This is a genomic window from Aeromicrobium sp. 636 (genome assembly GCF_024433585.1).
Lineage (GTDB): Bacteria > Actinomycetota > Actinomycetes > Propionibacteriales > Nocardioidaceae > Aeromicrobium > Aeromicrobium senzhongii.
This window is the reverse complement of sequence record NZ_WNJU01000001.1, coordinates 679,637-736,872: the sequence shown is the minus strand read 5'-3', so window position 1 is coordinate 736,872 and position 57,236 is coordinate 679,637. Positions and strand designations below refer to the sequence as shown.

The 57,236-nt window shown below is 71.2% G+C and carries 51 protein-coding genes (2 of these 51 running past the window's edge); 21 read left to right on the top strand and 30 right to left on the bottom strand.

Annotated elements, in window-relative coordinates; genetic code table 11:
• On the top strand, window positions 1-54 hold the end of the coding sequence (locus GL325_RS03595) for a collagen binding domain-containing protein (protein ID WP_187768631.1). It extends 1,689 nt beyond the left edge of the window; the window shows 54 of its 1,743 coding nt (coding positions 1,690-1,743); its start codon lies beyond the left edge, outside the window; the stop codon is at window positions 52-54.
• A gap of 44 nt (window positions 55-98) precedes the next feature.
• Window positions 99-1,067, top strand: coding sequence for a UDP-glucose 4-epimerase GalE (gene galE / locus GL325_RS03590; protein ID WP_187768630.1), 969 nt, complete (start codon window positions 99-101; stop codon window positions 1,065-1,067).
• A gap of 9 nt (window positions 1,068-1,076) precedes the next feature.
• Here the strand turns inward: galE and lexA are convergent, their stop codons facing one another.
• A complete protein-coding gene (gene lexA / locus GL325_RS03585) occupies window positions 1,077-1,763 on the bottom strand; it encodes a transcriptional repressor LexA (protein WP_154595237.1) in 687 nt (228 codons plus the stop codon).
• A gap of 83 nt (window positions 1,764-1,846) precedes the next feature.
• Here lexA and GL325_RS03580 point away from each other — a divergent pair, with 83 nt between their 5' ends.
• Window positions 1,847-2,155, top strand: a complete 309-nt coding sequence (locus GL325_RS03580) for a hypothetical protein (RefSeq protein ID WP_187768629.1) — start codon at window positions 1,847-1,849, stop codon at window positions 2,153-2,155.
• Here the strand turns inward: GL325_RS03580 and GL325_RS03575 are convergent.
• Window positions 2,094-3,089: a YihY/virulence factor BrkB family protein gene (locus GL325_RS03575; protein WP_187768628.1), complete on the bottom strand. Its 996-nt coding sequence runs from the start codon at window positions 3,087-3,089 to the stop codon at window positions 2,094-2,096. The two genes, GL325_RS03580 and GL325_RS03575, sit on opposite strands and share 62 nt — an antisense overlap.
• Before the next feature lie 177 nt (window positions 3,090-3,266).
• Between GL325_RS03575 and GL325_RS03570 the strand changes: the two genes are divergently transcribed.
• Both GL325_RS03570 and GL325_RS03565 read left to right on the top strand, forming a co-directional pair.
• Window positions 3,267-3,668 (top strand): LysM domain-containing protein, encoded by a 402-nt coding sequence (locus tag GL325_RS03570; protein ID WP_154595234.1) that lies wholly within the window; start codon window positions 3,267-3,269, stop codon window positions 3,666-3,668.
• Between the two features lie 168 nt (window positions 3,669-3,836).
• On the top strand, window positions 3,837-4,313 hold the full coding sequence (locus GL325_RS03565; protein WP_187768627.1) for a hypothetical protein: 477 nt from the start codon (window positions 3,837-3,839) through the stop codon (window positions 4,311-4,313).
• Window positions 4,314-4,399: 86 nt separating this feature from the next.
• Here the strand turns inward: GL325_RS03565 and GL325_RS03560 are convergent, their stop codons facing one another.
• Both GL325_RS03560 and GL325_RS03555 read right to left on the bottom strand, forming a co-directional pair.
• A complete protein-coding gene (locus GL325_RS03560; protein ID WP_154595232.1) occupies window positions 4,400-4,906 on the bottom strand; it encodes a Dps family protein in 507 nt (168 codons plus the stop codon).
• A 54-nt stretch (window positions 4,907-4,960) separates the two neighbouring features.
• Window positions 4,961-6,067, bottom strand: a complete 1,107-nt coding sequence (locus tag GL325_RS03555; protein WP_187768626.1) for an RNA polymerase sigma factor — start codon at window positions 6,065-6,067, stop codon at window positions 4,961-4,963.
• Between the two features lie 12 nt (window positions 6,068-6,079).
• Here GL325_RS03555 and GL325_RS03550 point away from each other — a divergent pair, with 12 nt between their 5' ends.
• From GL325_RS03550 to GL325_RS03540, 3 genes are all read left to right on the top strand, one after another.
• Window positions 6,080-6,298, top strand: a complete 219-nt coding sequence (locus GL325_RS03550) for a hypothetical protein (protein WP_187768625.1) — start codon at window positions 6,080-6,082, stop codon at window positions 6,296-6,298.
• Between the two features lie 168 nt (window positions 6,299-6,466).
• On the top strand, window positions 6,467-6,982 hold the full coding sequence (gene nrdR / locus GL325_RS03545) for a transcriptional regulator NrdR (protein ID WP_154595230.1): 516 nt from the start codon (window positions 6,467-6,469) through the stop codon (window positions 6,980-6,982).
• Window positions 6,983-7,041: 59 nt separating this feature from the next.
• On the top strand, window positions 7,042-9,963 hold the full coding sequence (locus GL325_RS03540) for a vitamin B12-dependent ribonucleotide reductase (protein ID WP_187768624.1): 2,922 nt from the start codon (window positions 7,042-7,044) through the stop codon (window positions 9,961-9,963).
• Window positions 9,964-10,051: 88 nt separating this feature from the next.
• Here the strand turns inward: GL325_RS03540 and GL325_RS03535 are convergent, their stop codons facing one another.
• Window positions 10,052-11,053 (bottom strand): cytochrome d ubiquinol oxidase subunit II, encoded by a 1,002-nt coding sequence (locus GL325_RS03535; protein WP_187768623.1) that lies wholly within the window; start codon window positions 11,051-11,053, stop codon window positions 10,052-10,054.
• Complete coding sequence (locus GL325_RS03530; RefSeq protein WP_187768622.1) at window positions 11,050-12,459, bottom strand: cytochrome ubiquinol oxidase subunit I; 1,410 nt, start codon at window positions 12,457-12,459, stop codon at window positions 11,050-11,052. The genes GL325_RS03535 and GL325_RS03530 overlap by 4 nt, the downstream gene beginning before the upstream one ends.
• A 94-nt stretch (window positions 12,460-12,553) precedes the next feature.
• Between GL325_RS03530 and GL325_RS03525 the strand changes: the two genes are divergently transcribed.
• The 3 genes from GL325_RS03525 to GL325_RS03515 all read left to right on the top strand — a co-directional run bounded on the left by GL325_RS03525 (window position 12,554) and on the right by GL325_RS03515 (window position 16,117).
• On the top strand, window positions 12,554-13,729 hold the full coding sequence (locus tag GL325_RS03525) for an NAD(P)/FAD-dependent oxidoreductase (RefSeq protein WP_187768621.1): 1,176 nt from the start codon (window positions 12,554-12,556) through the stop codon (window positions 13,727-13,729).
• A 181-nt stretch (window positions 13,730-13,910) separates the two neighbouring features.
• A complete protein-coding gene (locus GL325_RS03520; RefSeq protein WP_187768620.1) occupies window positions 13,911-14,537 on the top strand; it encodes a TetR/AcrR family transcriptional regulator in 627 nt (208 codons plus the stop codon).
• Window positions 14,534-16,117, top strand: a complete 1,584-nt coding sequence (locus GL325_RS03515) for an MDR family MFS transporter (protein WP_187768619.1) — start codon at window positions 14,534-14,536, stop codon at window positions 16,115-16,117. Before GL325_RS03520 ends, GL325_RS03515 begins: the two co-directional genes overlap by 4 nt.
• Before the next feature lies 1 nt (window position 16,118).
• Here GL325_RS03515 and recD read toward each other — a convergent pair whose 3' ends face one another.
• The 3 genes from recD to recC are packed head-to-tail and all read right to left on the bottom strand — an operon-like array spanning window position 16,119 to window position 24,414.
• Window positions 16,119-17,813 (bottom strand): exodeoxyribonuclease V subunit alpha, encoded by a 1,695-nt coding sequence (recD, locus tag GL325_RS03510; RefSeq protein WP_187768618.1) that lies wholly within the window; start codon window positions 17,811-17,813, stop codon window positions 16,119-16,121.
• Window positions 17,810-21,124 carry a UvrD-helicase domain-containing protein gene (locus tag GL325_RS03505; protein ID WP_255955486.1) on the bottom strand — a complete coding sequence of 1,105 codons (3,315 nt, stop codon included), beginning with the start codon at window positions 21,122-21,124 and terminating at the stop codon, window positions 17,810-17,812. The genes recD and GL325_RS03505 overlap by 4 nt, the downstream gene beginning before the upstream one ends.
• Window positions 21,121-24,414, bottom strand: coding sequence for an exodeoxyribonuclease V subunit gamma (gene recC, locus GL325_RS03500; protein ID WP_187768617.1), 3,294 nt, complete (start codon window positions 24,412-24,414; stop codon window positions 21,121-21,123). Before recC ends, GL325_RS03505 begins: the two co-directional genes overlap by 4 nt.
• Before the next feature lie 103 nt (window positions 24,415-24,517).
• Between recC and GL325_RS03495 the strand changes: the two genes are divergently transcribed.
• A complete protein-coding gene (locus tag GL325_RS03495) occupies window positions 24,518-25,099 on the top strand; it encodes a hypothetical protein (protein WP_187768616.1) in 582 nt (193 codons plus the stop codon).
• A 69-nt stretch (window positions 25,100-25,168) separates the two neighbouring features.
• Here the strand turns inward: GL325_RS03495 and GL325_RS03490 are convergent, their stop codons facing one another.
• The 3 genes from GL325_RS03490 to GL325_RS03480 all read right to left on the bottom strand — a co-directional run bounded on the left by GL325_RS03490 (window position 25,169) and on the right by GL325_RS03480 (window position 27,837).
• Window positions 25,169-26,779 carry a cation acetate symporter gene (locus tag GL325_RS03490; protein WP_154595222.1) on the bottom strand — a complete coding sequence of 537 codons (1,611 nt, stop codon included), beginning with the start codon at window positions 26,777-26,779 and terminating at the stop codon, window positions 25,169-25,171.
• Entirely contained in the window at window positions 26,776-27,138 is a 363-nt protein-coding gene (locus GL325_RS03485; RefSeq protein ID WP_187411863.1) for a DUF485 domain-containing protein, read from the bottom strand. The genes GL325_RS03490 and GL325_RS03485 overlap by 4 nt, the downstream gene beginning before the upstream one ends.
• Window positions 27,139-27,327: 189 nt before the next feature.
• Entirely contained in the window at window positions 27,328-27,837 is a 510-nt protein-coding gene (locus tag GL325_RS03480) for a hypothetical protein (RefSeq protein ID WP_187768615.1), read from the bottom strand.
• A 136-nt stretch (window positions 27,838-27,973) separates the two neighbouring features.
• Here GL325_RS03480 and GL325_RS03475 point away from each other — a divergent pair, with 136 nt between their 5' ends.
• Both GL325_RS03475 and GL325_RS03470 read left to right on the top strand, forming a co-directional pair.
• A complete protein-coding gene (locus tag GL325_RS03475) occupies window positions 27,974-29,644 on the top strand; it encodes an AAA family ATPase (protein WP_187768614.1) in 1,671 nt (556 codons plus the stop codon).
• Window positions 29,641-30,927, top strand: coding sequence for a hypothetical protein (locus tag GL325_RS03470; RefSeq protein WP_154595219.1), 1,287 nt, complete (start codon window positions 29,641-29,643; stop codon window positions 30,925-30,927). Before GL325_RS03475 ends, GL325_RS03470 begins: the two co-directional genes overlap by 4 nt.
• 13 nt (window positions 30,928-30,940) lie before the next feature.
• On the opposite strand, the gene GL325_RS03465 is transcribed toward GL325_RS03470, so the two are convergent.
• Window positions 30,941-33,520, bottom strand: coding sequence for a DEAD/DEAH box helicase (locus GL325_RS03465; RefSeq protein ID WP_154595218.1), 2,580 nt, complete (start codon window positions 33,518-33,520; stop codon window positions 30,941-30,943).
• Window positions 33,521-33,593: 73 nt separating this feature from the next.
• Between GL325_RS03465 and GL325_RS03460 the strand changes: the two genes are divergently transcribed.
• Window positions 33,594-34,436, top strand: coding sequence for a dioxygenase (locus GL325_RS03460; protein WP_154595217.1), 843 nt, complete (start codon window positions 33,594-33,596; stop codon window positions 34,434-34,436).
• Here the strand turns inward: GL325_RS03460 and GL325_RS03455 are convergent.
• The 3 genes from GL325_RS03455 to GL325_RS03445 all read right to left on the bottom strand — a co-directional run bounded on the left by GL325_RS03455 (window position 34,423) and on the right by GL325_RS03445 (window position 37,449).
• Window positions 34,423-35,439, bottom strand: coding sequence for a serine hydrolase (locus GL325_RS03455; RefSeq protein ID WP_187768613.1), 1,017 nt, complete (start codon window positions 35,437-35,439; stop codon window positions 34,423-34,425). The two genes, GL325_RS03460 and GL325_RS03455, sit on opposite strands and share 14 nt — an antisense overlap.
• A gap of 83 nt (window positions 35,440-35,522) precedes the next feature.
• A complete protein-coding gene (locus GL325_RS03450) occupies window positions 35,523-37,028 on the bottom strand; it encodes an acetyl-CoA hydrolase/transferase family protein (RefSeq protein ID WP_187768612.1) in 1,506 nt (501 codons plus the stop codon).
• A gap of 13 nt (window positions 37,029-37,041) precedes the next feature.
• Window positions 37,042-37,449, bottom strand: a complete 408-nt coding sequence (locus GL325_RS03445; protein ID WP_154595214.1) for a co-chaperone YbbN — start codon at window positions 37,447-37,449, stop codon at window positions 37,042-37,044.
• Window positions 37,450-37,527: 78 nt separating this feature from the next.
• On the opposite strand from GL325_RS03445, the gene GL325_RS03440 reads away from it, so the two are divergent.
• The gene (locus GL325_RS03440) at window positions 37,528-38,640 is read left to right on the top strand and encodes a sorbosone dehydrogenase family protein (RefSeq protein ID WP_223110955.1); all 1,113 of its coding nucleotides are present in this window, start codon (window positions 37,528-37,530) and stop codon (window positions 38,638-38,640) included.
• 261 nt (window positions 38,641-38,901) lie between these two features.
• Here the strand turns inward: GL325_RS03440 and GL325_RS03435 are convergent, their stop codons facing one another.
• From GL325_RS03435 to GL325_RS03425, 3 genes are all read right to left on the bottom strand, one after another.
• On the bottom strand, window positions 38,902-39,105 hold the full coding sequence (locus tag GL325_RS03435) for a cold-shock protein (RefSeq protein WP_154595213.1): 204 nt from the start codon (window positions 39,103-39,105) through the stop codon (window positions 38,902-38,904).
• 374 nt (window positions 39,106-39,479) lie between these two features.
• On the bottom strand, window positions 39,480-40,280 hold the full coding sequence (locus tag GL325_RS03430; protein WP_187768611.1) for an exodeoxyribonuclease III: 801 nt from the start codon (window positions 40,278-40,280) through the stop codon (window positions 39,480-39,482).
• A 47-nt stretch (window positions 40,281-40,327) separates the two neighbouring features.
• Window positions 40,328-41,569: a geranylgeranyl reductase family protein gene (locus GL325_RS03425; protein ID WP_154595212.1), complete on the bottom strand. Its 1,242-nt coding sequence runs from the start codon at window positions 41,567-41,569 to the stop codon at window positions 40,328-40,330.
• 51 nt (window positions 41,570-41,620) lie between these two features.
• Between GL325_RS03425 and GL325_RS03420 the strand changes: the two genes are divergently transcribed.
• Entirely contained in the window at window positions 41,621-42,352 is a 732-nt protein-coding gene (locus GL325_RS03420; RefSeq protein ID WP_187768610.1) for a queuosine precursor transporter, read from the top strand.
• 9 nt (window positions 42,353-42,361) lie between these two features.
• Here the strand turns inward: GL325_RS03420 and tgt are convergent, their stop codons facing one another.
• From tgt to GL325_RS03380, 8 genes are all read right to left on the bottom strand, one after another.
• The gene (gene tgt, locus GL325_RS03415; protein WP_222865865.1) at window positions 42,362-43,561 is read right to left on the bottom strand and encodes a tRNA guanosine(34) transglycosylase Tgt; all 1,200 of its coding nucleotides are present in this window, start codon (window positions 43,559-43,561) and stop codon (window positions 42,362-42,364) included.
• 34 nt (window positions 43,562-43,595) lie between these two features.
• Window positions 43,596-44,000, bottom strand: coding sequence for a tetratricopeptide repeat protein (locus tag GL325_RS03410; protein WP_187768609.1), 405 nt, complete (start codon window positions 43,998-44,000; stop codon window positions 43,596-43,598).
• Between the two features lie 54 nt (window positions 44,001-44,054).
• Window positions 44,055-44,753, bottom strand: coding sequence for a hypothetical protein (locus GL325_RS03405; protein ID WP_187768608.1), 699 nt, complete (start codon window positions 44,751-44,753; stop codon window positions 44,055-44,057).
• A 65-nt stretch (window positions 44,754-44,818) separates the two neighbouring features.
• On the bottom strand, window positions 44,819-45,970 hold the full coding sequence (locus GL325_RS03400; RefSeq protein WP_154595207.1) for a cystathionine gamma-synthase: 1,152 nt from the start codon (window positions 45,968-45,970) through the stop codon (window positions 44,819-44,821).
• On the bottom strand, window positions 45,967-47,340 hold the full coding sequence (locus GL325_RS03395; RefSeq protein ID WP_154595206.1) for a cystathionine beta-synthase: 1,374 nt from the start codon (window positions 47,338-47,340) through the stop codon (window positions 45,967-45,969). Before GL325_RS03395 ends, GL325_RS03400 begins: the two co-directional genes overlap by 4 nt.
• 36 nt (window positions 47,341-47,376) lie before the next feature.
• Complete coding sequence (locus GL325_RS03390; RefSeq protein ID WP_187768607.1) at window positions 47,377-47,766, bottom strand: TM2 domain-containing protein; 390 nt, start codon at window positions 47,764-47,766, stop codon at window positions 47,377-47,379.
• Between the two features lie 19 nt (window positions 47,767-47,785).
• A complete protein-coding gene (gene secD / locus GL325_RS03385) occupies window positions 47,786-50,089 on the bottom strand; it encodes a protein translocase subunit SecD (RefSeq protein ID WP_154595204.1) in 2,304 nt (767 codons plus the stop codon).
• A gap of 73 nt (window positions 50,090-50,162) precedes the next feature.
• Complete coding sequence (locus GL325_RS03380; protein ID WP_187768606.1) at window positions 50,163-50,510, bottom strand: hypothetical protein; 348 nt, start codon at window positions 50,508-50,510, stop codon at window positions 50,163-50,165.
• 32 nt (window positions 50,511-50,542) lie between these two features.
• Here GL325_RS03380 and GL325_RS03375 point away from each other — a divergent pair, with 32 nt between their 5' ends.
• Window positions 50,543-51,511: an aldo/keto reductase gene (locus GL325_RS03375; protein ID WP_255955475.1), complete on the top strand. Its 969-nt coding sequence runs from the start codon at window positions 50,543-50,545 to the stop codon at window positions 51,509-51,511.
• Between the two features lie 192 nt (window positions 51,512-51,703).
• Here the strand turns inward: GL325_RS03375 and GL325_RS03370 are convergent, their stop codons facing one another.
• The 3 genes from GL325_RS03370 to GL325_RS03360 are packed head-to-tail and all read right to left on the bottom strand — an operon-like array spanning window position 51,704 to window position 54,162.
• The gene (locus GL325_RS03370) at window positions 51,704-52,294 is read right to left on the bottom strand and encodes a hypothetical protein (RefSeq protein ID WP_154595202.1); all 591 of its coding nucleotides are present in this window, start codon (window positions 52,292-52,294) and stop codon (window positions 51,704-51,706) included.
• Between the two features lie 45 nt (window positions 52,295-52,339).
• Window positions 52,340-53,587: a ribonuclease D gene (locus GL325_RS03365; protein ID WP_187768604.1), complete on the bottom strand. Its 1,248-nt coding sequence runs from the start codon at window positions 53,585-53,587 to the stop codon at window positions 52,340-52,342.
• Complete coding sequence (locus GL325_RS03360; protein ID WP_187411866.1) at window positions 53,584-54,162, bottom strand: DUF3000 domain-containing protein; 579 nt, start codon at window positions 54,160-54,162, stop codon at window positions 53,584-53,586. Before GL325_RS03360 ends, GL325_RS03365 begins: the two co-directional genes overlap by 4 nt.
• Window positions 54,163-54,229: 67 nt before the next feature.
• Between GL325_RS03360 and hemE the strand changes: the two genes are divergently transcribed.
• The 3 genes in view from hemE to hemQ are tightly spaced (at most 10 nt apart) and all read left to right on the top strand, a layout consistent with a single transcriptional unit that may run on beyond the window.
• Window positions 54,230-55,291 carry a uroporphyrinogen decarboxylase gene (hemE, locus tag GL325_RS03355; RefSeq protein WP_187411867.1) on the top strand — a complete coding sequence of 354 codons (1,062 nt, stop codon included), beginning with the start codon at window positions 54,230-54,232 and terminating at the stop codon, window positions 55,289-55,291.
• Window positions 55,291-56,625 (top strand): protoporphyrinogen oxidase, encoded by a 1,335-nt coding sequence (hemG, locus tag GL325_RS03350; protein ID WP_187768603.1) that lies wholly within the window; start codon window positions 55,291-55,293, stop codon window positions 56,623-56,625. Before hemE ends, hemG begins: the two co-directional genes overlap by 1 nt.
• A 10-nt stretch (window positions 56,626-56,635) precedes the next feature.
• On the top strand, window positions 56,636-57,236 hold the 5' portion of the coding sequence (hemQ, locus tag GL325_RS03345; RefSeq protein WP_187768602.1) for a hydrogen peroxide-dependent heme synthase. The gene runs 92 nt beyond the window's last position; only the first 601 of its 693 coding nucleotides appear in the window; it begins with the start codon at window positions 56,636-56,638; its stop codon lies beyond the right edge, outside the window.

Genomic DNA, 57,236 nt, shown 5'->3' with positions numbered 1-57,236 from the left:
ACGGTCAAGCGCGGCAAGAACAAGTCCGTGGGGACGCTGACCTTCCGTCAGTGACCCCGGGGGCCGGTCCGGGCGACCAGTCGCCCTAGGCTGGATTCATGGCGATTCTGGTGACTGGTGGGGCCGGCTACATCGGTGCGCACGTCGTTCGGGCGCTCGAACGGGCGGGCCTGGACTCGGTCGTCGTCGACGACCTGTCCAGCGGGCATCGCGATTTCGTCCGGCCCGAGGTGCCCTTCATCGACCTCTCGATCCTCGACACGAAGGGCCTCGTCGAGCAGCTCTCGCGGCACCGCATCGACGCCGTGATCCACCTGGCCGGCTTCAAGTACGCGGGGGTGTCGGTCGAGCGGCCCGTGCACACCTGGCAGCAGAACGTCGGGGGCACGCTGAGCCTCCTGGAGGCGATGGCCGAGCTGGGCATCGGGGCGATCGTGTTCTCCAGTTCCGCGGCGGTCTACGGCACGACCGACATCGATCTGGTCACCGAGGACACGCCGACCGCCCCGGAGTCGCCGTACGGCGAGTCGAAGCTGGTGGGGGAGTGGATGATCCGCGACCAGGCGGTGGCCACCGGTCTGCGCCACACGTCGCTGCGGTACTTCAACGTCGTCGGCTCCGGTGAGCCGGACCTGTACGACTCGAGCCCGCACAACCTGTTCCCGCTGGTCATCCGTGCGCTGAGTCGGGGCGAGCGACCGCGGATCAACGGCACCGACTACCCGACGCCCGACGGCACGTGCGTGCGTGACTACGTGCACGTCGCCGACCTGGCGGAGGCGCACGTCACCGCAGTGCGGCGGTTGCTGGACGGCGACGAGCTGGAGCCGGTCTACAACCTGGGCAGCGGCGACGGCGTCTCGGTCCGTCAGATCATGCAGGCCGTCGCCACCGCGACCGGTGTGGACTTCGAGCCCGAGGAGGCGGACCGCCGCCCCGGGGACCCGGCGCGCATCGTCGCGTCGGGGGAGCGCGCCACGCGCGACCTGGACTGGAAGATGCGGCACACGCTCGACGACATGGTGGCCAGCGCCTGGCGGGCGAGGCCCGGCGACGCGACGGCCTGACCCGCCCCGTCAGACCCGGCGCAGGACTGCGGTGACCTTGCCGATGATCTGGGCGTCGGTGCCGTCGATCGGGTCGTAGGCAGGGTTCTGCGGCAGCAGCCAGACCTGGCCGTCGCGACGGCTGAGCGTCTTGACCGTCGCCTCGCCGTCGATCATGGCGGCGACCATCTCGCCGTTCTCGGCGACCTGCTGCTGGCGGATCACGACGTAGTCGCCGTCGCAGATCGCGGCGTCGATCATCGAGTCGCCCTTGACCTCGAGCAGGAAGAGCGTGCCGTCGCCGACCAGCGAGCGCGGGAGCGGCATGACCTCCTCGACGCGCTGCTCGGCCAGGATCGGACCGCCGGCCGCGATCCGACCGACCATGGGCACGTAGGCCGGCTCGGGAGCCGCGTCGCCGCTGTCGGTCTCGTCGTGGTCGGCCGGGCGGGCGCGCATCGCCGGCTTGGAGTCGGGCAGGTAGATCTCCAGGGCCCGCGGGCGGTGGGGATCGCGGCGGATGAACCCCTTGCGCTCGAGCATCCGCAACTGGTGCGAGACCGAGGACGTGCTGGCCAGGTCACAGGCGGCGCCGACCTCGCGCATGCTGGGCGGGTACCCCTGGGCCTCGATGTGCTCCTTGAGGAACACCAGGATGCGACGTTGGCGCTTGGTCAGTCCGGTCAGGTCGACCGGTTCGTCCAGGTTCTCGCTCATGGGACGACCGTAGCCGGGGCGGGCGGTGGGATCAAACAGGTGTTCGATACGGCGTGTCCCGGTGGTGGCCTAGGGTGAGGAACGTGAGCTACGTGGTGGTGGGGACCCGTTCCGGTCAGCAGTGGAACGTCGAGGTGTCGGGCGTCGGATCGGCCATGGCCGCCGAGCTCGGCCAGATCGAGGCGGTCGCGCGCGACGTCCTGCGCGAGCACGCGGTCGCCGACTTCGCGACGGTCGACCTGCAGCTGTTGCTGCCGGACTTCGAGGTCGACCTGCAGCAGCAGGGCGTCCCGCGCCACGGTCTCGGCCCGGTCGAGCTGGTCAGCGGCCTCATCGCGCTGGTGGTCGTGGTCGGCGCGATCGCGTTCCTCGTGGGTCGCGCGCTGGGCTGAGCCGGGTTCGACGGGGGTCCACGCGACCCCGCGGCTCGCCGGATTCCTCGGCCTCGACGGCCAGCCTGGCGCGAGTGGCACGCTCCCGGGCGAGCCTCGCCTCCTGTGCGATCGTCTCGTCACTGACGATGTGCTGGCGGGTGGCCTCGACGCACGCACCGAACAAGATGGCCCACATCCCGATCCACAGCCACAGCAGCAGCACGACGACGCCGGCCAGCGCGCCGTACGTGCGGGCGTAGGTGCCGAAGGTCTCGACGTAGATCGAGAAGCCGACCGAGCTCAGGAGCCAGATCGCGGCGGCCAGGACCACGCCCCGGCTGATGAGCGGGCCGGTCGGGGGTCGCTGGGGAGCCTGGCGGTAGAGCACGCCGATGGCCACGAGGACGGCGCCGGCCAGCACGAGCCAGCGGATGACGTGCGCGATCACGCGCGTGACGGTGCCGGCGCCGGTCAGGTCCAGGACCACCGGGACCACTGCCACGACCGAGACGGACAGGACGCCGAACACCAGGGCCGCGATGGTCAGGGCCAGTCCGGACAGGCGGCGCACGACGTACCACCCGCGCGGAGGCAGGCCGTACAGCTGGTTGATGGCCGTGACGAGGTGGAAGATCCCGCTCGACGCGGAGTACAGGGCCAGTGCGACGGCGACGCCGGCGCTCGCGCCCAGCGAGCCGGCGTCCGCCGCCGTGAGCTGGTCCATCTGGTCGGTGATGAAGGATGCGGCCTCGGGCGGCAAGGCGGCGGTCAGTCGGTCCGCCTGGTCCGCGATGGTGTCCGGATCGGCCACCAGTCCGTAGACGGACACCATGGCGATGAGGGCCGGGAACAGGGACGTGAACAGGAAGAACGCGACTCCGGCAGCCAGCAGCGACGCCTGCTTGGCCGATGCCTGCCGCCACGCGGTGACCAGCGTCTGCAGCAGGGACATGGCCCGACGGTATCGGGCTCCGCCGGGGGAGCGCCCGTCGCTCCGGCCGGAACGACACGCCCGTTCGAACAAGATTTCGACAATGCTCGATTTTGTCGGAGGCCACCCGTACAGTCGTTCATGTGTTCGATAGAACACGTGATCGAATCGAACAGCCGCACTTCCCCGGAGGCCATCATGAGCATCACCCTCGACCACAGCTCCTTCCCGGTCATCGACCTGCCGCGTCGCCCGCTGGTGACCCGCACGACGTACCGGGCCGCCGGCGCCGCTCCCGCCGCGCCGCTGCGCCTGACCGGTCGTGGCCGGATCGCCCTGGTGGCCGTCGCCCTCGCCGTGATCAGCGCGCTGGTGATCGTCTTCGGGTCCGCCGTGGTCGCCTCGGACTCCGCCGCCGAGCCGGGCATCGTCACCACGGTGACGGTCCAGCCGGGTCAGACTCTCTGGAGCATCGCCGCGGAGGCACGTCCCGACGCCGACATCCGGTCCACCGTGGACGAGATCGTCAAGCTCAACGCCCTCGAGGACGGGGTCGCGCTCCCCATCGGCACCACGCTGGCCGTGCCGACCACCGACTGACCGTTCACTCCCGAGCCCGCGCGCGGCGCCCATCGATGCCCTGGGGAAGGGGCGGTGGGCGCCGCGTCGCGTTGTGTCAGGGTTCGACACGCGTTCATCGCCGACTCGTTCCCTTGTCGCTGTCCGCGGCGTAGCGTGCAGTGAGGACATCGACTTCAGGAGGTCCGCATGACGATCGCCGCTCATGGCCATCACCACCACTTCCACGTGATGACCCGGTACCGGGGGCAGGTGCTGTGTCGCGCCGCCGTCCTGCTGACGGCCAGTGCAGCGACCTGGGTGCTGCCGGGGCGCGAGGGCGCGCACGGTGTCGATGCTCCGGCGCGCTGGCTCGGCAGTGCCGTGACCGAGGCACACCCGGCCGTCGGCGTCGTCGTCCTGCTGGCGCTCGTGGCCGCGGGCTACGCGTGGCAGCGGGTGCGTCCGGCCGACATGGGCGCGCTGGCCTGGGTCGTGGCCGGGGGAGCACTGGCCTTCGTGTCCCTCGCGCTGGTCGTGACGGCGGGCTCGGGCGAAGGGCCGGTCTACTGGTGGCTCGGCGTCGGCGTGGTCGTCACCTCGATGACGTTGCAGGTCCTGGCCGCGCTGGCCGGACACGGACTGGCCGTGCTCGCGGCGCGGCGGCGCGAGGTCCCGGCGGTCTGACCGGCACTCCGGCCCCGCTGCCACCGAAGGACGAACGAACGCCCCGGTCGAAGGACCGGGGCGTTCCCGTGTTCAGGGTGCGGGCGTCAGCTCTTGAGCTGTCCGCCTGCGCTCTCGAGGTGGGCTCGCACAAACCAGTGGAACAGCTCGAGCGTCTTGATCTGCCCGATGATCATGTCCTCGGTCACCGGGTCGAGGTCCTCGACGGCAGCCTGCGCCTTGCGGTGGTCGTCGATGAGGCCGGTGTAGACGGCATCAAGCGCCTTGAGGTGCTCGGTGGTCGTCGCCCGGCCCAGCGGGTAGTCCTCCCACGAGCGTCCGTCGACGATCGCCTTCGGGGTGCCCAGGGGGACGGCGCCCAGGGTCGCGATGCGCTCCGCGGTCTCGTCGACCATGTCGCGAACCTCGACCACGTGGGGATCGATCATCTCGTGCACCGCGATGAAGTGGGGGCCCACGACGTTCCAGTGCACGTGCTTGAGGGTGAGCATCAGGTCGTTGAGTGCGTTCAACCGATCCTGCAGCGTCTTCGCCAGGCTCTCGCCGTCGGCGATGCTGAGACCGGGAACCGTGTACTTGGGTTTGGTGGCCATGCCTCCACCGTAGAGCGATCAACCGATGTCGCAACCGCAGCGAGTGTGACGTCCTCAGCCCTCGAGAGCGCCCCGCAACCGGGCGTGCTCACGTGCACTGCGTACCCGGGCGACCGCAGCGGTCCAAGCGCGGTCGGCCTCCTCGTGGTGGCCCAGCCGGGCCAGCAGATCGGCCCGCGTGGCGTGGTAGAGGTGACTGTCGAGGTCGAAGCCCTCGACCAGCTGAAGCGCCACGTCGGCGCCGCGAACCTCCGCGAGCGAGGTGGCGCGGCTCAGGGCGACGAGATCGGAGGGCGCCAGGATCATGAGCTGGTCGTGCAGGGCCAGGATCCGGTCCCAGTCGGTGTCCGCGGCACTCGCGGCGGTGACGTGCTCGGCCTGGATGGTGGCGCGGACCTGGTAGGGCCCCGTGGGGTTCTGACGCCGGCTGGCGCGCAGCAGGAACAGCCCTTCGTCGATCTCGTCGCGGTGCCAGCGACTGCGGTCCTGCTCCCCGAACGGGATGAGCGAGCCGTCGGGGGCCACCCGGGCGTCGCGGCGCGCGCGGGTCAACAGCATGATGGCCAGCGCGGCCCGCGGCTCGGGCTCGGCCGGGAACTGCTCCACGAGGACCCGCATCGTCTCGACGGCCTCATAGGGCAGGTCCAGGTGGCAGTGGGGGTGGACGATGCCGTCGTCGAAGACCAGCATCAGCACGTCGAGCACACAGTTGAGGTGCTGGGCGGTGAGCTCCGGGGGGATGCGCTGCCCGAGCAGGCCTCGGGCGCGGTCTTGCGACCAGGTGAGCCGGCGGGCCATGGTCGCGTCGGAAACGGCGAAGCTGCGCGCGATCTCGTCGGTCGGGAAGCCGCCGGCGACGGCGAGCATGAGGGCGATCCGGGCGGCCATCGGCAAGGAGGAGTGGGAGCAGGCCGAGAGCACGGTGAGCACGGCCGACGCGTCGTCCTCGGGGACGTGGGGCACCGGGTCCGTCCGTCCTGAGCTGGCCCAGGCCTGCTCCAGCAACGAGTCGGCCGAGGGCCGATCATGGCGCACTGCGGCGACCACGTCGTCCACGGCGTCCAGGGCCTCCCCGAGGTCGCCGACGTGGACGGCGAGCACCCCCAGTGCGCGCAGGCGTGCTGAGCGAAGTTCTCGGGGGAGGGAGACGGAGTGGGTCATGTCGGTGTCGCGGTGTCCAAGGTGCGCAAGGGACAAGGCGACTCCTCTCGTTCCGTGCTGCCGGTCGTGATGGACGGGGAAACTCGATGCGACCCCTCGATGGTCGCCGACACGCCCGTGATCCGCGAGTCGACCGGCCCCGACCCCGGGCTGACCTGCGCAAACGTCGTCCTTGCGAACATCGCCTCCAATTCTGTCGGACTTCTTTGCGAAGTTGTTGCTTACCGGTGACACGCCACGTAGAGTAACCACTACATCTAGTAGTTACACAGATGTGATTCTCCACATATAGGTCCACAGGTTCAGCCCTGTTACCCACATCACATGTGAAGATGTCCACACTCCGTCCCCAGGTTCATCCACCGGGAGCGGAATTCGGTCCGATGCGAGGAGGAAACGATGCACTGCCCGTTCTGCAAGCACACCGACACGCGCGTGCTCGACTCGCGCGTGGCCGATGAGGGCGGCTCCATTCGCCGTCGCCGGGCCTGCTCGCGATGCGAGAAGCGCTTCACCACGATCGAGCAGATGCAGCTCATGGTCGTGAAGCGCTCGGGGGCCACCGAGCCGTTCGTCCGCGAGAAGGCCGTCGCCGGCGTCGCCAAGGCCTGCAAGGGCCGACCCGTGTCCACCGACGACCTGGCCTGCCTGGGCCAGCAGGTCGAGGACGCCCTGCGCGCCTCCGGCCAGGCCGAGATCAACACGCAGGACATCGGGATGGCCATCCTCGAACCCCTGCGCGCCCTCGACGAGGTGGCGTACCTGCGCTTCGCGTCGGTCTACAAGTCCTTCGACTCCGCCGACGACTTCGTCGCCGAGATCGCCGGGCTCATGGCCGACCAGGCCGACATCGCCCACGTGCTCGACCGCGCCGCCGAGGCCTCTTCGCCGAAGCACCCCGACTCCGGGTCCTGACCGACCCGCAGTCCCCAGACGACACACATCCACGCTGCACACCACGACAGGAGCACCACATGACCGAAACGGTCGGCGGGACCTCGGGATCCGCCCCTCGCACCAGCCGCAAGTCCGCGAAGAACGGCTTGAAGATCGAGCGAGTCCACACCACCGAGGGCGTGCACCCGTACGACGCGGTCACCTGGGAGCGGCGTGACGTCGTCCAGACCAACTGGAAGACCGGCGAGACCGTTTTCGAGCAGCGCGGCGTGGAGTTCCCCGACTTCTGGAGCCTCAACGCCTCGACCATCGTCACCACGAAGTACTTCCGTGGCGCCGTGGGCAGCCCCGAGCGTGAGTCGAGCCTGCGCCAGCTGCTCGACCGTGTCGTCCTGACCTACGTCAAGGCCGGCAAGGACTTCGGCTACTTCGCCACCGACGCCGACGCCGAGATCTTCGAGCACGAGCTGACGTACATGCTCCTGCACCAGATCTTCAGCTTCAACAGCCCCGTGTGGTTCAACGTGGGCACCTCCAGCCCTCAGCAGGTCAGCGCGTGCTTCATCCTGGCCGTCGACGACTCGATGGACTCGATCCTGAACTGGTACCGCGAGGAGGGCCTGATCTTCAAGGGCGGCTCCGGCGCCGGCCTGAACCTGTCGCGCATCCGCTCCAGCAAGGAGCTGCTGCGCTCGTCCGGCGGCACCGCCTCGGGCCCCGTCTCCTTCATGCGCGGCGCCGACGCGTCCGCCGGCACGATCAAGTCCGGTGGCGCCACCCGTCGCGCCGCCAAGATGGTCGTGCTCGACGTCGACCACCCCGACATCGTCGAGTTCGTCGAGACCAAGGAGCGCGAGGAGGAGAAGATCCGCGTGCTGCGTGACGCGGGCTTCGACATGGATCTGGGCGGCTCGGACATCACCAGCGTCCAGTACCAGAACGCCAACAACTCGGTGCGCGTCAGCGACGAGTTCATGGAGGCCGTCGAGGAGGGCACCTCCTTCGGTCTGCGCGCCCGCACCAGCGGCGAGGTCATCGAGGAGATCGACGCCCGCGAGCTGTGGGGCAAGATGGCCCACGCCGCGTGGGCGTGCGCCGACCCGGGCATCCAGTACGACTCGACCATCAACGACTGGCACACCACGCCGGAGTCGGGCCGGATCACCGCCTCGAACCCGTGCAGCGAGTACATGCACCTGGACAACTCCAGCTGCAACCTGGCCAGCCTGAACCTGCTGAAGTTCCTCACCGCCGAGGGCACGTTCGACACCCAGAAGTTCGTCAAGAGCGTCGAGTTCATCATCACCGCGATGGACATCTCGATCTGCTTCGCCGACTTCCCGACCGAGGCCATCGGCGACACGACGCGCAAGTTCCGTCAGCTGGGCATTGGCTACGCCAACCTCGGCGCGCTGCTCATGGCCTCGGGCCTGGCGTACGACTCCGAGGGTGGCCGGGCGCTGGCCGCGGGCATCACCTCGCTGATGACCGGCACGTCCTACCGCCGCAGCGCCGAGCTCGCCGGCGTCGTGGGCCCTTACGAGGGCTACGCCGCCAACGTCGACGGCCACCAGCGCGTCATGCGCAAGCACCAGGCCGCCAACGACGAGATCCGCACCAAGCACGCGATCGACATCGCCGTGCAGAAGGAGGCCACCAAGCAGTGGGCGGCCAACCTGAAGATCGGTGAGAAGAACGGCTGGCGCAACTCCCAGGCCTCCGTCCTGGCGCCCACCGGCACGATCGGCTTCATGATGGACTGCGACACGACCGGCATCGAGCCGGACTTCTCGCTGGTCAAGTTCAAGAAGCTCGTCGGCGGCGGCTCGATGCAGGTCGTCAACCAGACGGTCCCCGCGGCTCTCGAGAAGCTGGGCTACACCGGCGAGACCATCGAGGCGATCGTCGAGTTCATCGCCGAGAACGGCCACGTCATCGATGCCCCGGGCCTGCGCCCGGAGCACTACGAGGTCTTCGACTGCGCCGTGGGCGAGCGGGCCATCAAGCCGATGGGCCACGTCCGGATGATGGCGGCCTGCCAGCCGTTCCTGTCCGGCGCCATCAGCAAGACGGTCAACATGCCCGAGACCGCGACGGTCGAGGAGATCGCCGACGTGTACTTCCAGGGCTGGAAGCTCGGCCTGAAGGCGCTGGCGGTCTACCGCGACAACTGCAAGGTCGGCCAGCCGCTGTCCAGCCAGAAGACGCAGGACAAGGCGACCAGCGGTCAGGCCGCGGCCGAGACCGAGGTCAAGATCGTCGAGAAGATCGTCGAGAAGCCGATCCGTCGCCGTCTGCCCAAGTCGCGCGCTGCGATCACGACCAGCTTCAGCGTCGGTGGCGCCGAGGGCTACATGACCTCCGGTGCCCACGACGACGGCACGCTGGGCGAGATCTTCCTCAAGCTCGGCAAGCAGGGCTCGACCCTGGCCGGCGTGATGGACGCGTTCAGCATCGCCGTCTCGATCGGTCTGCAGTACGGCGTGCCGCTGGAGACGTTCGTCAGCAAGTTCACGAACCTCAAGTTCGAGCCGGCCGGTCTGACCGACGACCCGGACGTGCGGATGGCGCAGTCGATCATGGACTACGTCTTCCGTCGCCTGGCGCTGGACTACATCGACTTCGACACCCGGTCGGCCATGTCGATCTTCTCGGTCGACGAGCGTCAGCGGTACCTGGACACGGGCTCCTACGAGCCGGTCAAGGGCGACGGCTCGACCGCGGCCGAGCTGGTCACCGACGAGGCGGCGGGTCCCTCGCCCGAGGCGGCTGCCGAGATCAGGGCCGAGGCGCAGATCGCCGACGCCGAAGCGGTGGCGATCCAGGTCGAGACCGCGCGTCCGGCCTCGGGTCGGGCCCACACCTCGGCCGAGCTCCTCGAGGAGATCACCGGGTCCGCGGTCGACAGCCCGCTGTGCATGACCTGCGGCACGAAGATGCGTCCCGCCGGCTCCTGCCACGTGTGCGAGGGCTGCGGCAGCACCAGCGGCTGCAGCTGATCACGAGGCGGCGGCAGGTGCAGCCGCCCCTCGTTCCGGCCCGGACTCTCCTCGCGGAGGGTCCGGGCCGGCCCGCGTCCGGAGGGGATCAGTCCCGGGTCCACTCCTGCGTCTGGGTCAGCCTGAACAGGTAGGCCAGTGGCGGCACGACCAGCACGGCGGCCAGTCCCACCACGACGAGCAGGCCGACGAGCGTGGCGTCCGCGCCGGCGCCGTCGGCGATGCGGACCTGGTCGACCAGCAGCCACGGGTACTGCCCGGCGCCCCAGCCGGTGATGACCGACGCCACGGCGACGACCGCGGTCACCCGGGCCGGGCTGTAGCTCCGGCGGAACAGCAGCACCCACGTCGCCGCACCGGCCAGCGCTGAGGCCACGATGAGCGGGGCGGCACGTCCCTCGAGGCCCGCGGCCAGGGTGGGGGAGTCCTCGGCGATGGGCACGAGCGCGGCGAACACCACGACTCCGGTGCCGACACCGACCACCATGGTGCGCCGCCGCAGGCTCTCGGCCAGAGCGGTGCGGCCGCCGCGGTCGGCATCGGCGGTGAGGAAGACCCCGCCGAGGAAGGCGCAGGTCCCGACGGCGATGATCCCGCCGAGGATCGACGTCGGGTTGAGCCACGAGGTCCACAGGTCGCCGCGGCCCTCGGCGGGAACCCGTCCGGAGGCGATCGCGCCGGCGACCGTCCCGAGGAAGAAGGGCGTGATGAGCGAGGAGCCGGCGAACACCGCGCCGTACAGGCGAGCCTGGCTCATGGTCGGCGCGAACTTGCGGAACGCGAACGCCGAGCCGCGCAGGACGATGCCGAGCAAGGCGAAGAGCATCGGCAGGATGAGGGTGTTCATCGCGGCCGCGAACGACTCGGGGAAGCCGGTCCACCACATCACCAGGACGTAGATCAGCCACACGTGGTTGGCCTCCCAGACCGGGCCGATGCTGTGGTCCACCAGCGTGCGCAGCTCGGCGCCGCGCCGCGAGCCGCCTGCCGTCAGGTCGTAGAAGCCCGAGCCGAAGTCCGCTCCGCCGAACAGGGCGTACGCGACGACGCCGACGAACAGCGCAGCGGCGACCGCCGTCTGGAGGGTCACGAGCCCACCGGGCGCTCGTCGACGCTCGGCCCTTCGAGCTGGGGTCCGTACGGACTGGGCAGGTCCTCCTCGCCCGCGCGCCACCGCCGGGACATCGATCTCAGCACGGTGATCGCCCCGACGGTGAGGGCGGTGTACAAGATGGTGGTCGCGACCAGCAGCATCCACAGGTCGGGGTTGTCCCCGGCCGCGTCCGGGGTCCTGAGCACGTTCTGCACCACCCACGGCTGGCGCCCGACCTCCGTCGCGATCCAGCCGGCCTCGAGGGCGATCACCGCCAGTGGTCCGGCCACCACCGCGGCCCGCAGCGTCCACCGGTTGGCCAGCAGGTCGCGCCCGCGCCACCGGACGAACCAGTACACGACGACGGCGACGAACAGCAGCGTCCCGATCCCGACCATGGTCTGGAAGGCGAGGTGCGTGATGTTGATCGGCGGCTGGTCCGCGACCGGGATCTCCTCGAGGCCCACGACCGGCTTGGTGAAGGAGTTCCTGGCGATGATCGAGCCCAGGTACGGGATGTCCAGGGCGTAACGGACCTCACCGTCGATCAGCAGCCCGCCGAGACGCAACGGCGACGGGCTCTCGGTCTCGGTGGCCAGCTCGAAGGCGGCCAGCTTCGCGGGCTGCCGGGTGGCGATGCGCAGACCCAGCAGGTGCCCGACGAAGGGTTGGATGATGGCGGCGACGCTCGCGAAGGCGAACGCCATCGTGAATCCCAGGCGGTGGTGCCGATCACGCCGTCCGCGCAGCATCCCGGCGGCGTAGACGCCGGCGACCAGGAACCCCACGACCATGTACGCCGCGACCCACATGTGCGCGAACTGCAGCACGGCGCCCGGGTTGAACAGCACCGCCCACGGCCGGATGTCGACGACGGCGCCGTCCTCGATGGCGAAGCCGACCGGCATGTTCATCCACGCGTTGACCGCGACGACGCAGTACGTCCCCACGACCCCGGCGACGGCCATCGGCAGGATCATCAGCAGGTGCAGCCGCGGGGGCATGCGTCCCCACCCGTACAGGTAGATCCCCAGGAAGATCGCCTCGGTGAAGAACGAGAGCCCTTCGAACGCGAACGGCAGGCCCAGGACGTCGCCGAAGGGACCCATCAGCCCCGGCCACAGCAGGCCCATCTCGAAGCTCAGGACGGTCCCGGACACCGCACCGATCGCGAACAGGACCGCCGAGACCTTGGCCCACCGCTTGGCCAGGGTCAGGGCGTTGGCGTCGTCGCGGTACACGCCGCGCCAGTGCGCGACGAAGATCATCGCGGGGAAGGCGACCCCGAAGGAGGCGAGGATGATGTGCCACCCCAGGGACAGGGCCATCTGCTGGCGAGCGGGCAGCAATCCCGCCGGATCGTCTCCGGCGAGGACAACCTGGACCAGGTCGAGGACCGCCATGTGAGCCAACGTAACCCCGGCCTCGCGTGCCCACCTCCCGGCCGCGTGCGGGCCACGGGGTTGCGCGGCGCGGTGCGCGGCGCAGCATGGAGGAATGGAGAGTCTGGTGATCGTCGGGGCGGGCCTGGCCGCTGCGAAGGCGGTCGAGCGGCTCCGGGACGAGGGCTACGAGGGGTCGATCACCGTCGTGGGCGCCGAGCCGCACGCGCCCTACGAGCGCCCGCCGCTGTCGAAGGACCTGCTGCTCGGCCGGGAGACGGACCCGCTCGTGCTGGACCCGCGCTGGTGGGCCGAGCACGACGTCCGGCTGGTGACCGGGGACCGTGCGACCTCGTTGGACCGCGACGGGCGGCGGGTCACGCTGGACTCGGGGGAGCGGGTGTCGTACGACCTGCTGGTCCTGGCGACGGGCGCCCAGCCCCGCGTCCCCGACCTGCCGGGTGCGGACACCGCGCTGTACCTGCGGACCCGCGAGGACTCGGCGCAGGTGCTGGCGGCGCTGGAGGCCGGCGGCCGGTTGGTGATCATCGGCGCGGGCTGGATCGGTCTGGAGGTGGCGGCCGCCGCGCGTCAGCACGGGGTCGACGTCGTGGTCCTCGAGCAGGCGGACGTGCCGCTGGCCGGTGTCCTGGGGGTCGAGTTGGCCGAGCACCTGGCCGCGCTGCACCGGTCGCACGGCGTCGACCTGCGCACCGGCGTCACGGTGGAGGAGGTGACGGTCCGGTCGGGACGTCCGACGGGGGTGCGCACGTCGCAGGGCATCCTCGAGGCCGATCACGTCCTGGTCGCCGTCGGGGCCGTCCCCGATGTCGTCCTGGCGGAGGACTCCGGTCTCGAGGTCGACGGCGGCATCGTGGTCGACGAGTGGTTCCAGACCCACGACGAGCGGGTCATGGCGATCGGGGACGTCGCCAACGCCTGGAACGTGACGCTGGACGACCGGCTGCGGGTCGAGCACTGGGACAACGCGATCCGCCAGGGCAGGGCGGCCGCGGACGTGCTGCTGGGCCGGGACACGCCCTATGACTGGCTGCCGTACTTCTTCACCGACCAGTTCGAGTTCTCGATGGAGTACGTGGGCCGGTCGGCGCCCGATGACCGGCTCGAGATCCACGGCGACCTGGCGGCGAACCGTTTCATCGCGTGCTGGTTCGACCGGCAGGGGCTGTTGACTGCCGCGATGAACGTGGGCATCTGGGAGGTGAGCGACACCCTGCGCGCGATGGTGGGGCGTCGCGTCGACCCGGCGGAGGTGGCGGCGCTGGGTTGACCGGGAGGGTGGACCGGGCCCCGGGGGATGCACCGCCCCCGGGACCCGATCTCTCGTGTCCGCAGAACCCTGGAGGTCTACTGCGACCCTTCGACCGTAGGTGAGCAAGGACACGGCTGCAATCTGAGGAGACGAGCCATTGCAGCCGTGCAAACATTGCACGAGTGCATAGACTGCATAGGTGCAAACAGACTCCGTCAACTCCCTGGTGGCCGAGCGTCAGCGGCAGACGTGGACGGCCATCCATCACGCCGCCGCGAGGGCCACGCTCGAGCAGGGTCCCGACGAGGTCACCGTCGCCCAGATCGCCGGCGCGGCCGGGATCTCGACGCGGACCTTCTTCAACTACTTCGACTCCAAGGAGGACGCGATCCTCGGCGTCCGCACCCCGCGCATCACCGAGGAGGCGGTCGCGATGCTGCGTGACTCGTCCGACGAGCCGGCCCTGCTGCGGGTCAGCAAACTCGTGACCGAGGTCGCGGCGAGCACCATCGGCCCCGGCGTCGATCTCGTGCAGCGCCGCTCGATCGCCGCTGCGCACCCACGACTGCGCGTCCGCCTGACGCAGGTGTTCACCGACAGTCGCAAGCTGGTCAACGCCCGCATGGTCGAGGACGCCGAGCCGCGATGGATGGGCGTCGAGGGCCTGCCCACCGACCCGCTCGAGGCTCGCGCGCTCGTCCTGCTGGCCGGAGCGGTCGTGACACTCGCCTGGACAGGCGACCCCGAGTTCTTCAACGACGACCGAGACCCTGCTCTCGCCGCCGCCATCGACACTTTCAGAAAGGTCACCTCCACCGCACTATGACCACGACGACTCCCTCCACCCACACGTCCGACAAGCGCACCGTCCTGCTCGTCTTCGCGGCCCTCATGCTCGTCATGCTGCTGGCCTCGCTGAGCCAGACGGTGCTGTCGACCGCGTTGCCGACGATCGTCGGCTCCCTCGCCGGTGCCGACCACATCGCCTGGGTCATGACCGCGTACCTGCTGGGCATGACCGTCACGATGCCGATCTACGGCCGCCTCGGTGACCGGCTCGGCCGCAAGCCGCTGCTGTTGATCGCCATCGTCCTGTTCACCGTCGGCTCGCTGTTGGGCGCGATCGCGCAGGACATGAGCCTGCTGATCGCGGCCCGTGCCGTGCAGGGCCTGGGCGGCGGTGGCCTCATGGTGCTGTCGCAGGCTGCGATCGCCGACGTCGTGCCCGCGCGCGAGCGCGGCAAGTACATGGGCATCCTCGGTGCCGTCTTCGGCCTGTCCTCGGTCGCCGGCCCGCTGCTGGGCGGGTGGTTCACCGAGGGGCCCGGTTGGCGCTGGACCTTCTGGATCAACGTCCCGCTGGGCGTGCTGGCCTTCGTCGCGGTCGTCCTGCTGCTGCAGAAGCCGGCCGTCGAGCGCGCCAAGACGCGCGTGGACCACCTCGGCATGGCACTGCTGGCCATCGCCACCAGCGCCCTGATCCTCGGCGCGACGTGGGGCGGCCACCAGTACGCCTGGACCAGCCCGCAGATCATCGCCCTGGGCGTCGTCACCGTCGCGGCCGCGTTCGCGTTCGTCGCGGTCGAGCGCCGGGCCGAGGAGCCCGTCATGCCGTTGGGTCTGTTCCGCGACCGCAACTTCAACCTGACCACGGTGGGCGTCATCATCCTGGGCGTGTGCATGTTCGGCTCGCTGTCGTACCTGCCCACCTACCTGCAGATGTCCGTCGGCGTCGACGCCACCAAGGCCGGCCTCATGATGATCCCGATGATGGGCGGCATGCTCGTCACGTCGATCGTCGTCGGCCAGGCCGTCAGCCGCACCGGGCGCTACCGCTGGTACCCGATCGCGGGCGCCGTGGTGACGGGCCTGGGTCTGTTCCTGCTGTCGACGATCGAGATCGGCGACGCCCGCTGGCACATCGAGGGCGCGTTGCTGGTCCTGGGCATCGGCATCGGTCTGGGCATGCAGGTGCTCACGCTGATCGTGCAGAACTCGTTCTCGCACCGGATCGTCGGCACGGCGACCGCGGCGAACAACTTCTTCCGTCAGGTCGGTGGCACCCTGGGCGCCGCGGCGGTCGGCTCGATCTTCACGACCCGGCTGACCGACTCCCTCGCGAAGGAGCTGCCCGAGTCCGGCGCCGGCGGCGGATCCTCGTCGCTGACCCCCGACGCGGTCGCGGACCTGCCGCCCGCGCTCCACGACGTCGTGGTGGGCGCCTACAACGACGCGCTCATGCCGATCTTCCTGTGGCTGGTCCCGTTCGCGGCGGTGTCGGCGGCGGTCCTGTGGTTCGTCCACGAGAAGCCGCTGCACCACACCATCGAGGTGGCGAAGACGGACGAGTCGCTGGGCGAGCAGACGCTCGATGCGGCCGGGGCGGTGAGCGGCGCCGAGCGCTGATTCAGCGCGCTGCCGGCTGACGGGCGGCGAGTCGTTCCGCGATCCCACTGGATCGGGCGACTCGCCGCCCGATCGCCGTTCTGATGTCGTCGGTCGTGCCGATCACCGTCACGGCGTCGACGGCACGCGTGATCGCGGTGTAGAGCAGCTCGCGGGTCATGGCCCGTGAGTCGGCGTCGGGCAGCAGCACGGTGACTTGGGCGAACTCGCTGCCCTGGCTGCGATGGATCGTCATCGCGTAGCCGGTCTGGACGTCGGGCAGACGCGACGTGGCGAACTCGCGCACGGGCTCGCCGTCGACGGCCACCACCAGCTGGCCCTCGCGCTCGACGACCACCCCGGCATCGCCGTTGAACACACCCAGCCCGGCGTCGTTGCGGGTCACCAGGACGGGCCGTCCGGGGTACCAGTCGCCGTAGCCGACGTCGTGACGCAGGCCGGACGTGACGCGCTCGTTCCAGGTCGCGGCTCCGTACGGTCCGTCACGGTGGGCGCACAGCAGACGGTGCTCGCCGAGCCGTCGCAGCGCGGTGTCCGCGTCGTCGCGGCGTCCGGCGGCGACGAGGTCGCGGGCGATCGGCAGGAGGGTCGACTCCACGAGTGACACGCCCTGGTCGGGCTGCACGAGTCGGATCGCCGGGTCGCCGGCGGTGAGCAGCTCGACTGCGGTATCGGCGTCACCGTCGCGGACCGCCGCTGCGAGGCGGCCGATCCCCGCCCCGAACCGATGACTGCGGGTGAGCCGGACGACGTGCTCGTCGGACCACCCGGCGACGACGTCGTGCAGAACAGCCCCGGCCTCGACCGAGGCCAGCTGGTCGGCGTCGCCGACCAGGATGAGCCGGGTGTCGGGCCGGAGCGCCTCGAGCAGCCGGGCGACGTGCTCGAGGGAGGCCATCGAGGTCTCGTCGACCACGACCACGTCGTGCGGCAGGCGGCGCAGGCGGTCGTGCCGGAAGCGCGTGTGGTTGTCGGGCCGCCAGCCGAGCAGCCGGTGCATGGTCGAGGACGGGAGGGCGGTCAGCCATGTCCGCTCGTCGTCGGTCAGGGCCAGCCGGCTCGCGGTGGCCGCGACGGCCTCGCGCATGCGGGCGGCGGCCTTGCCCGTCGGTGCCGTCAGGGCCACCCGCAGCGAGCGTCCGTGCATGGCCAGCGACTGCGCCTGCAGGATCGCCAGGACGCCGGCGACCGTCGTGGTCTTGCCCGTGCCGGGGCCGCCGGTCAGCACGATCGTGCCGACCCGGGCGGCGCGCTCGGCCGCGGCGCGCTGGTCGGCGTGCTCGGCGTCGGGGAAGAGCCGGTCCAGGTCCTCGGTGAGGCGATCCTCGTCGAGCGGGGGCGCCGAGAGAGTCGCCCGTGCAGTGAGGTCGTCGCAGAGCGCCACCTCCAGTCGCCGGTAGCGATCCAGATAGAGCAACCCGTGCTCGACGACGAGCACCCGGCCCAGGGCGCTGCCCTCGACGGCGCGCAACCAGGCGTCCGGTTCGGGCCAGGTCAGGCCGGGGACCTCGGGATCGTGGCGCGGGTCGAAGCAGGTCGACCCGTGCCGGACGGCCCGGACCGCGAACGCCAGCGCGAGCAGGGGCAGGTCCGCCGACTCGCCGGTGATCCGGCCCAGTCGCGCCGTCACCAGTGCGTCACCGGGGGTGAGGACCTCGGCGGCGACGAAGTCGTCGATCCTGGCGTGCGTCGTCATCGGTTCGCTCCGGTTCCGTCGAGCAGCTCGGACAGGGCGACGACGAGGGCGGCCGGCGGGCGCCACGAGAAGACGCCGTACGGCACGTCCGCCTGGCGCGGCGCATCCGGCCCGGCCATGCCGCGCAGGTACAGGTACAGCACGCCTCCCAGATGCCGCTGCGGGTCGTAGGCGCGCACCCGCCACCGCAGGAAGCGGTGCAGGACCACGGAGTAGAGCAGGGCCTGCAGCGGGTAGGTGCCGGCGTTCATCGCCTCGGCCAGCGCGTCGGGGCGGTAGCCGGCGATCGTCAGTGGCACGTCGGTGGGACCCAGCCAGTTGGTCTTGTGGTCGACCACCAGGAACCCTCCGGTGGGCAGCCGCAGCACCAGGTCGATCGATCCGGTCAGGTAGCCCCGCAGCGACTGGTCGGCCAACCCCGGGGACCTCAGGCGTGCTGCGAACGGGCGCAGGGGGTCGTCGATCGGCAGGTGGGACTCCAACACGTCGGCGAGATCGCCCAACCGTGCCAGCCCGGCCACCGGGTGGTCGCCGCCGCCCATCGGGATCTCGAAATCGAGCTCCTTCAGCTGGCGCTCGCTCAGCAGGGAGAGCAGGTCGAGGTCTCCAGCGAGCGGACCCAGGGGCGTGGTGAGGATGGCCTCGAACGCGCGCACGGCGGTGGCGACGTCCATCTCGACCGGCCACAGGTCGAGCTGCTCGCGGACCCGCGCCTCGATCTCGGCGGGCAGGTCCTCGGCGGTGACGTCGACCTCCTCGAGGACGGCGTGGACGAGACTGCCGAAGGTGGCGCCCTTCGGCAGCTCGGCCATGGGGGAGGGACGCGTGTCCGCCGCGTCCGTCACGACCGCCGGGAGCGACTCGTCCTCGTCCGTCGTGCCCTCGGCCTCGGGCTCACTGCCGACGTGGGGCGCGTCCTGCTCGGCGCGGATGAGACCCGAGTACGACGTGCGGCGCCACGCGGTGTCGAGCTCGCGGTCGAACGGACGCACCGCGAGGTCGCCGGGGCTCTCGGTGAGCGGCACGTCGGCGACGGCGCGGGGGACCACGCGCTCGAGCGAGGGTCCGCCACGGTCCTGCCAGCCCCGCAGCACCGAGAGCGCAGTGGCGTCGTCGGGGACGGGAGCCACCTCGGGAACGTCCGGTCGTGCGGGGTCGGGGCGGAACAGCAACCGGTGCAGGCCGGAGTTGCGGGCGTCGCGGGTCGGGGCCCACCACGCGACGAGTTGGGACTTCGCCCTCGTCATCGCGACGTAGGCCAACCGCAACACCTCACCGGCGTCCTCGGCCTGGGCGGCGCGCGAGTGCTCGCCGAAGGCAGGGTGCCCCGAGCCGCCGACGTCGAGGAACCGCTGTCCCGAGGCGTCGTGGAAGCGAGGTCGCTCCTCGCGGTCGGGACGCCAGCGGTTGAACAGGAAGGGCAGGTAGACGATCGGGAACTCCAGGCCCTTGCTGGCGTGGATGGTCAGCACCTGGACCGCCTTGGCGTCGCTGTCGAGCCGGCGGGTGAGCTCGGCGGAGTCGCCGCTCTCGCTGCGCTGGCGGCGCAGCCACTGCACGAGCCCGGACAGTCCGAGGTGCTCGCGCAGGGCGACCTCGTGCAGCAGGTGCGCGACGTGACGCAGGTCGGTCATCCGCCGGTAGCCGTCGGGTCGGGCGAGGATGCGGGCGGCGAACGCCTCGTCGGTGAGGGACTCGACCACGGCGGCCACTCCGTGGGCGGCGAGCAGGTCGGCGAGGTCGCGGACGCGCGTGGCGATCCGGTCGGTGAGCTCGTCCCCGCCGACGACGAGGGTCGTGGGGTCCTGGCCGAGCAGGTCCGTGAGGCCGGCCGCCCGGACGAGGCCGGAGCGTTGTGGCGACTCCATGGCCTCGAGCAGGGTGAGCCAGTCGTCGGCGGCGCTGCTGCGCAGGACGTTGCTGCCACCGCCGAGGACCGCCGGGATGCGATGGCGCGCGAAGGTGCGCCGGACCAGGTCGGCCTCGACACCGGTGGCGACCAGCACGGCGATGTCGCCCGCCGCGACGGGGCGGACTCCGGCGGCGCCGCTGTCGAAGGTGGCGCCGGAGCCGATCACCTCGGCGACGTCGACCGCCAGGTCGTCGGCGATCGTGCTGCGTGCCGCCGCGACGGCGAGCTCGCGGTGAGGCTCATCGGCCCCGTCGCGGTCCATCACCCGGAGCCGGAATGCCGCCGGTCGGGGCAGGTCGCGCAGTCGGCTCCGGGCGTGCTGGGCCCGGACGGGGCGCACGGCGATGTCGGGGTGGCCGAGCTGGGCGCCGGCGAACGTCGCGCCGAGCGCGTCGACCAAGGGGGCGTCGCTGCGCCAGTTGACCGGCAGAGTCCGTCGCTCGGTGGCGGTGGCCGCGGCCCGCAGGTAGGTGTGGACGTCGCCACCGCGGAAGGCGTAGATCGCCTGCTTCGGATCGCCGATCAGCACGAGCGTGGCGACGCCCCCGAAGGCGCGGTCGAGGACGTTCCACTGGACCGGGTCGGTGTCCTGGAACTCGTCGACCAGCACGACGCGCCAGCGGTCGCGCATCAGCGCACGGGCGGGGGAGTCGGGTTCCTCGAGCACGGACTCGAGCCGGCGGAGGAGGTCGTCGTAGTCCAGCAGCCCCAGTTCGCGCTTGCGCTGGTCGAGGCGGCGCCGCACGACCTCGGCGAACCGGACCCGGACGCCCGCGGAGGAGTCGGGGTCGGCGTCGACGGGCACGAGTGCGGCGTGGGGGTCGGCCACGACCGCGTGGGCCAGGGCCCGGGCCTGGCCGTGCGACAGGACCGGGTCGTCCTCGCGGGCGTACTTGGCGACGTAGAGGTCGTCGACGATCTGGTCGACCAGCTCGGTCAGGTCGTCGGTGAGCTCAGCCGAGCCGTCGGAGTCGCCGGCGGTGCCCAAGCTGCGCAGGACCGTCTGGCAGAACTGGTGCGTGGTGGCGATGGTGGCGCCGTCGAAGTCGGCCAGCGCGGCGCGCACCCGCGCTCGGCGGGCGGCGACCTCGGCGTCGGGCACGGCGGTCAGCAGCCGCAGCAGCGGGTCGGCGCCGTCACGGTGCGTGGCGGGCTCGGCCAGGGCCGCCTCGGCGGCGACGAGCTGGTCCCGGACACGCTCGCGCATCTCGCGACTGGCGGCGCGGCCGAACGTGATGACGAGCAGCTCGGGCAGGGTGACGACGCCCTCGGCGACGTAGCGGGTGACGAGCGCACCGATCGTCCAGGTCTTGCCGGTGCCGGCACTGGCCTCGAGCAGGGCCGTGCCCGACGGCAGCGGGTCGGTGATGTCGAACGACTGCAGGTCCGGGTCGGTCACAGGGCCGCCTCGCGTTGGTGATCGAGGGCGCCGTCCCACAGCCGCGGCGCCAGCGTCGTGAAGCCGTCGTCGACCAGTGCCGAGAACGGGGCCTGGGCGCCCCAGACCCGGACGATCTCGTCGGCGTCGCGGTCGGGCGGGGGACCGAACGCCTTGGCGTCGCGCTGCCACTCGCGGGTTGCGATCCGCGCGGCGGCCTCGGGCCCCCGGGAGCGCAGTTGGGTCGTGTAGGTCAGGGCCAGCTCGACCGGCAACGGCAGGGGCCGCAGCAGGCCCGCGTCACGCAGGTCGACCAGGTCGGCCAGCAGCCCGAGGGCCGCATCGGGGTCGGACGGCAGACCCGTGACGATCTGGGCCGAGCCTCGCCCCACCTTGCCCGCGGTGTGGGCGACCCAGTGGACGTCGGGACGCTGAACGGCCAGGGCGAGCAGCCGGACCCAGTCACGCAGCCGGTGGCGGCCGTGGACGGTGGAGTAGGAGACGGTGACGAGCCGGTCGTCGTGAACCCCTTCGACGGTGCCCAGCAGGCGCCGGCCGTCGGGCAGGGCCACGTCGATGTCGACGGTGGTGGCGTCGCCGGACCTGAGCGCGGCGGTGCCGGCGACGAGGGTCGCGACCCTGGTGCCGACGGTGGCGCCGACGGCCGTGCCGAGGCGTCCGGGCGGAAGCATCCCGGCGCGCCACACCGCGGACCACGCGTCGTCCGCGCCGACTCCGCGCACGGCGTCGTCGAGCAGCCGCTGGCCGATGTGCCACTGCTGGAGACCGTCGAGCGTGATCGGCAGGTCCTCGTCGAGCAGGTCGTCGTCACCGGTCAGGGAGACGTCGAGTCGCTGGCGCCAGAACGACCGGATCGGGTTCTGGACGAACGCCACCAGGTCGCTCAGCACCAGGTCTTCGCGCGGGGGCGCCGGCAGGGGAGCGGGCAGGAACGGGCCGGGCTCCCGGCGCGGCCCGAGACTGGCGCGGGCGCCGGCGAGTGCCGCCGGGTCGAAGCTGAAGGGACGGTCGTCGGGGACGACGGCGCCGGGCAGCAGGTTGCGCGGGTCGAACGGCTGGAGCGGGTGGTGGGTGACGACGTCGACCCCGTCACCGGCGGTGCGCCGGACCTGGTCGAGCAACTCGCCCAACGGGACGGCGGGAGGGCGCGGCTGGCCGCGGTGCTCGTCGGCGCCGGTGTACGTGACGACGAGTGTCTCGGTGGCCGACATGACGGCGTCGAGCAGCAGCTGCCGGTCCTCGGCCCGGGCGTCCCGCTCGCCGGTGAGGGGCCGACGGGCGAGGACGTCGTCGCCGTCGGTGTGGGTCGCGCGCGGGAAGGTGCCGTCGTCGAGACCGACCAGGCACACCACCCGGTGCGGGACCGAGCGCATGGGGACCATCGTGCACACCGTGAGGCTGCCGGTGCGGAAGTTGGCCCGGGACGGACGTCCGGCCCAGCGGTCTCGGACCATCGAGAGGACCTCGCCGGGGCGCAGCACCGTGGCGTCGTCGTCGAGCCGCTCGAGCTCGCGGTCGACCTGCTGGCGCTGCCAGGCCAGCGAGTGCGGGACGTCGGCCACGTCGGTGAGCAGGGCGTCGATGCGACGCGCCCACTGCACCATCGTGGCGTCGCGGCCGAAGGCGTCGACCGCCCGCTCGAGGGCGTCGACGAAGGTGACGAGGCGGCCGACCAGGTCGACGTCGCCGCTGGGCACGTCGTCGAGCGGCAGGACCTCGGCCACGGGCCGGGCGGGGTCCTCGGTGGCCGCCACGCCGCAGACGAGTCGATCCAGGCCCGCGCGCCAGGTGTTCTGCTCCAGCGGCAGTCCGAAGCGACGCCGGTGCTCGGCGTCGAAGCCCCACCGCACCCCGCTGGTCTCGACCCACTGGGTGATCCGCTCGATGGCGGCGTCGTCGAGATCGAACTTCTGCCGGACGGGGGCCGTGGCCAGCAGGTCGAGGACCTCGGCGTTCGTGGCACGCCCGCGCCGGGCGAGCTCGAGCACCGCGACCGTCAGCGCCAGCAGAGGATTGGTGCGCGACGCCGCACGGTCGGCGAGCATCACCTGCAGGCGGTGGCCGGGGTGGTGGCGCCCCCGGTCGATGCTCTCGGCCTGTCCGAAGGCGGCATGGAACAGCGGTGCGTACGCCTCGATGTCGGGCACCATCACGAGGATGTCGCGCGGCTCGAGGGTGGGGTCGTCCTGGAGCAGGCCGACGATCACGTCGCGCAGGACGTCGACCTGCCGGGCGCGGCCGTGGCAGGCGTGGACCTGGATCGTGCGGTCGGCTGCGGCCGGTGGCGTCGACCCGGCGCCGGCGCGGTCGGCGGCCACGTCGGACTGCACCCGCCCCAGCAGGGTGTCGGGCCGCGGGACGGCGATCGGGGGATGCACCTGCAGATCGGGGGCCACGGCGGCGATCGAGCGCTGCAGTTCGCGGACGTCACGGCCGAGGGCGGCCAGGAGCGGGTTGCCGAGCAGCTCGGCCGAGGTGTCCTGCTCGCGGGGGACGATCGCGTCGACCGCGGTGAGGCGGTCCCAGGCCGTGGGCGAGGGATGGGGGAGCCACAGGTGGACGTCGCGGTGCCCGGCCAGGGCCGCCAGCACCTGCAACTCGCCCAGCGGCAGCCGGTTGTGACCGAACAGGCTGACCCGCGGCGGCAGGTCGACGGCCTCGGGCGAACGCCGGAGTGCGGCGGCGGTCGAGGCGATGCGCTCGTCCGGGGACGGGGCATCGATCAGGGCGCGGACGCGCCGCCAGACCTCGGCCTGCCAACGGACGTCGGCCGGCAGGACCTCGCCGGTGCCGTCCTCGTCGCGACCGTCGGTCCAGGCGGCGGTCATGGCCGGACGCTGACGGGCGTACGCGTGGAGCCGCCCGGCCAGGTGACGGGCCACCCCGAGCCGGCGGTCGCGACGCAGCGCGCGCTCGGGACCCTCGTGGTGCTGACCCAGGTGGCGCGCGACCGTGTCGAGCCACGGCTCGGCCAGGCCGGTCTCGAGCACCTCGAGCACCCGCCAGGTGAGCGCGTCGGGGCGCCACGGGTCCTGGTCGTCCTCGCCCAGCAGCTCGGCCACGATCGACTGCGGGCGCGCGAACCGGATCCCGGCGGTCACGCCGTCGCCCCCGTGCGCCGAGGCGCCGAGACGATGGCTGAGCCGCTGGGACAGCCAGCGCTCGGTGCCCAGCGCCGCGACCACCACCAGCTCGGTGGCGAACGGGTCGTCCGACGGCTCGGCCAGCAGGCCGGCCAGGGCGTCGGCGAGCACGTCGGTGCGCTCGGCGCGGTGCAGGTGGAAGGTCATGTCGGGCCCAAGTCTGCCGTGTGGGTCCGACATCGGGACCCGCGGCGGGAAACAACTGCACCGGACCTGCGTCATGGACGGGTGAGACCTACGTCTCATGAGCATGAGTCGACGGAACGTGCGCAGCGTGGACCCGCTGTCGCGCCCTCGGTTGAGGGTCGTGCAGGGTGAGGCCCCCGAGCCCACCGAGGCGCCGCCCGAGCGCTCCGACGCGACCGACGTCCTCGCCGGGACCCTCATCGACGCGTTCGGTGACCGGGTGCTGTTCCTGTTCCACCGACGTCTGGCCGGACAGACCGGCGACCTGCCGATCATCGCGGTGACCGCGGCCGGCGTCCACCTGGTCGAGCCCCGTTCGTACCCGGGCAAGAAGGTCCGGGCGTCCCGGGACGGCAGCACCTTCGTGATCGGCGGCGTCCGGCACACCCGGATCGCCGAGCAGATGCAGCAGCACGCCGAGGCGCTGCAGGCCACGGTCTCGACCGGTCCGATCGCGGACGCGACCGTCCACACGAGCTACTGCTTCGTCGACGGTGATCTTCCCCTGCGTCCGTTGGAGGTCGGCGGCGTGCGCGTCCTCTCGGTCCGATCGACCCTGCGGCGGCTGCGCGCCGGGGGGTCCCTCGACGAGCGACAGGTCGAGGCGCTGCACCGCGACCTGTCGCGTCGGTTGGTGCGTTCCTGACGCACGACGAGAACGACGATGGGACGGCCTCTCGGGGCCGCCCCATCGTCGTCTCACCCACGCGTCAGGTCAGTGGCTGATCGCCCGGCCCTCGGCGCCGGCGCCGGTGAGCGAGCGGACCTCCATCTCCGCCGCCTTGTTCTCGAGGTGCTCCTTGCTGCTGAGCGTGCCCAGGATTCCCAGCAGGAACGACGCCGGGATCGAGACCAGGCCCGGGTTCGCCAGCGGGAACCACGACCAGTCGTGGTCGGGGAACATCGCCGTCTCGGAACCGGACACCGCCGGGCTGAAGACGATCAGACCCACGGTGATGATCAGGCCGCCGTAGATGCTCCACAGGCAGCCGCGGGTGTTGAACCGCTTCCAGAACAGCGAGTACAGGATCGTCGGCAGGTTGGCCGAGGCCGCCACCGCGAACGCGAGCGCCACGAGGAACGCGATGTTCTGGCCGTTGGCGGCGATGCCGCCGACGATCGCGACGGCACCGATCACCAGGGCCGCGATGCGGGCCACCTTGACCTCACGGCCGTCGGGCGCCTTCCCGCGATGGATCACGTTCGTGTAGATGTCGTGCGCGAACGAGGCCGATGCGGTGATGGTGAGTCCGGCGACGACCGCCAGGATCGTCGCGAACGCCACCGCCGACACGACGCCCAACAGCAGGGTGCCGCCGAGCTCGTACGCCAGCAACGGAGCTGCCGAGTTGGCCGCACCCGGCGCCGCCGCGATCCGCTCCGGTCCGACCAGTGCCGCGGCACCGTAGCCCAGCGTCAGCGTGAACAGGTAGAACAGGCCGATCAGCCAGATCGCCCAGACCACGGACTTGCGGGCCTCCTTGGCCGTGGGCACCGTGTAGAACCGCATCAGGATGTGTGGCAGGCCGGCGGTGCCCAGCACCAGTGCCACCGACAGCGAGATGAAGTCGATCTTGGTCACGCCGTCGAGGCCGTACTTCTTGCCCGGCTCCAGGGCGGCCCCGGCTGCGGCACCGTCGCCGAGCAGGTCCGAGAAGTTCATCCCGTACTGCGCCAGGACCCACACGGTCATGAGCAGCGCGGCACCGATCAGCAGGATCGCCTTGATGATCTGGACGTACGTGGTGCCCTTCATGCCGCCCACGAGGACGTAGACGATCATGAGCGCGCCGACCCCCGCGATGACCAGGGCCTGACCGAACTCGTCGTTGATGTTGAGCAGCAGCGCCACGAGGCCACCGGCGCCGGCCATCTGGGCCAGCAGGTAGAAGAAGCTCACCACGAGCGTCGACACGGCGGCGGCCGTGCGCACCGGGCGCTCCTGCATCCGGAAGCTGAGCACGTCGGCCATCGTGAACCGGCCGGTGTTGCGCAGCAGTTCGGCGACCAGCAGCAGGGCGATGACCCAGGCCACGAGGAAGCCGATGCTGTAGAGGAATCCGTCGTAGCCGGTCAGGGCGATCGCGCCGGCGATGCCCAGGAAGGACGCCGCCGACAGGTAGTCGCCGGAGATGGCGATGCCGTTCTGGCGCCCGGTGAAGGACGACCCGGCGGTGTACATCTGGTCGGTGCTCTTGTTCGTCCGGCTGGCGCGGATCACGAAGACCAGCGTCAGGACGACGAACCCCGCGAAGATCGAGATGTTCAGCGCGGTGTTGCCGATCTGCTCGGACTCGGCGGCCAGCGGCAGTGCGGTCGCGATCATGCGAGGCCCTCGGCTTCCATCTCTTCACGGATCTTCGACGAGCGGGGGTCCAGCTCGCGATCGGCATACCGCACGTAGGCCATCGTCACCGCGAAGGTGGCGACGAACTGCAGCAGGCCGAAGATCAGCCCGACGTTGACGTTCCCGATGACAGGACGGCTCATGAAGTCCACCGCGTAGGTCGACATCAGGACATAGACGAAGTAGAAGGCCAGGCCGGCGAGCGTGGCCGGGATGACCCAGCTGCGGTACTTGTGGCGCAGCTCTTGGAACTCAGGTGACGCCAGGACGCGCAGGTACGCGGCCTCGCGCCCCGTCGGCGCCGGGGACGCCGGATCGGATTCGGTCGGATGGCTCACAGCAACACCTCCACGGTGGCGGGCGGATTCGTGACGGCCATCACAGTGATGGGCGTCACATCGCACGGTAGAGCCAGCGATTCCGCGAGGTCAGGGGCCGCCGCGCGGGATGCGACGAACGACCGTTTTCTGCGACGAACGGTCGCCCGCGGGGGCGGCGGGCACGCCGGGTGGGCCCGGTGCGCGTGCTCAGAGGTGCGAGATCCGGGCCCGGAGCTCGGTTTCGAGGTCGTCGACGACACCGGGTCCGAGCCGGGCGACGTGGTGGCCGGCGTGCATCAGGTAGCGGGCGTGGACCCGAAGGGCCGCCGGCATCGGCGGGAGGTCGCGCGCGGCCTCGCCGAGGGCGCCGGCGGCGTCGGCGCCCATGTGATCGGCGGTGATGGTTCCGTCGCGAGCGTCGACGATCCCGATCCCGGCTCCGGCCTGCGCGGCGCTGCGGAGCAGTTGCACGACGTGCGGGAGGTCGGTGGGGGAGGAGTCGACCGCCAGCAGGGGCAGCAGTCGCGCCGTCAACAGGTCGGCGATCTCGTGGGCCCGGGGGGTGAACGCGGCGTCCGTCCCGAGTCGGTGGATCGTGCTGGCGCCGAAGCCGTGGCGGGCCGCGGGATCGGCCGGCGGCCAAGTGGCGCCGTCGAGCGTGGGCAGGGCGAGGGCGACGCTGCGCTCGCGCGCCCGGGGTCGTGTGAGCCAGTTCACACCTGCAGCGTACGCTGTGGCGCAAAAGTGACACATGAAAGAAATGTGACGCAGATAGCGTCATGTGGCGGTGTGGGGACCGTCTCACCCGCACAACAGCCCGGACTCGGACGGCGCACGAAGGGAGGACGGTGCAGTGAAGGTCGAACGCATCTGGTGGCGTGACATCGGTCCGGAGGACTTCTTCGCGATGGAGCGGTCTGGTCGGACCCTGCGTGGCCGCACGGCCGTCGAGATCGCCCAGGTCCCGGCCCTGCTGGAGTTCATCGGCGTCGATCGGAATCTGCCGCACGACAAGTGGCAGGACGCGCGCATCGTCCCGCGGGTCATCGGCGCCCCCGAGGTCGAGGCGGCCCTGGTCTTCCGGCCCGCCCGCCGCCACCACGTGTACGAGCTGCACTCCCAGAACCGCCACGACGAGCGCCACGAGCGTCACCCGGCCTGGCTGCCCGGTCACGGCTGGCCGGACCTGCGGACGCCGCAGTCCGTCGACGACGCCAAGACGATCCTGGCCGACATCGGTGGGCTCCACGTCTACGTCGCCCGCACCCAGTCCGGTGCGTACTTCGCCGGGTCCACGACCGGCACCGAGCTGCCGGAGGGATGGCCCTCCTCCTGCGAGCCGCTGTTCACCGGCGTCGACTCCGGCGTGATCACGGTCGGCAGCGGCTCCCTGCAGAACCTGACGCCGCTGGCCCGCAAGATCCTCGAGGCCTTCCGCGACCGCAAGAGCGTCCTGGTCTACGGCCCTCCGGCCACCGGCAAGACGCACGCGGTCGCCCAGGTCCGCCAGATCCTCGACGAGGCGTGGACCGCCGGCGAGGCCATCGACATCGACCCGCAGCGGGCCGACCTTCCCTTCACCTCGGGCTTCGAGTCCTCGCCGATCGCGCCGCCGGTCATCACCGACTGGGTCACGTTCCACCAGGAGTACGGCTACGAGGACTTCATCGTCGGCCTGCGGCCCACGGGCGAGGGCATCCGGCTCGCGCCGTTCGCCGGCCGGCTGCTGGACCTGGCGATCCGGCTGGACCGTCAGGGCAAGGGCTCGTCGCTGCTCGTGATCGACGAGATCAACCGCGGCAACGTGCCCAAGATCCTGGGCGACTTCATGACCTACATGGACGACTCGTACCGGGTCGCCCCCGACGGCGACACCCGCTCGGCCATCCCGGTCAACCTGCCCAAGGTGCAGCGCAGTCCCACCGGTGACCCGGTCACCGAGCCGATCTGGTTGATCTCGGGCGACTCCTACATGCTGCCGCAGCCGTGGTTCTTCCCTCACGACCTGCACATCCTGGCCACGATGAACTCGGTCGACCGCGCCGTGGCGCCGCTCGACTCCGCCATCGGGCGACGCTTCGAGCGCATCGACGCGTACGCCGACCTGGACTTCCTGGCCCAGCACCTGGGGGTCAGCCTCGAGGTGGCGACGTCGCCCGACGTCGACGCCGAGCACTGGACGCCGCAGGCGGCGGCCGTGGCGTTGCTGGCGTACCTCAACGACGAGATCACCGAGCGACTCGGCCAGGACTACGAGCTGGGACACCTGTACTTCTGGAAGATCGCGACGTGGGCCGACCTCAAGCGCGTCTGGGACCACGACGTGTGGCCGCAGATCCGCGATCGTTTCGGCGCTCGTCCCGACCAGCTGGCCGACCTGCTGCGAGTGAACTCGCGCCATGCCCCGGCGGACTACCCGTTCCGCACGCGCACCCTCACCGGACGCGCGCTGGCCGTCGACCCGCTGATGGGCCGGTCCGACGAGGACGCCGCGATCACCTTCGACTTCCTGGTGCGCGGATGACGCCCGGGTACACCCTCATCGAGGGCGGCCCCGCCCAGCCGTTCACGGGCACCGCGTCCGACCTGGCCGAGCTGCGTCTGCGGTCGACCGAGCTGGCCACCCGGCTGGGACTGGCGGAGGAGCCGTTCGTCATCGATGAGGACGCCGGCACGATCCAGGTCCGCGGCCTGACCGGCTACCTGGCGCTGGGCGACTCGACGCTCGAGATCATGCCGCACTTCCTGCGCCACGATCCGGGCTGGCGGGTCTCGCTGCTGACGATGCTCACGACGATCCACCACCTCGAGTGGATCCCGCAGGTCGACCGCGGCACGCGCCACGCGGGCCTGGCCGACCTGCTGGGGATGATCGTCGCCGGCGCCATGTCCCGGGCCTCCTCGGAGGGCATGCCGCGCACCTACGTCGAGCGGCGTGCGGTCACCTCCTCGATCCGTGGACAGGTCGATGCCGCGAAGATGTGGCGCCGCGTCGTCGACCCCTACAGCGTCGACTGCCGGTTCTCGGAGTTCGTCGCCGACGGGCCGGTCACCTCGGCCCTGAAGTGGGCCTGTCGCGAGCTGGCCGGTGCGGTGCAGCAACCGTGGCTGGAGTCCGAGCTGATGAACTACGCCGAGCTCTTCCCGGAGGCCTCGCCGGAGCTGCCGCCGCCCGGGATCATGGACGGCCTGCAGCTGACGCCGCAGTTCGGTTTCCTCGCCGACGCGCTCGACATCGCCCGAGTGGTGGCGATGGGTCCGCACAACGGTGTCAGCGGCCGGCCCGACGGCCCGACCCGCGCCTTCGTGTGGAGCACGTCGAAGGTCTTCGGCGACTTCGTGCAGGTGCTGGCCGAGCGGGCCGCCCGCGAGGCCGGGTTCACGGCCTACCGCGGCACCCGCGCCCGGCGCCTCAACGACGTCGCCTCGGCCGCCGCCGCGGTGGACACGGTCGTGGAGTCCACCAGCGAGCTCGTGGCGATGTCGGTGTGCCCGCAGGACCACACCGAGGACCTGGTCGACGAGCTGGTCGGCCCGTTGATCGCCGCCGGCCGTGGCCTGAGCGCCTCGGACATCGCGATCGTCTTCCCGGCGACCATGGGACTGCGTCCCGGCACGCAGATGAGGATCCGCGAGCCCGGTGGGCCCTCGCTGCTGCACCTGCTGACGGTCGATCCGTCGGGTCTGGGCGAGACCGGCGGGATGAACCGCGTCGTGCGCGAGTTCGAGCTCGACCTGACCCAGGTGCTGACGATCGCTCAGCGCCGCCCGGCAGGATCGCGGCGCATCGGCGGCACCGGGGCCTGAGCCCCGGCGCCGGTCAGTGGCGCAGCTGGACCAGGACCTCGAGCTCGGAGTCGGTCAGCTCGGTCAGCGCGGTCTCGCCGGCGTTGACGACCGCGTCGGCCAGGGCACGCTTGGAGCTGATCAGCTCGGCGATCGACTCCTCGATCGTGCCCTCGGCGACCAGGCGGTGGACCTGCACGTTGCGGGTCTGCCCGATGCGGTGGGCACGGTCGGTGGCCTGGTCCTCGACGGCCGGGTTCCACCAGCGGTCGTAGTGCACGACGTGGTCGGCCCGGGTCAGGTTGAGGCCGGTGCCGGCCGCCTTGAGGGACAGCACGAACACGTCCGTCTCGCCGTCCTGGAACGCGCGCACCATCTTCTCGCGCCGCGCGACGGGGGTGCCGCCGTGCAGGAAGTCGTGGCGGACCTTGCGCTCGCCGAGTCGCCGCGCCAGCAGCCGGCCCATCTGGGCGTACTGCGTGAAGACCAGGGCCGCCCCGTCCTCGTCGATGATCTCCTCGACCAGCGAGTCGAAGGTCTCGAGCTTGCCGGAGCGGCCGGCCAGGCGCGCCTCGGGCTCGTGCAGGAACTGCGCGGGGTGGTTGCAGATCTGCTTCAGCTGGGTGAGCAGCTTCACCACGAGACCGCGCCGGCGGATGCCGCTGGAGTCGGCGATCTCGGACATGGTGCGCTGCACGACCGCCTCGTAGAGCCCGACCTGCTCGCGGCTCAGCGGGACCCGGTGGTCGGTCTCGATCTTCGGCGGCAGCTCGGGTGCGATGCCCGGGTCGGACTTGCGCCGGCGCAGCACGAACGGGCGGATCAGCTGCGACAGCCCGGCGGCGCGCTCGGCGTCGTGGTCGCGTTCGATCTGGCGTGACCACTCGCGACGGAACTGCTCACGGGTGCCGAGCAGACCGGGGGTCGTCCAGTCCAACAGCGCCCACAGCTCGCCGAGGTGGTTCTCGACGGGGGTGCCGGTCAGCGCCATCCGTGCGTCGGAATCGATCCGGCGCAGAGCCTGGGCGGCGCCGCTCCCGGGGTTCTTCACGTGCTGCGCCTCGTCGGCCACCACGAGGTTCCAGCGGTGCGCGGCCAGCTCCTCGACGCTCGAGCGCATCGTCGCGTAGGTGGTGACGACGAAACCCGACTTCGCGTCGGACAGGCTGCGCCGGGGGCCGTGGTAGCGGGACACGGGCACGCCCGGTGCGAAGCGGGTGATCTCGCGCTCCCACGTGGCCAGCACCGACGCCGGGCACACGACGAGCGTCGGCTCGGGGGAGTCCAGGTGCAGGTGCAACGCGATCAGCATGAGGGTCTTGCCCAGGCCCATGTCGTCGGCCAGGATCCCGCCGAGGCCGAGGTCGACCAGCTGGCTCATCCAGCGCAGTCCCCGCAGCTGGTACTCGCGCAGCTGGCCGTCCAGGGCCCCGGGCTGCGCCGCGGGGGTGATGTCGGAGTCCTGCTCGGCCAGCCGTCGCCGAACGTCCTCGAGCCACCCCACGGTGTCGACCTCGGTCTCGTACCCGTCGATCTCGAGGCTGCCGGTGATCGCGGCACGCAGCGCCTCCGACGGGTCCAGGGTGCGGCCGTGGCCGGCCAGGACGCGCTCGACCTGCTGCTGGTCGACCATGACCCACCGGTCGCGCAGGTGGAGCATGCCCGACTGCGACGCGGCCAGCTGCTCGACCTCGGCCCGGCTCAGGTGCTCGCCGCCGACCGAGACGCTCCAGTCGAAGCGGAAGAGCTGGTCGGCCGTGAACGCCCGAGGGCGGTCGTGCTCGCGGTCCAGCGGCGACTCGTCGGTGTCGATGCGGCTGATCACGCCGGTGGCGCGGACGTCGTGCCGCAGGCCTTCGGGCCACTCGATCTCGATGCGGTTGGCGAGCGCCGACACGAGCGGGCGGCCCTGGCCCAGCAGGCCGAGCTCCTCGGGGGTCACCCGGGCGCGGCCCTCGTCCGCGAGCCGCTCGGCGGGCGGCCAGGCGGCGGCGAGCCGTTCGAGCATCGCGCGCAGCGCAGGCTTGGCGGCGGGGCCGAGGTGGTGGTCGTCGCGGGTCAGCACGGTCGGCGCCGGGACGGACGCGCGGTTCATCGCCTGGGGGCGGACGTGCACCTCGACGTCGGCCATCGCGTCAGCGTCGCCACTGAGGGTCACGACGAGCCGGTACGAGAAGCTCGTCGGGCGCTCGATGGTGGGCCGGGGCTGCTCGGTCTCGCGGCGTCGCTGCGGTGTCGTCGCGACCGCGGGAGCCGCGGCGACCAGGGCGGCGAGGAACGCGCGGATGGCGGTCTGGCCCTCGGCCTCGGTGGGCCCGACCGCACGGGCGGAGTTCAGCATCTGCTGCAGCTGCGACGGGTCCGGGGAGGCCAGCGTCCCGGTGGCCATGAGGCGCAGGGCGATGATCGCCGGCGTCGCCCAGGCGCGGGCACTGGCATCGGCCGAGAGGGCGCGGATGCCTCCGCTCAGCGGCCCGACCGCCTCGTTCGCGGTGGCCTCGAGGGGCCCACGGGGCGTGTCGAAGACGAACCGTGAACGGCTGGGGTCGTCCGGGTCGGACACGAATCGGACCGGGTGCCGCAGCGCGATCTGCAGCTCGGTCGGGGTCGGCATCCCTCCATTGTCACGCACGCCGGCAAATGCTCGTCGTCTGGTATAGTTGAATCGTCAACTACAAGGAGACGACATGAACCCCCGCCCGGAGACCGTACCCACCCATCGGCTGTCCGACTTGACCAACCGGCTGGTGCCGAGTCCGCGGATGCCGGTCCTGTTCGTCGGTCACGGCAACCCCATGAACGCCCTTGCGGACAACACGTTCACGCGCGAATGGCAGCGGGTCGGCGCCGGCCTGCCGGACGCCCAGGCGATCGTCGTCATCAGCGCCCACTGGCTCACGCCCGGGGGCACCCACATCACGGACGCGCCGCGCAACCCCGTCATCCACGACTTCGGCGGCTTCCCCGACGAGCTCTACCGGGTGCAGTACGAGTCCCACGGCGACGAGCGCGTCGCCCGGCTGCTGGCCCAGCACCTGGTCGAGTACGAGGCGCGCCTCGACAGCCAGTGGGGACTGGACCACGGCACCTGGAGCGTCCTGAAGTTCCTCGCCCCGGCCCCGCAGGTGCCCGTCCTGCAGATCAGCATCGACTACTCGATGCCCCTGCCGAAGCTGTACGAGCTGTTCTCGCGGCTGCGGGACCTGCGCCGGCGCGGTGTCGTCTTCATCGGCAGCGGCAACATCGTTCATGCCCTGAACCGCGTGCGGTGGGGCGGCGGTCCGGCCTGGGACTGGGCGATCGAGTTCGACTCCCAGACCGCCGACGCGATCTCCACCGGCGACGTCACCCGGCTGCTGGACCCGTACCGATCGTGGTCCGCTGCGCGCGTCGCCGTGCCGACGGACGACCACTACCGCCCGATGGTCGCCTCGCTCGGCCTGTTGGAGCCCGACGAGGAGGTCGGGTTCTTCAACACCGAGATCGACATGGGGTCGGTCGGCATGCGGTCGTTCATCACGGCTGCGTGATCCCGAGCCCCTCGAGCACCGCTGCCGTGAAGCCGTCGATCGTCAGGTCGTCGGGGCCGGCGGGCTTCGGGCCCAGCCGCACGGCGACGGTGTCCGCCGACGGCACGACGGCGACCAGCTGGTTCCCCCAGCCGAGCGCCCAGAACGCGTCCGCGGGAGCGGCCGGAGCCAGGCGGCCGCGGTACGGCTCACGGTCCTGGTCGAACCCCGCGGCGCGCCGCACCTCCTGCACGCGACCCGACGCGTTGGTCCACCACAGCAGTCCGTAGGCGGCGTTGAGCTCCGAGCTCGGGGTGGTCAGCTCGGCCACCGCCGCCGCGGGCAGTACCTGCCGGCCCTCGAAGCGACCTTGGTCGCGCATCATGACGCCCAGGCGCGCCAGATCGGCGCACGACGAGACGATCCCGGCGTAGGTCGTGATGGTGCCGGCCCGGTCGCGCGACCACGACGTGTCGGTCAGCCCCAGCGGGGCGAACAGCCGGTCGTCGGCATAGTCCTCGAGGTCACCGACGGCCGAGGTCAGGACGGCCGAGAGCACCTGGCTGGCCAGGTTGTCGTACTGCCATGCGGTGCCGGGCGCGTCCTGTTGTCCCGTCGCGAGCGCCGCCGCGGTCTGGTCGGCCGACCGGATCATGGCGGCGTCCAGCGCCTCGGTCCACGCTCGTCCCGACGTCATCGACATGAGGTGGCGGATCGTGACGTCCCCGGACTCCGCGGGCCACCGCGGCACGTGACGGGACACCGGGTCGTCGAGGCTCAGCGCGTTCTCGGAGGCCGCGATGGCCAGCAGCACGCCGACGACCGACTTGGTGATCGAGTAGACCCGGCGCGTGGCGTGACGCGACCCGGCCGGATGCTCGTGCACGACCTCGTCGCCGCGCAGCACGACGGTGCACGTCGATCCGCTGGCGTCGACCAGGCGGTCGAGCGCCGTGAAGTCGGGCGGGGGAGTCGTCGTGGTCGCGGGCGACCGCGACGGGGTCGGCAGGCTGGCGTCGGACATGGCGGACCTTCCGGCGGGCGGGGAGGACGTGCAGGCGGCGAGCAACAGCCCGGCGACCAGGAGGCAGGCTGTCGCGCGTGCGCTCACATGCGCCCGGTGTCGAGGTACCGCTGGTGCCACGACAGGGCCTCGGAGAGCAGGTGCGGCGTGTGCCGGGCATCGGGGCGAGCGGCGACGGCTCGCTCGAGGTAGTCGCGCAACTGCGGCCGGAAGCGCGGGTGGGCGCAGTGCGCGATGATCCGCTCCGCCCGCTCGCGTGGCGAGAGGCCACGCAGGTCGGCCAGGCCGTGCTCGGTGACGATCACGTGCACGTCGTGCTCGGTGTGGTCGACGTGGCTGACCATCGGCACGATCGTCGAGATCGCACCGTCCTTGGCGGTCGACGGGGTCAGGAAGAAGTTCAGGTAGGCGTTGCGGGCGAAGTCACCGCTGCCGCCGATGCCGTTCATCACGGAACTGCCCATGACGTGCGTCGAGTTCACGTTGCCGTAGATGTCGGCCTCGATCATGCCGTTCATGGCGATGATGCCCAGGCGGCGGATGATCTCGGGGTGGTTCGAGATCTCCTCGCTGCGCATGAGGATCCGGCCCTTGTACCCGTCGATCCCCGCCCGGAAATGCTCCATGCCCTCGCGCGAGAGACCGAACGAGGCCGTCGACGCGGCACGGAGCGTGCCCGAGTCCAGCAGCGTCAGCATGCTGTCCTGGAGGACCTCGGTGTACGCCACCAGGCTCGTGAACTCGCTGCCGTCCAGGCCCTGCAGGACCGCGTTGGCCACGTTGCCGACGCCGGACTGCAGCGGCAGCAGCTCCGGGGGCATGCGGCCGGCACCGACCTCGCCGCGCAGGAAGTCCAGGGTGTGCCCGGCGATCGCGCGGGACACGTCGTCGGGTGCCGAGAACGCCGCACCGGCATCGGGCGCTGCGGTCTCGACCACGGCGATCACCTTCGCGGGGTCGACCTTCAGATAGGGCTCGCCGATACGCTGCATGGGCTCGGTGAGCGCCAGCGGGCGCCGGTGCGGAGGCAGGGCCGTCCCGCCGTAGATGTCGTGGAAGCCCTCGAACTCGCGCGGCTGCCAGTGGTTGACCTCGAGGATCACCTTGTCGGCCTGGTCCAGCCAGGTCTTGTTGTTGCCGACCGAGCTGCTGGGGACCAGGAGCCCGTCGGGCAGGATCGCCGTCACCTCGATGACGGCGACGTCGAGCGGACCGTAGAAGCCGAACCACATCTGCTGGGCCGAGTGGCTCAGGTGGGCGTCGACGTAGTCGACCTCGCCGGCGTTGATCTGGCGGCGCAGGGTCGGGTCGGAGTTGTACGGCAGCCGCGTGGAGATGGCGTGCGCCTCGGCCAGGACGCCGTCGGCCTGTGGAGCGGTGGAGGCACCGGTCCACAGGCCGATCCGGAAGTCTTCGCCGGCGTCGTGTGCGGCCCGGGCTCGTGCCGCGAGCGCCGCGGGCACGACCTTGGGATAGCCGGCCCCGGTGAAGCCACTCATCCCGACGTTGTCACCGGGACGGATGAATTCGACGGCGTCCTCGGCGCTCATGATGCGCGAAGAGGCCACAGGGCATGACACACGACTCATGTGTCGCAGTCTCTCAGTTCTGCGAGGCCTCTGGCACGTCGGGCACGCCCTCGGGGGACTGCGCCTCCTGCTCAGCGATCTCGCGGCGGATCTTGTCCATGTCGAGCTGGCGGACCTGGCCGATGATCTCGTCGAGTGCCTCCGCCGGCAGCGCGCCGGGCTGGGCGTACAGCAGGACGCCGTCACGGAACGCCATCAGCGTGGGGATGGACGTGATCTGGACCGCGGCGGAGAGCTCCTGCTCGGCCTCGGTGTCGATCTTGGCGAAGGTGATGTCGGGGTGCCGCTCGCTGGCGGCTTCGTAGACGGGCGCGAACTGCATGCACGGTCCGCACCAGCCGGCCCACCAGTCCACCAACGTGATGCCGTCTCCGGTCACGGTGTCCTGGAAGGTGTCGGCAGTCAGGTTGATCGTGGTCATGATGGCCTTTCCTCGGGTACCTCATGGTCAACGTTCACGTCCACTGTGACATTCCGGTGGTTGCGGCATGATCGGTCCATGGACCGCAGATCCGTCATCACCGCCGGGGCCGCCCTCGGGGCGATGTGGCTCGCGGGCTGTCGGGGCGGCGAGGAGTCGGCCCGCCCCCGTGGTTCCACCGGCGCCCCGCCCCCGTCGCCACCCTCGAGCGCCGCGACCCCCGAGCCGATCGATCCCCGGCTGGACGGCACCGTGGCCACGGGCCTGAACGTGCCCTGGGCGATCGTCTTCCTGGCCGACGGCACCGCCCTGGTCACCCAGCGCGACGACGCGTCGATCGTGCGGGTCGCGCCGGACGGCCGGGTGACACCGGTCGGTGACGTTCCCGGGGTCGCGCCCGGGGGAGAGGGCGGGCTGCAGGGACTCGCCGTCGCACCCGGCGACGAGTCCGCCCTGTTCGCCTACCTCACCGGGCCGGACGACAACCGCGTCGTTCGGCTGGACTTCGACGGTGAGCGCATCGGCCGGGCCGAGCCGATCCTGACCGGGATGGCGAAGGCGTTCAACCACCAGGGCGGTGCGTTGACCTTCGATCGTCAGGGGCACCTGTTCGTGGCGGTCGGTGACGCGGCCCGGGCCGAGACGGCCCAGGATCGTGACTCGCTCAACGGCAAGATCCTGCGGATCGACCAGGAGGGTCGGGCGGTCGACGGCAACCCCTTCGGCAACCGGGTCTGGTCCCTCGGGCACCGCAACGTCGAGGGTCTGGCCTGGGACGGCTCCGGGCGGCTGTGGGCCAGCGAGTTCGGCGACCAGCGCACCGACGAGCTCAATCGCATCGTCAAGGGCGGCAACTACGGCTGGCCGCAGGTGGAGGGCGACGGCGGCGACGACCGGTTCGTCCGGCCGGCCGCCACGTGGTCGACGCAGGAGGCGTCACCGGCCGGCCTGGCGATCAGCGGCGACCGGGCGTTCCTCGCGGCCCTGCGCGGCGAGCGGTTGTGGCAGGTCCCGTTGGACGGCGCGCAGGCCGGCAGGCCGCGGGCGTTCCTGACCGGGGAGCTGGGCCGGCTGCGTTCGGTGGCGGTGGCTCCCGACGGCTCCCTGTGGGTGGGGACGTCGAACACCGACGGCCGTGGGCAGGTGCGCCGCGGCGACGACCGCATCGTCCGCGTCGCCATCTCGGCGTGAAAGATCTCTGGTCATTTCAGCGCTTTGTGGTTATCGTCGACAGCGGGGGATGACTCGGAGCACCGACGTCATGGGGAATGCAGCGCCTCTGGGTTTACGTGCCCACGTCACGCTCGGATCGTCTCCCGCCGCCCCTCGTGTCCGCTTCGGAACGCGAGGTGCACCGGCGGTTCGCCGCCCTGTGAGTCCGGCTCCCTCCCGGCACTGACAGCAAGAACCCCACCACCTCGCGGTGGTGGGGTTCTTGGCGTCCTGCGGGTCTCAGAGCGGCCGGATGTTGGCAGCCTGGAGGCCCTTCTGTCCCTGCTCGACGTCGAACTCGACCTTCTGGTCCTCGTTCAGCGAGCGGTAACCGTTGGTCTGGATCGCGCTGTAGTGCGCGAACACGTCCTCGCCGCCGTCATCGGGGGCGATGAAGCCGAAGCCCTTGTCGGCGTTGAACCACTTGACGGTACCGGTGGCCATGGTCGTTCTCCTCTTCGATCCTTCTGGCGATGGTCGAACGCGCTCTTCACGCTCGACGGTCGCGACGCACATCCAACTGCGAGAGGAACCACGCCCCGATAGGGAACTGCATCCCTTTGCTGTCCAACGTCGTGCAACTGCGACCACCCTACGACAACCGGACCGAGCCGGGGAGTCCCCAATTGCCACCTGTTCGAGTGAATCTCAGGTGAATCCGGCACGTCCGTTGCGCGCCACAAGGGACTACGTCGGTATAGTCAGTTAGAACCACTCCCGAAAGAGAGTGGGGTCACCGGTTTTCCGGGGGCCGTGCGGGGGGCGTGCATCCGGGGGGACGGCACGTCCCCCGCTCCTTTTGCGCCGCGCGCCACGGCTCAGCCGAGGTCGTAGTCGATCGTCAGCGGCGCGTGGTCGGACCACCGCTCGCCCCAGCTCGGGGCGCGGTCCACGGTGGCGACCCGGGCCGCAGCCGCCAGTTCGGGCGTGGCGAGCTGGTAGTCGATCCGCCAGCCGGTGTCGTTGTCGAACGCCTGGCCGCGCATGGACCACCACGTGTACGGGCCCTCGACCGGGCCGGCCAGGTGGCGGTGCACGTCGTACCAGCCCAGGTCACCGAAGAACTGGTCGAAGTAGGCGCGCTCCTCGGGCAGGAACCCGGCCTTCTTGAGGTTGCCCTTCCAGTTGCGGATGTCCAGCTCGGTGTGGCCGACGTTGAGATCGCCGGTGACGAGGGCGTGCCCGTCCATGGCGCCCAGCTCGGCCATGCGCTTGGTCATCTGGTCCAGGAAGCGGTACTTCTCCTCCTGGCGCGGCGTGCCGGCCTCGCCGGAGTGGACGTACACGCTGACCACCGTGAGGACCGAGCCGTCGGGCAGGGTCAGGTCGGCCTCGATCCAGCGCCCCGAGTCGTCGAAGAACGCGTCACCGTTGCCGACCCGGTGAGTGGTCGGCTCGAGGCGGCTGAGCACGGCCACGCCGGAGCGGCCCTTCGCGGCGGCCTCGGTGTGGACCACGTGGTAGCCCGTGCCCTCGAGGATCTCGTGCACGATCGCGTCGGGAGCGCGGACCTCCTGCAACGTGATGATGTCGGCGTCGCGGCTCTCGAGCCACTCCTTCATCCCCTTGCGCCATGCGGCGCGGATGCCATTGACGTTGACGGTCGCGATCCTGAGCACCTGACGAGGATAGTCGTCGGCCCCGACGCTCCCGGCCGCCGGTGAGGTCAGGGCGAGAAGGGCGGACGCTCGTCGAGGCGGATCGACTGGCGACCCGCCCACCGCCACGCCCGCGCGGTGAGGTCGCGGTCCTCGTCGGTGACGAGGTTGCCCATGACCCGCAGCGCGATCGTCATCAGCCGGTGCGAGCGCATCCCGACCGGGCCGGCCGTCGGCAACAGGTGCGGCACGGTGAGCAGGCCCGCCAGCCGCCGCGCGAGGGAGAACGCGGGGCCGTAGTGGGCGGTCAGCATCGCCGGCCAGGCCTCGGCGGGGGAGTCGCCGGTGGCCAGCAGCTCCGCGCCGATGCGCCCGGTCTCGAGGCCGTAGTCGATGCCCTCGCCGTTGAGCGGATTGACGCAGCCGGCGGCGTCGCCGATGACGATCCAGTTCGGGCCCGAGACGCCCGACACCGCACCGCCCATCGGCAGCAGGGCCGAGGTCGGCATCCGCAGGTCGGCGCCGAGGTCCCAGTCCTCGCGCCGCAGCGTGGCGTAGTACTCCATGAGCGGACGGATCTGGACCTTCGCGGGCCGCTTCGCCGTGGCCAGCGCCCCGACGCCGAGGTTCACCCGCCCGTCGCCGAGCGGGAAGATCCAGCCGTAGCCCGGCAGCAGCTCGCCGTCCTCGCCGCGCAGCTCCAGGTGCGAGGAGATCCACGGGTCGTCGCTGCGGCCGGACTTGACGTAGCTGCGGCCGGCGACGCCGTAGGCGGTGTCGCGGTGCCACTCACGGCCGAGCACCCGGCCCAGCGGCGACCGCACGCCGTCGGCGACGACGAGGCGTCGGCACCCGATCGTGTGGCGTCCCTCGGCGGTCTCGACGACGACGCCCGTGACCGCGCCGCGGGCGTCGCGCTCGACGTCGACCGCCTTCGCCCCGTCGACGCCGATCGCGCCCGCGGCCAGGGCACGCTCGCGGATGCGGGCGTCCAGCTCGGTGCGGGGGACGGCGGAGCCGTGATCGGGCAGCGAGCCGCCGGGCCAGGGCAGCAGCAGCTCCTGGCCGAAGCCGGCCGCGCGCAGACCGCGGTTCAGCGTGTGCCCACGGACCCAGTCCCCGAGGTCGAGCCGGTCGAGCTCGGCGATGGCGCGCGGGGTCAGGCCGTCGCCGCAGGTCTTGTCACGCGGGAAGGTGGCCGCGTCCACCAGCACGGTGTCCATGCCGAGGTGGGCGGTCCAGGCGGCGGCGGACGAGCCGGCGGGCCCCGCGCCGACGACGAGGACGTCGGTGGTGGACGGCAGGATCATGAGTCGATTCTCGCACCGGGGGCACAACGCCCGGACACGGGAGGTGGGAAGATGACCGGCATGTCCACCGCGCCGTCACCGAACCACGATGCCGTGCGCTTCGCCGCCCGCGGGTCCAGCCATTTCGACCTGCTGCTGGCGATGTTCTGCGTCGTGATCGTGATCTCGAACGTCGTGGCCACCAAGGCCGTCGAGGTCGGCTCGGGACAGGTCCTGCTCGGTCCCGTCCAACTGTGGCCGCTCGTGCTCGACGGGGGAGTCGTGCTCTTCCCGCTGGCGTACGTGCTCGGCGACGTGATCGCCGAGGTCTACGGCCTGCGTGCCGCCCGGCGGGCGATCCTGGCCGGGTTCGCCGCAGCCGTGCTGGCCGCCGGGACGTTCTTCGTCGTCGAGCTGCTGCCCGCGGCGTCCTGGTACGAGAACGAGGCCGCCTACTCGGCAGTGCTGGGCCCTGTCTCGCAGATCGTGCTGGCCAGCGTCGCCGGCTATCTCGCGGGCCAGTTCCTCAACTCGTGGGTCCTGGTGCGGATGAAGCAGCGGTCGGCCGAGCGCCGGCTGGTGGCGCGTTTGGTCGGCTCGACCGGCGTGGGCGAGGTGGCCGACACGCTGATCTTCTGCGCGATCGCGGCCTCGGCCATCGGCGTCACCACGTTCGGCGCGTTCCTGAACTACTTCGTGATGGGCGTGCTGCTCAAGGTCGGCGTCGAGCTGGCGCTCATGCCGCTGACCGTGCGCGTCATCGCGTGGCTCAAGCGGCGCGAGCCCAGCTACTACGCCGACTGAGGCGGCCCTTCAGGCCGACGTCGACAGGTACCGGCCGAGCCACTCCTGCTTGAGGGCCGCGAAGTCCCCGGCCTCGATCGCGTCGCGCATGCTGTCGACCAACCGGATGAAGAAGCGCTCGTTGTGGATCGAGCACAGCGTCGCCGCGTTGTACTCGTTCGCCTTGAACAGGTGGTGCAGGTACGCCTTCGTGTAGTGGGTGCACGTGTAGCAGTCGCAGCCCTCCTCGATCGGGCCGAAGTCGCGGCGTGAGGCGGCCACCATGAGGTTGTGGCGGCCGTCGGCGGTGTAGATCCGCGATGAGCGGGCGACCCGGGTGGGCGTGACGCAGTCGAAGGTGTCGCAGCCGGCCTCGACGCCCTCGAACAGGTCCTCGGGCTCGCCGATGCCCAACAGGTGCCGGGGGCGGTCGTCGGGGAGCTCGTCGGTGACCCAGCGGACGATCGTGCCCAGGTTCTCCTTCTCGATCGCCCCGCCGACGCCGTAGCCGTCGAAGTCCAGGCCGGCCAGACCCCGGGCCGCCTGACGGCGCAGGTCCTCGTGCTGGGCGCCCTGGACGACGCCGTAGAGCGCCTGGCGCGGCTTGTCGGCGCGCTCGGCGGACAGCCGCTGGTGCTCGGCCAGGCACCGCTCGGCCCACGCCTGGGTGCGCCTGAGCGAGTCCTCCTGGTACTCCCGGCTGTTCATCAAGGTGGTCAGCTCGTCGAAGGCGAAGATGATGTCCGCACCGAGCTGGTGCTGGATCCGCATCGACACCTCGGGCGTGAACCGGTGCTTAGAGCCGTCGAGGTGGCTCTTGAAGGTCACCCCGTCGTCGTCGACGTGCGCCAGCCGGTCCTTGCCGGGAGCGATGACGTCGTCGGCCTGCGTGCCCACGGCGTCCATCGCGAGGGTCTTCTTGAAGCCGGCGCCCAGGCTCAGCACCTGGAAGCCGCCGGAGTCGGTGAAGGTCGGCCCGCGCCAGTTCATGAAGGCGCCGAGACCGCCCGCCTCCTCGACGATGTCGGCGCCGGGCTGCAGGTAGAGGTGGTAGGCGTTCGAGAGCACCGCCTGCCCGCCCAGTTGGACGATCGACTCCGGCAGGACCGCCTTGACGGTCGCCTTGGTGCCGACGGGGATGAACGCCGGGGTGCGGATCTGTCCATGGGGCGTGGTGATGGTGCCCGATCTTCCGGGGGCGTCCGGCAGGGTGCTTCCGACGGTGAACACGGCCCCATCCAAACAGACGGGGCCGTGCTCGTTGTCAGGTACCGGGGCGGTCGACCAGGGCGACCCGCGTGCCGTCGCGGTCGCTGGCGCCCATCGCCGCGGCGAGGCGGTGATGGACCGCACCCTCCCGGTGCCGGCTCTGCCGGTCGAGGGCCAGGCCCAACGCGGTATGCGCCCAGGCGTTGGTCGGCTCCAGCGAGGTCAGCGTCCGGAACGCGTCCTCGGCCGGGCCCAGATGGGCGGCGGCGAAGTGGGCGCGGCCGAGTAGCTCCCACACGGCGGCGTTGTTCGGCTCGAGCTCGGCGAGCGGGCTCAGGACGCGCACGGCCTCACGCGGGAAGCGCGAGTCGAGCAGTTCCTCGGCGTAACGGAAGGCGTCCAGCGGCTCCATCGCCGCGATCGACTCCTCGGTCAGCGTCGGCTTCATCCAGATGGTCATCGCAGTCCTTTCGTCACCGCTCTCAACGGCGGGAAGGGCCGGGATGTTCCCCGGTCACTCCGGGACGACCTGGGGCGCCTGTTCGGCCGGCGGGGGAGTCGCGTCGCGCTGCGGCTCGGGCACGGCGTCCTCGGGAGCCTCGGTCGTGGGCGCCGGCGCGGTCGGCTCGGGGCGGGTGGTCGCGGGCGGGTCGTTCGTCGCGCCGTCGGTCGGCTCCTCGGTCGGCTCCGCCGACTCGGTGGGCCGCGTCGTCTCGCCGTCGCTCGGGGTCTCCGGGCTGGAGCCCTGGTCCTTCCAGGGCCGGCCGATCGTGGGGTTGTCGGCCTTGCCGAACGAGTCGCCGGTGACCAGTTCGAAGGCGCCGATCGCCAGCAGCGAGACGGCCAGCGCCAGCCCGGTCCACGTCAGCACGCGCTTCCACGGGAAGGCGCGCTCGGCCTCGTCGACGGTCACGACGGTCTGCTCCTGCGTGATGACCACGTCGCCGTCCTCGGCGTCGCGGTCGCTCTCGGCGGCTGCCGGACGGGTCCGCGAGACCACCGAGCCGCTCTCGGTGATGAGCGTGGTGCCGCGATCGATCCCGCGCGCATAGAGGGCGCTGGCGATCGAGGCGACGAGACTGCCGAGCGCCGCGCCGATGATCGTGCCGGCCACACCGAGGAACGAGGCGACCCACGCCGACGTCATCGCCGCCAGCGCACCGGCCACCAGTTGGAGCCATGACAAACCGCCGAGAAAGCCTTTGGGAGACATGACTTCGAGGGTAACGAAGGCCCAATGAGCCCCCAGCGGATCGCCGGGGGCTCATCGGCGGTCGGTCAGGCCAGGGCCTGCTCGAGGTCGGCCAGCAGGTCCTCGATGTCCTCGATGCCGACGGACAGCCGGACGAGGTCCTCGGGCACCTCGAGCTGGGAACCGGCGGTCGACGCGTGCGTCATGGCGCCGGGGTGCTCGATGAGCGACTCGATGCCACCGAGGCTCTCGGCCAGGGTGAACACCTTCGTGCGCGCGCACAGGTCGAGGGCCGCCTCGCGGCCGCCGGCGAGGCGCAGCGAGATCATGCCGCCGAAGCGGCGCATCTGCCGGGCCGCGACCTCGTGACCCGGGTGGTCGGCCAGGCCGGGGTAGCGCACCTCACTGACGGCGGGGTGCGCCGTCAGCATCTCGACGACGGCCTCGGCGTTGTCGCAGTGACGCTCCATGCGCACGGCGAGCGTCTTGATGCCGCGCATGACGAGGTAGGCATCGAAGGGACCGGGCACGCCGCCGGCGCCGTTCTGCAGGAACGCGAACGCGGCGTCGAGCTCGGGGTCGTTCGTGACGAGCGCACCGCCGACGACGTCGCTGTGACCGCCGAGGTACTTCGTCGACGAGTGCAGGACGATGTCGGCGCCCAGGGCCAGCGGCTGCTGCAGGTACGGCGAGGCGAACGTGCTGTCCACCAGGACCTTCGCGCCCGCGGCGTGCGCGATCTCGGCCGAGGCTGCGATGTCGGCGATGTTCAGCAGCGGGTTGGTGGGCGTCTCGATCCACACCAGCTTGGTGCGGTCGGTGATCGCGGCGCGCAGGGCCTCGGTGTCGTTGACGGCCACCGGCGTGTGGTCGATGCCCCACTGCGAGAACACCTTGTCGATCAACCGGAACGTGCCGCCGTAGGCGTCGTCGGGGATCACCAGGTGGTCGCCCGGGCGCAGGATCGCACGCAGCGCCGTGTCGGTCGCCGCCATGCCCGACGAGAACGCCCGGCCGTACGCACCGCCGTCGAGGGCGGCCAGGTTGGCCTCGAGCGCCCGGCGGGTGGGGTTGCCCGTGCGGGCGTACTCGAACCCCTCGCGCATGCCGCCGACACCGTCCTGGGCGAACGTCGAGCTGGCGTAGATCGGGATGTTGACCGCACCGGTGCGCGGGTCGGGCTCCTGCCCGGCGTGGATCGCCCGGGTCGAGAAGCCCTGCTGCGTCTCGTCGGTCATACGTGCACCCCCAACAGGTCGTGGCGGGTCAGGACGCCGAGCGGCTTGCCCTCGTCGACGACCATGAGCGCGTCGTTGCCCTTGAACATGTCCAGGGCCGCGGCGAGATCCTCGCCCGAGCCGATGATCGGCAGCGGGCGCTCCATGTGCTCGGCGACGGCGTCGGTCAGCTGCGCGCGTCCCTCGAAGACGGCGCTGACGAGCTCACGCTCGCTGACGCTGCCCGCGACCTCGCCGATCACGACCGGCGGCTCGGGGCCCACGACGGGCATCTGCGAGACGTTGTACTCGCGCAGGATCTCGATCGCGTCGCGCACCGTCTCGGACGGGTGCGTGTGGACCAGCGCCGGCAGATCGCCGCTCTTGCGCCGCAGGATGTCGATGACGCGCAGGTCCATCGCGTCGCCCGACAGGGGCGTGCGCAAGAAACCGTACGAGGCCATCCAGTCGTCGTTGAAGATCTTCGACAGGTAGCCGCGGCCACCGTCGGGCAGCAGGACGACGACCAGATCGTCGGGAGTCAGGCGCTCGGCCACGCGCGCGGCGGCGACGACGGCCATGCCGCACGAGCCGCCGACGAGCAGGCCCTCCTCACGCGCCAGGCGACGCGTCATGTCGAACGAGTCGGCGTCCGAGACCGCGATGATCTCGTCGACGACGCTCGGGTCGTAGGCGCTGGGCCAGAAGTCCTCACCGACGCCCTCGACCAGGTACGGGCGACCGGTGCCGCCGGAGTAGACCGAGCCCTCGGGATCGGCGCCGATGATCTTGATGTCGGGGTTCTGCTCCTTGAGGAAGCGGCCGACGCCGGTGATCGTGCCGCCGGTGCCGACACCGGCCACGAAGTGCGTGACCCTGCCCTCGGTGGCCTTCCAGATCTCGGGGCCCGAGGTCTCGTAATGGCTGGCAGGGCCGGCCGGGTTCGAGTACTGGTCGGGCTTCCAGGCGCCCTCGATCTCGCGGACGAGGCGGTCGGAGACGTTGTAGTACGAGTCCGGGTGCTCCGGCGGGACGGCCGTGGGGCACACGACCACGCGGGCGCCGTAGGCCTTGAGCGTGTTGCGCTTGTCCTCGCTGACCTTGTCGGGGCAGACGAAGACGCAGGAGTATCCGCGCTGCTGCGCGACGAGCGCCAGGCCGACGCCGGTGTTGCCGGAGGTCGGCTCGACGATGGTGCCGCCGGGCTTGAGGGCGCCGGACGCCTCGGCCTCGTCGACCATCTTGACCGCGATGCGGTCCTTGGAGCTGCCTCCGGGGTTCAGATACTCGAGCTTGGCGGCGACGGTCGCGCCACCCTCGGGTACGACGGAGTTCAGCCGGACTAGGGGAGTGTCGCCGATGAGGTCGACCACGTGGTTCGCGATGGTCATGGGTCCATCATGTCATCGCGGCCGTGAGCCGACGGATCAGGATCGCAGCGGTCGGCCGTTCGCGTCACGCGGGTCGGAGACGAGCAGGATGATGCCGTCGATGAACGGCCACACTGCGCCGATACCGCAGGTGAACAGCGTGACCAGCAACTGGGCGACGCCCATGCTGGTGTGGCCCGTGTACATCCTGCCGATTCCCAGGGGTATCAGCAGTTGCAGCAGGCCGGCGACGATCTTGGACTTGTCCGAGTACGGCAGGCCGGTCTTGGGGTCGACGCCGTACGGCGCGCCCGGCACCGCCCACCCCGCCGCCGGGGGAGGCGGAGGCGGGGGAGGCGGCGTGGCACCGAAGCGCACGGTGGGGTCGTGGTCACCCGCGCCGGGGTCCGGGTCCGGTCGCGGGTCCTCGGGCGGAGTCGTGGTCATGGACGCACGGTACCGCCGATCAGACGACCGCACCGCCGTCCTCGGGCATGCCACGCCCGTCGACGACGTGCGCGTACGGATCGACCGTCTTGCGCGGGTCCTTGTCCGGGTTGTAGGGCCACTTCTCCTCGAGCAGCAGACCGAGGGTCGACGCCGTGAAGACCGTCGAGAAGTGACCGAACAGCAGACCCAGCAGCACCGCGATCGAGAAGTCACGCAGCGAGTCGCCACCGAGCACCATCAGCGCGGCGAGGATGAACGTCGCACCCATGGCGGTGTTGATGGTTCGCGGCAGGGTCGACAGGATCGCCTCGTTGACCATCTCGCGCAGCGGGATGTCGGCGGTGCGGGTGCGTTCTCGGATGCGGTCGAGGACGACGATCGAGTCGTTCACGGCCAGGCCGATGATCGACAGGATCGCGGCCAGGAACACGCCGTCGATCGGCTTGCCCCACCAGGCGAAGACGCCGACGACCGCGAGCACGACCGACGCCATCGAGACGATGGCGGCCGCGGCCCACGTCCACCGGAAGCGCCAGGCGAGGTAGGCCATCTGCGCCGCGACGGCGATCAGGAAGGCCAGCAGCGCCTTGTTGCGCAGCTCCTTGCCCAGGGTCGGGTCGATGGTGTTGGAGGCGACCTGGACGGTCTTGCCACCGACCTGCTCGATCGAGGAGCGGACCTTCTCCGCCTCGGTCTCGTCGATCTTGGGCAGACGCACCGAGATGTTCTCGCCACCGTCGGCGGACGAGGACTGCACGACGGCCTCGGGGAACCCGGCCTCGGTGACGGCCTCGCGGGCCTGGTCGGGGGTGACGGCCTTGGCGGTGGAGTACTCGAGCTGACGGCCGCCGGCGAACTCGACGCCGAGGTCCAGACCGCGGACCAGGATGCCGGCGATCATGACGCCGGCGACGCCGAGCGAGATGACGACCCACATGCCGGCCCGGCGGACCAGGTACGGACCGTGCTCGTTCAACCAGCGGCGCACGCTGGAGATGCCGCCGATGCCACTGGCCTGCGGGTGGTTGCGGATCCACTTGCGCTTGACCAGCCACTCGGTCAGCCAGCGGGCGACGACCAGTGCCGAGAACATCGACGCGATGACGCCGATGGTCAAGGTGATGCCGAAGCCCTTGACGGGGCCGGCGGAGAGGAAGAACAGCAGCAGGGCGGCCAGGATCGTCGTGACGTTGGAGTCGATGATCGCGGACCAGGCCTTAGAGAAGCCCGTGGTCAGTGCCGACAGCAGGCCGGCCTTCGGATTCTCGTGATACTCCTCGCGCGCTCGTTCATAGACCAGGACGTTGGCGTCGATGGCCAGGCCGATCGCCAGGACGAAGCCGGCCAGGCCCGGGAGGGTCAGGGTGGCACCCATCAGCACGAGGGCGCCGTAGGAGATGAGGGCGTACACGGTCAACGCGATCGTCGCCATGACGCCGGTGAGCCGGTAGATGAAGATGATGAACAGGCCGGTCAGCAGCAGACCGATGATGGAGGCGTTGATCGAGGCGTCGATGGCGGCGGCGCCGAGCGTCGGGCCGACGGTGCGCTGGTCGATGATCTCGACCGGGACCGGGAGGGCGCCGCCCTTGATCAGCACGGCGAGGTCCTGCGCCTCGGTCTGGGTGAAGTCGCCGGTGATGCTGGTGCTGGAGCCGCCGCCGCCGGCGCAGAGCTCGGGCACGATGCCTGGGGACGAGATGACCTCGTTGTCGAGGACGATCGCGATGCGGTTGCCCGCGGCGGGGTTCTGGCACGCGGAGGCGACCAGGTTGCTCCAGGGGGTGCGGCCGGTCTTGTTGAACTGCACGTTGACGACCCAGTCGCCGATGCTGTTCTGCGGCATCGCGGCCTCGGCGTCGCTGATGCCGTTGCCGTCGAACGCGACGGGGCCGAGCAGCAGCTCCTGACCCTGCTCGTCGGGCAGGACGACCTCGCCCTTGCCGGGCTTGGTCTCCGCGGTGGCGGGAGCCATCACCTCACGGAACTCGAGGCTGGCGGTCTGGCCGATGACCTCGGCGGCCTTCGAGGGATCCTGCACGTTCGGCAGCTCGATGATGATCCGGTTCTCGCCGGTGCGGGCCAGCGTCGGCTCGGAGACACCGAGGCCGTCGACGCGTCCGCGCAGGACCTCGAGGGCCCGATCGGTGGCCTCGGCATCGGCCTTGACGCGATCGGTGGACTTGGCCTCGAGGGTGATCTGCGTGCCGCCGCGCAGGTCGAGGCCGAGGTTGGGCTTCATGGTCAGGGCCACGGCCGCGGCGCCGATGATGACGGCCAGGCAGATCAGACCTCGCCAGAGATTGGTCTTGGAAGACATGAGAGAGCTTTCGGTGGAGCCGCGGGGCGGCAGGAGCATGTGGGGGCGAGTGGCCCGGTCGAGGAGTGACCGGTCAGCGTCGCGGCGGGGCGCGCCCCGCGGGGACCGGCGCGGCGGTGCCGATCTGGGCGGCGACGAGGGCCACCACGAGGGAGACGAGGACGATCGTCCCGAGGGTCAGGGCAGCGTCCAGGGTGCCGGCCGGCAGGTCGACCGACAGCGCGTGGTCGTCCGACGTGGCCTTGGCGATCGTGACCCGCGGGTGTCCGGAGCTGTCCTGCCCGGCCGAGGCGGTGGCGGCGCCGGCACGGCGGTCCGCCCCCGAGAAGCCGGCCAGGGCACCCAGCCCGAGCATGCCGGCCAACAGCACGGCTGCCAGGGCCGCGACGAGGCGTCGCGCGGCGTGGGTGGTCCGGATCACCCCGCGAGTGTAACGGTCCTACGGTGGATCCCGTGACTACACGACATGTCCTGGGAACGAGTGGCATCGAGGTCGGCCCCGTGGGGATCGGCTGCAACGCATTCGGAGCGCGGATCGACGGTGACCAGGTGGTCGCGGTGGTGGACGCGGCCTTCGAGCAGGGGGTGACATTCTTCGACACCGCCGACACATACGCGCTGGGTGAGAGCGAGACCTTGCTCGGCGCCGCGCTGAAGGGTCGGCGTGACGAGGTCGTCATCGCGACGAAGTTCGGGATGGACATGCAGGGGCGCAACGGAGACGACGGTGGCCGCCGCGGCAGCGCCGACTACGTCCGCCGGGCGGCGGAGGCCAGCCTGCGCCGGCTCGGCACCGACGTGATCGACCTCTACCAGCTGCACACGCCCGACCCGAACACTCCGGTCGAGGAGACGCTCGGCGCGATGACGCGGTTGGTGGACGAGGGCAAGGTCCGCGCCATCGGCTGCTCGAACTTCACCGCGTGGCAGCTCGTCGACGCAGACTGGATCTCGCGCACGGCCGACCTCGCGCACTTCGCGACGGCTCAGAACGAGTACTCGCTCTACAACCCGGCCGCGGAGGTCGAGCTGGTCCCCGCCTGCCTCGAGCTCGGAGTGGGCCTGCTGCCGTACTTCCCGCTGGCCTACGGCCTGCTGACGGGGAAGTACTCGCGCGACAGCGAGCCGCAGGAGGGCACCCGGCTGGCCGGCCAGCGAGCCCGCTGGGAAGGCGCGGACTGGGACCGGATCGAGGCGTTGCAGGCGTTCGCTCGTGAGCGCGACATCACCCTGCTCGAGCTCGCGATGGGCGGCCTCGCGTCGCGGCCGGCCGTGGCGTCGGTCATCGCCGGTGTCTCGCGTCCGGAGCAGGTGGCCTCGAACGTCGCGGCGGCCGCCTGGGTGCCGACGGCCGAGGACACGGCCGCACTCGACGAGCTGATGGCTCCGCGGCACTCGTACACGACGTTCGCGCCGCGCTGAGCGGGCAGGGGAGACGGTGGGTGCGCCGGGTCGGGAGCGCCTCACGGCGTAAGGCCGCTCGAAGCGGCTGATGTTGGGACCCGGGGCTACCGCGACCCGGCGCGAGCACCACTCTAGACGACCCCGCCCAAGCCCACTGAGGCCTGTGGGACCTCTGCGCGAGGTCTCCGCCGACCCGCTCGGAGGGGTCGGTCAGTGCAGCTCGTGGCGGCGCTCTGCGTCGGCGGCGGCACGCAGGTGGCGCGCGGTGTCGACGAGGCGGGCGGCGCTGGCCGGGTCGGTGTCCTCCAGCTGCCCGCGTCCCACGCCGACGATGTGAGCGAAGGCGGCGGCCCGGTCGAGCGCCACGTCGAAGTCGGTGGTGACGATCCCGCGCACGACGGTGTCGACCAGCTCGATCACCTCAGCCGGGCCGGGAGGGTCGACGACTCCGGCCAGGACCTCCTGGACCGGGGCGTAGGCGCGTCCGGCGCTGAACTCGCGCGAGGCCTGGACCGGGTTGTGGTGGACCCACGTCCGCAGCGCATACAGCCGCCACAGCGCTCCGGCCACGGTCTCGGGGTGGGCCTTGGACCACAGCTCCGCGATCGAGCCCAGCCCTTCCGAGTCGGCCAGGTGCAACACCCGGTCGATCAGGGCGCGGTCCTCACGGTCGTGGGCGCCGCGGACCAGCAGGTTGGCGATGCGGTGGCCGGCGGCCGAGCGCTCGGCAGGGTCGTTGTCGTCACGCAGCGTCTCGAAGAGGGCGGCCCCGGGCAACGACGGCTTGTGGAAGTCGGCCATGCGTTCGAGAGTAAACCCGCGCCGGTGACGACGGGAACAGTCGGCTCAGGGATCGACGAGCGCGGCGGCCATGGGGCCGGCCACCAACTGGATCTGCCAGTTGCGGCAGCTACGTTCACGCAGTTCTGCCGCGATGGTGTCCTCGTCCCGGTCCTGCGGTGGCTGCCAGGCCAGGGCCCGCACGACGCCGGGGGAGATGAGGTTCTCGGCCGGCAGGTTGTGCTGCTCGGCGATCTGCGTGACGACCTCGCGGACGCGCACGAGTCGGGCGGCGGCCACCGGGTCCTTGTCGGCCCAGGCGCGCGGAGGAGGGGGTCCGTCGGACCGCTGACCCGACGTGGGCAGCTCGTCCTCGGGAAGTCCCTCGGCCGTCTCGATGGCGGTGTACCAGTCGTCGAGGAAGCGTCGCGGGCCGCGACGGCGCATCGTGGGGTCGTTCTTGAGGGCGCCCAGCGAGGTGGGCGCATGCGTGGCGAGAGCCACGATCGCCGAGTCGGGCAGGATCCGCCCGGGAGTGACGTCACGGTCGGCCGCGATGGCGTCGCGGGCGTGCCACAGGGACCGGACGATGGCCAGCGCACGACGACTGCGGATCTTGTGGATGCTGGAGGTGCGGCGCCAGGGGTCCTTGCGCTCGGGCGGGCCCGTGAAGGACAGCAGGGCGTCGAACTCCTCGCGTGCCCAGCCGTCCTTGCCGGCGGCGACGAGATCGGCCAGGACCGCCTCGCGGAGCTCCAGGAGGACCTCGACGTCGAGCGCGGCGTACTCGAGCCACGGCTCGGGCAGGGGGCGGGTCGACCAGTCGGCCGCCGAGAACTCCTTGGCCAGGCTCATGCCCAGGTAGTGCTCGACGAGCGCGGCCAGGCCGACGCGCGGCAGGTTCAGCAGTCGGCCGGCCAGCTCGGTGTCGAACAGCGAGGCGGGACGGAGTCCGACCTCGGCCAGGCACGGCAGGTCCTGGGTGGCCGCGTGCAGGATCCACTCGGAGTCGCCGAAGGCCAGGCCGAGCTCGGTCAGGTCGGGGAACGCGATCGGATCGATCAGCCAGGTGCCCGAGCCCTCGCGGCGCACCTGCACGAGGTACGCCCGCTGGGAGTAGCGGTAGCCCGAGGCTCGCTCGGCGTCCAGGGCGATCGGCCCCTCGCCCAGCGAGATCTCGGCGCAGGCGCGGGCCAGCGCGTCGTCGGTGTCCACGACGGGGGTCAGCGGCTCGCGGAGTCCGAGTCGGGGCAGTGCCGGCTCGGGGGACTCATCGGGGGCCTGGTCGGGCGCCTCGTCGTGTTCGGTCGTCAACGGCTCGTACGCCTCCGGTTCAGGGGAACGACGCCGGGCGCCAGGGGCGGGAGTCCGGCGAGCTTGCCGAGCAGCTCCATCCACGCCGAGGCGTGGGCGTCGAGTCCGCCGTGCGGGGTCCAGGAGGCACGGACCTCGATCTGGGCATCGGACTCGTCCTCGGCCATGGCCCCGAATCCCTCGGAGCGCACGACCGTGATGCTGCCGGCGGTGTTGGTGTGTTCGGCACCGGCGTCGCCCAGTGCGTCGGTGAGCCAGCTCCAGCCGACCTGGGTGATCAGCGGATCGATGGCCATCTCGTGCTCGATGTCGGCGCGGGCGAAGGTGACGCACCGGAAGGTGCCGTTCCACGCGTCGTTGCCGGCCGGGTCGTGCAGGAGGATGAAGCGCCCCGTGCCCACCTCGGTGTCCGCGACGACCACGTCGGCGGTGATGGCATGGGCGAACGGGGCGATGCGCTGCGGTGCCGGCATCTGTCCGAGCTCGAGTTCGGGGCGCGCGACGGCGCGCTCGATCTCCTCGACAGCGCGGGTGAACGGTGCCGGGACGCCTTCGAGCTTCGTGCGGGCTCCCACACCGTGATCTTAGGCACGGGACGCGGGGTCGGGCGGTTCGACACGCAGGGCGTGACAGACTCGAAGGGTGACCCATGACGTCAGCGCCACCGCAGTCGACAGCGCCATCACGAGTCCCTTCCTCCGCGCCTGCCGCGGCCTCGAGCCGGCCCACACTCCGGTGTGGTTCATGCGCCAGGCCGGCCGCTCGTTGCCGGAGTACCTCGCGATCCGCGAGGGCGTGCCGATGCTGGAGTCCTGCTTCCGCACGGACATGGTCGTCGAGATCACGATGCAGCCCGTCCGCCGTCACGGCGTCGACGCGGCGATCTTCTTCTCCGACATCGTCGTGCCGCTCAAGGCGATCGGCGTCGACCTCGACATCGTTCCGGGCACGGGCCCGGTCGTGGCCGACCCGATCCGCTCGGCCGACCAGCTGGCGACGCTGCGCGACCTCGAGCCCGACGACGTCACCTCGATCACCGACGCCGTGAAGGGCCTCGTGCAGGAGTTGGGGGACACGCCGCTGATCGGGTTCGCCGGCGCGCCCTTCACCTTGGCGTCCTACCTCGTCGAGGGTGGGCCCTCGCGTGACCACCGCCGCACGAAGGAGCTGATGTACCGCGATCCCGAGCTGTGGCACGCGCTGCTGGGCCGGATCTCGGCGATCGCCTCGCAGTTCCTGCGGCTGCAGGTCGAGGCCGGGGCGTCGGCGATCCAGCTGTTCGACTCGTGGGCCGGTGCGTTGTCGCCGGTCGACTACGACACGTACGTGCGTCCGCACTCCGCCGCCGTCCTGGAGTCCGTCGCTGACCTCGACGTGCCGCGGATCCACTTCGGTGTCGGCACCGGTGAGCTGCTGTCACGGATGGGCGAGGCCGGGGCCGACGTCGTGGGCGTCGACTGGCGCGTCCCCCTGGACGAGGCGATCGGCCGGGTCGGGAGCCGTGCCGTGCAGGGCAACCTCGACCCCACCGTGTTGTTCGCGCCCACGGACGTCGTGCACGAGCGCGCCGCACGGATCATCGACGCGGGCCGGGCGGCCCACGGCCACGTGTTCAACCTCGGCCACGGTGTCCTGCCGGCGACCGACCCCGACGCGCTGACCCGTCTGGTCGACTTCGTCCACGGCTACCAGCCGGAGTCCTGATGCGCGTCGCGGTCATCGGTGGCGGGATCGCCGGGTTGTCTGCGGCGTTCCATCTCGCGACGGCCGGCGCCGAGCCGGTGCTGCTGGAGGGCTCGCCCGAGATCGGTGGCAAGATCCGCCAGGCGCAGTTGGACGACCTGCTGGTCGACGTCGGCGCCGAGGCGATGCTGGCGCGTCGTCCCGAGGCGGTCGACCTGGTCAAGGCCGTCGGCCTCTCCGACGACCTCGTGGCGCCGGAGCCGGTGCCGTCGATGGTCTGGAGTCGCGGGGCGCTGCGTCCGCTGCCGCCCACGATCATGGGCGTGCCGTCCGACCTCGACGCGCTCGTGCGCTCGGGCATCCTCGAGTCCGCCGTGACGTCGACGGCGCTGCCGGTGCCGGACGAGGACGTGTCGGTGGCCTCGTTCGTGGCCGACCGCCTGGGACGCGACGTCGTCGACCGCCTGGTCGAGCCGCTTCTGGGCGGTGTCTACGCGGGCCACGCGGATCGGCTCTCCCTGCACGCGGCCGCACCCGTGATCCGTGAGCTCGGCCCCGATCTGTTGGCCGGTGCCATGGCTCGCGCCGCCGCCCCGAAGGCGACCGGTCCGGCTCTGGTGGGACTGCGCGGGGGAGTCGGACGGCTGCCTCGGGCGATCGTCGACGCGGGTGGCTTCGAGGTGCGGACCCGGGCCACCGTCCGTTCCGTTCGTCGTGACGGCGACGGCTGGGAGCTGGTCGTCGGACCCACCACCGCGCCCGTCCGGGAGCGCTTCGACGCCGTCGTCATGGCGGCGCCGGCTCCCGCCGCCTCGCGGCTGCTGGCCGAGGCCGCTCCGCGCGCGGCGTTCGCGCTCGCCGGCGTCGACTACGCATCGATGGGTGTCGTGGCGCTGCTGCTCGACGGCGCCGACCTGCCTGCGGGGACCGGCTTCCTGGTGCCCCCGGTGGAGCCGATGGACATCAAGGCGGCGACGTTCTCGACCCGCAAGTGGGCGTGGCTCGCCGAGGCGGCCGGTGGCGCCACGGTGGTCCGCGCGTCGATCGGTCGAGCCGGCGACACGGGCGTGCTGCAGCGCGACGATGCCGCACTGGTCGACCTCGCGGTGACGGACCTGCGCTCGATCGTCGAGCCCCAGGGCTCGCTCGGCACCGTCCGGGCGTCCGTCGTGCAGCGGTGGGGCGGTGGCTTGCCGCAGTACGAGGTGGGGCACCGCGACCTCGTCCGCACGGTCACCGAGGACATCGCGACCGTCCCCGGACTGGAGGTCTGTGGCGCCGCCTATGAGGGCGTCGGGATCGCCGCGGTCGTGGCCACCGGGAGGGCCGCGGCCGAGCGAACCCTCGCCGGGTGAGAATGGACGTATGAGTACGCACGAGGTCGACCCCGAGAAGATCAACGCCACCATCCGGTACGCCATGTACTCGGTGTTCCGCGTCGAGCGTCCGCTCGCGAACGGTGACCGTGCCGCGATGGCCGCCGAGGTCGAGGCGCTCTTCGCGAAGTTCGACGACGTCGTCGTGCGCGGCACCTACGACGTCAGCGGCATGCGGGCGGAGGCCGACCTGATGGTGTGGTGGCACGCCGAGACGGCCGACGCCCTGCAGGACGCCTACAACGCGTTCCGCCGGACCGAACTGGGCTCGCACCTGGCGCCCGTCTGGTCGAACGCCGGCCTGCACCGCCCGGCGGAGTTCAACCGCTCCCATGTGCCGAACTTCCTCGCGGACGACACCACGAAGCACTACCTGTGCGTGTACCCGTTCGTGCGCTCGTACGAGTGGTACCTGCTGCCCGACGACGAGCGTCGCCGTCTGCTGCGCGAGCACGGCGAGGCCGCCCGCGACTACGCCGACGTCCGCGCGAACACGATCGCGTCCTTCGCGCTGGGCGACTACGAGTGGCTGCTGGCCTTCGAGGCCGACGAGCTGCACCGCATCGTCGACCTGATGCGCGACCTGCGCG

Coding starts and splice junctions, on each gene's coding strand:
- hemG (WP_187768603.1), top strand. CDS start 55,291: ATGCGCGTCGCGGTCATCGGTGGCGGGATCGCCGGGTTGTCTGCGGCG.
- GL325_RS03395 (WP_154595206.1), bottom strand. CDS start 47,340: ATGACCATCGCGAACCACGTGGTCGACCTCATCGGCGACACTCCCCTA.
- GL325_RS03445 (WP_154595214.1), bottom strand. CDS start 37,449: ATGACCACGATCAACCTGACTGCCGACACCTTCCAGGACACCGTGACC.
- GL325_RS03515 (WP_187768619.1), top strand. CDS start 14,534: ATGACCACGACGACTCCCTCCACCCACACGTCCGACAAGCGCACCGTC.
- GL325_RS03425 (WP_154595212.1), bottom strand. CDS start 41,569: ATGATCCTGCCGTCCACCACCGACGTCCTCGTCGTCGGCGCGGGGCCC.
- GL325_RS03525 (WP_187768621.1), top strand. CDS start 12,554: ATGGAGAGTCTGGTGATCGTCGGGGCGGGCCTGGCCGCTGCGAAGGCG.
- GL325_RS03560 (WP_154595232.1), bottom strand. CDS start 4,906: ATGGCCACCAAACCCAAGTACACGGTTCCCGGTCTCAGCATCGCCGAC.
- GL325_RS03400 (WP_154595207.1), bottom strand. CDS start 45,970: ATGACCGACGAGACGCAGCAGGGCTTCTCGACCCGGGCGATCCACGCC.
- GL325_RS03435 (WP_154595213.1), bottom strand. CDS start 39,105: ATGGCCACCGGTACCGTCAAGTGGTTCAACGCCGACAAGGGCTTCGGC.
- GL325_RS03440 (WP_223110955.1), top strand. CDS start 37,528: ATGGACCGCAGATCCGTCATCACCGCCGGGGCCGCCCTCGGGGCGATG.
- secD (WP_154595204.1), bottom strand. CDS start 50,089: ATGTCTTCCAAGACCAATCTCTGGCGAGGTCTGATCTGCCTGGCCGTC.
- galE (WP_187768630.1), top strand. CDS start 99: ATGGCGATTCTGGTGACTGGTGGGGCCGGCTACATCGGTGCGCACGTC.
- GL325_RS03565 (WP_187768627.1), top strand. CDS start 3,837: ATGACGATCGCCGCTCATGGCCATCACCACCACTTCCACGTGATGACC.
- GL325_RS03465 (WP_154595218.1), bottom strand. CDS start 33,520: ATGCCGACCCCGACCGAGCTGCAGATCGCGCTGCGGCACCCGGTCCGA.
- GL325_RS03470 (WP_154595219.1), top strand. CDS start 29,641: ATGACGCCCGGGTACACCCTCATCGAGGGCGGCCCCGCCCAGCCGTTC.
- GL325_RS03575 (WP_187768628.1), bottom strand. CDS start 3,089: ATGTCCCTGCTGCAGACGCTGGTCACCGCGTGGCGGCAGGCATCGGCC.
- recD (WP_187768618.1), bottom strand. CDS start 17,813: ATGACGACGCACGCCAGGATCGACGACTTCGTCGCCGCCGAGGTCCTC.
- GL325_RS03555 (WP_187768626.1), bottom strand. CDS start 6,067: ATGACCCACTCCGTCTCCCTCCCCCGAGAACTTCGCTCAGCACGCCTG.
- GL325_RS03450 (WP_187768612.1), bottom strand. CDS start 37,028: ATGAGTCGTGTGTCATGCCCTGTGGCCTCTTCGCGCATCATGAGCGCC.
- GL325_RS03570 (WP_154595234.1), top strand. CDS start 3,267: ATGAGCATCACCCTCGACCACAGCTCCTTCCCGGTCATCGACCTGCCG.
- GL325_RS03540 (WP_187768624.1), top strand. CDS start 7,042: ATGACCGAAACGGTCGGCGGGACCTCGGGATCCGCCCCTCGCACCAGC.
- nrdR (WP_154595230.1), top strand. CDS start 6,467: ATGCACTGCCCGTTCTGCAAGCACACCGACACGCGCGTGCTCGACTCG.
- GL325_RS03420 (WP_187768610.1), top strand. CDS start 41,621: ATGACCGGCATGTCCACCGCGCCGTCACCGAACCACGATGCCGTGCGC.
- recC (WP_187768617.1), bottom strand. CDS start 24,414: ATGACCTTCCACCTGCACCGCGCCGAGCGCACCGACGTGCTCGCCGAC.
- lexA (WP_154595237.1), bottom strand. CDS start 1,763: ATGAGCGAGAACCTGGACGAACCGGTCGACCTGACCGGACTGACCAAG.
- GL325_RS03370 (WP_154595202.1), bottom strand. CDS start 52,294: ATGGCCGACTTCCACAAGCCGTCGTTGCCCGGGGCCGCCCTCTTCGAG.
- GL325_RS03455 (WP_187768613.1), bottom strand. CDS start 35,439: ATGTCCGACGCCAGCCTGCCGACCCCGTCGCGGTCGCCCGCGACCACG.
- GL325_RS03460 (WP_154595217.1), top strand. CDS start 33,594: ATGAACCCCCGCCCGGAGACCGTACCCACCCATCGGCTGTCCGACTTG.
- GL325_RS03405 (WP_187768608.1), bottom strand. CDS start 44,753: ATGTCTCCCAAAGGCTTTCTCGGCGGTTTGTCATGGCTCCAACTGGTG.
- GL325_RS03490 (WP_154595222.1), bottom strand. CDS start 26,779: ATGATCGCGACCGCACTGCCGCTGGCCGCCGAGTCCGAGCAGATCGGC.
- GL325_RS03495 (WP_187768616.1), top strand. CDS start 24,518: ATGAGTCGACGGAACGTGCGCAGCGTGGACCCGCTGTCGCGCCCTCGG.
- GL325_RS03390 (WP_187768607.1), bottom strand. CDS start 47,766: ATGACCACGACTCCGCCCGAGGACCCGCGACCGGACCCGGACCCCGGC.
- GL325_RS03410 (WP_187768609.1), bottom strand. CDS start 44,000: ATGACCATCTGGATGAAGCCGACGCTGACCGAGGAGTCGATCGCGGCG.
- GL325_RS03530 (WP_187768622.1), bottom strand. CDS start 12,459: ATGGCGGTCCTCGACCTGGTCCAGGTTGTCCTCGCCGGAGACGATCCG.